Source organism: Mesorhizobium sp. B2-3-11 (assembly GCF_006442215.1).
GTDB classification, from domain to species: Bacteria; Pseudomonadota; Alphaproteobacteria; order Rhizobiales; family Rhizobiaceae; genus Mesorhizobium; species Mesorhizobium salmacidum.
Window position 1 is genome coordinate 1 of the sequence record NZ_VFVS01000020.1, and the last position, 54810, is coordinate 54810.

Consider the following 54810-nt stretch of genomic DNA (forward strand, 5'->3'; position numbering starts at 1 on the left):
TCGCTGGACTGCCTTCCCAAAGAATCTCTTCTCAGACCAATTTCAACTCCCAAAACGCCATATGCGATTCCCCTGCCGTTCACGGGGAGAAGGACGCCAGTCGTCCAAAATTCAGACAAATAAAAAGGCGGGATGAATCCCGCCTTCCCATTTCGGTAGCCTGATCGGGAGCGTCCGGTCCGGGCTGGCAGCTATCTGCTGTTCCAGCTTGTCGGGTCTTTCCACTCCGGCGCGCTTCTCGCGCGACCGTCAGTACATCCGTGACTTGCCGCGCGCTCCGAACTCTCGTCCGGCGCGCGCCATTTTCAAAATCAGGCTGCCTTGCTCAGAGAACCAGCGGACGACTTGCCAGTGCGGCGGTCCTGCTCGATCTCGAAGTTGATCTTCTGGCCTTCGACCAGGGTCGACAGTCCAGCGCGCTCGACAGCCGAGATGTGGACGAAAACGTCCGCGCCGCCGCTGTCAGGCTGGATGAAGCCGAAACCCTTGGTGGCATTGAACCACTTGACCGTTCCAGTTGCCATATAAATAGTCCTTCACATTTGCTTTGGTATGACCGGACCGAGGTCCAGCCGGTGTGCATCGAGATTTTGGAGATAGACGTCAGCAAACGCGAAGATCGCGAGGCCCGGATCGATCGGCCGAAATATCAATGGGGCTGATATAGGCTGCTTTCGCACAAAAAACAAGACTGCGTGAAAACGTCGTGATCCGGGGCCGCCCAACGGCCGCCCCAATCTGGTGAAACCGTGGCGCAAGATCGTGCAGTCCCCGGGCGGCGGATCGAGGGGAGGGACCATGAAGACCATCCTGCTTGCCGCCTGCCTCACGCTGGTGGCCGCCCAGGCGCAGGCGATCTCGCGCTACGACCCGACGCGTATGAGCTGCGGCAAGGTCCAGTCGACGATCGCGCGCCAAGGTGCGGTCATCCTGCGCTATCCGTCGGCACGGGTGCCGGGGTTGCCGCTCTACGACCGCTATGTCCAGAGCCAGCAGTTCTGCACCATGGGCGAGGTGAGGACGCGCGCCTATGTGCCGAGCGCCGACACCAGGTCCTGCCCGGTCTATATCTGCAAGCGTCCGGACAATGAGCGTTTCAGGCACCGATTCATCCGGCGCCAATAGGATGTATTGATATTCAGGTGATGCCGGCCTGCAAACCGTGGCTTCCTGCGCTTCCGGTGCTCACAGCGGGAGCGGTTACTGCTCTCAAAACCCGAAGGACACCTGCGCCGGCGGCGGCGGGCCGACGCGCACGCCTTCCATGGCCAGCATCTTTTCCTTGGTGACCGAGCCGCCGGGCGCCGAGAAGCCGCCGATCTTGCCGCCGGCGGCCAGGATGCGGTGGCACGGGATGACCAGCGGCACCGGATTGGCGCCAAGGGCCGCACCGGTTTCGCGCGGCAGGCCGGCATGGCCGGCGCGCTTGGCGAGTTCGCCATAGGTGGTGGTTTCGCCATAGCTGAGTTTTCGTGCCGCGTCGTAGATGGCGAGGCGGAAGTCGTCGATGCCGTCGAGATCGACGGGAAAGCCGGTGAAATCGACGTCCTCGCCCGCGGCATAACCCTTGATCGAGGCGATCAGCTCGACCACCCATAACGGCTGGGCTGTGGAGGTGGAAACGCCGGGATGGCGCATCAGCCGCCGCTCCACCGCTTCGCGGCTGCGTTCGGGCAGGCAGAGCCGGATCAGGCCCTTTTCACTCCAGGCGATGCCCATGAAGCCGATCACTGTTTCTAACACTGCGTGGCCAGCCGTGATCGAAGATGCCGTTTTCATGCTGCGCTCCTTTCCGCAAAGCGGCGGAATCCGGGATTCCCGCCGGTACATATCAGGAACAATATGGCATCGCTGCCTGCATCCCGCCACCCGAAAACCACCAGATGGCCCCGATTGCTACCCACGAATCGCTGGTGTAAGGGAAATCTTAATAACCCGACAAACCGGACTCCGAGCGCGGCTTGCCAGCAAAACAAACCCTTATCGCCATCGGCGTGATCGTGGCGGCAGCCGGCATGAGCGGCTGCACCTCGACCTCGCAGATGAAAGCCGCGCCGTCCCTTACCGAAACCGCGACCACGGCAGGCAGCGACGCCGGCTTCACCGTGCCGCTGCCGGACACGGTTTCGGTGCTGCCGCAATCCTCCGGAATCGCGCCCGTCCAGACCGCTGAGTTGACCCCGAGCCCGGCTACGCCGGCACTCGATCCGGCCGTCCAGCCGGCTGCGGCGACCGCCGCCTTTGCCGGGGTGACCCCAACCTCGCCAGCTATGCCCGCGGTGATGGCCGCCAGTGCCTGGCAGGCGCCTCCGCCGTCCAAGGCCGGCCAGCCGATCGAGGCGGCCGGGACCTACACGACCGCCGGGCTTGTCGTGCCGGCGGTTGCCAAGGGCGGCCAGAAAATGCCCGGCGTGCAGCAAGTAGCCTATGTCGTGCCGCAGAACCCGGCCGCACTGGTGCAGTTCCCGTCGGCGCCCGTCGAGCCGGAGCAGCATGCGACAGGCATGCGCGGCGACGTCGACCGGCTGATCGTCAAATACGCCGCCTTCTACCAGGTGCCGGTGGATCTGGTGCGCCATGTCGTCAACCGCGAAAGCACCTTCAATCCCAAGGCCTACAATAACGGCCATTGGGGGCTGATGCAGATCAAGCATGCGACGGCGCGCGGCATGGGTTATGACGGGCCGGCCAAGGGCCTGTTCGACGCCGAGACCAACCTCAAATACGCGGTCAAATATCTGCGCGGCGCCTGGCTGGTGTCGAACGGCAACGCCAAGAAGGCCGACTGGCTCTACCAGACCGGCTATTATTTCGACGCCAAGCGCAAGGGCCTGCTCGAGGCGACCGGCCTCGGTGTCGACCGCAGGCGCGGGCGTCTTCAGCCCGACGCCTGAGCGCGATGCCCGAACCGCGCCCGCCGGCTCCAAACGACATCCGGCTGCGCAAAATCCTCGATGAGACGCTGGTTGCGCCGCACTGGCCGGATGGCTTTGCCATGCGCTGCTTCGGACATGGCGACGCTCTGCCCCTGCATGCGTTGCTGGGCGAAGTGTTCGACGATGGCACCGACGGCCCCTTCGACGAATGGTGGCCGCGCATTTCCGAAGACCCCGAATTCGACCCGGCGTTGTGTTTCCTCGTCATCGATGCCAAGGGCCGGCTGGCGGCTGCTGCACTGTGCTGGACCTCGGCGTTCGTCAAGGACTTGGCCGTTCATCCCGAGGCGCGCGGCAAAGGGGTCGGCGAGGCGCTGATGTGGCACGCCTTCGCCATTTTTCGCCACCGCGGTGCCGCCCATGTCGACCTCAAGACCAATACGCTCGAGAACGCCGCCGCCGTGCGGCTCTACGAGCGGCTGGGCATGGGGCCCGTCGCCTGGGAAGGCTGACCAGCGACGCTGATCGGTGCCGTCATTGCCACCGGGGATGGCCTGTTCGGGAACCCAAAGCGCTGCTCCGCATTCAATGAACGGTGGGGTCTGACCGGCTGCTGGTGCTGTGCGCCGCCGGCTGCCAAGGGAGATCCACCGATGAAGGTTTTCCACGCATTGCTGGCGTTGAGCGTCGCTGCCGTTCTCGCGGTAGGTTCGGCGCGCGCGGTCGAGCTGTCGATCGTGTCGGGCGACACCGGCAACGGCATCAAGGTGCTGCGCGAGATCCTCGACCGCTATGAGAAAGAAAGCGGCAACCAGGTCACCATCGTCGCCATGCCGTCGTCCGGGACCGACCAGTTCGGCCAGTACAGGCTGTGGCTCGCCGCGGGCAACAGCGACGTCGACGTCTACCAGACCGACGTCATCTGGGCGCCGCAGCTCGCCAGCCAGTTTGTCGACCTGACCGAGGCGACCAGGGATGTCGTGGCCAAGCATTTCCCGTCGATCATCCAGTCGCAGACCGTCGACGGCAGGCTGGTCGCGCTGCCGATCTTCACCGATGCGCCGGCGCTCTACTACCGCAAGGATCTGCTCGACAAATACGGCGCCAAGGTGCCGGCCACCTGGAAGGAGCTGGGCGACACCGCCAGGCTGGTGATGGACAAGGAGCGCGCCTCGGGCAACAGGGATATCTGGGGCTTCGTCTTCCAGGGCAACGCCTACGAGGGGCTGACCTGCGACGCGTTCGAATGGGTGGTGTCGAACGGCGGCGGCCATATCGTCGAGCCGGATGGCGCCATCTCCATCAACAACGCCCGGGCGGCGGCCGCGCTCGACATGGCCAAGGCCTGGATCGGCACCATCGCGCCGCCCGGCGTGCTCGCCTACCAGGAAGAGGAATCGCGCGGCGTGTGGCAGACCGGCAATGCGGTCTTCATGCGCAACTGGCCCTATGCCTATGCGCTGGGCAACAGCCAGGGGTCGCCGATCAAGGGCAAGTTCGACGTCGCGCCGCTGCCGGCCGGCACGGGCGAGGGCGCCCGGCCGGCGGCGACGCTCGGCGGCTGGAACCTTGCGGTCTCGAAATATTCCAGGCACTCGGACGCGGCGATCGAACTGGTCAAGTTCATCGCCTCGCCGGCAATGCAGAAATACCGCACGCTCAAGACCGCCAACCTGCCGACCATCCAGGCGCTCTATGACGATGCCGACATCGCCAGGCAACAGCCGATCATTCCACATTGGAAAGGGGTCTTCCTCAATGCCGGGCCGCGGCCCTCGGCGGTGACCCGGAACAAGTACAACGAAGCGTCGAGCCAGTTCTGGAACGCCGTGCACAAGACCTTGTCCGGCGAAGGCAGCGCCGCCGACAACCTGGCCGATCTCGAGGCGACACTAACCCGATTGAAAGGCAAGGGCTGGTGAGCGCGCACCCGGCTGATGCGCGCTCTGGTTCGCGCCTGATGCGCCAGCGCGTGCGCTCGGCATGGCTGTTCCTGGCGCCGATGCTTCTGGTGCTCGCCGCCGCTGCCGGCTGGCCGCTCGCGCGAACGGTCTATTTCAGCTTCACTGATGCCTCGCTGTCCGATCTCGACGCCCGCCAATGGGTTGACCTCGCCAATTATGTCTCGGTGCTGCGCATGCCGAGCGGCAGGATCATCTATGACGGGCTGCTTCTCGATCCGGTCTGGTGGAGCGCCGTGTGGAACACCGTGCGGTTCGCGGTGATTTCGGTGACCTGCGAGACGATCCTCGGCATGGTCGTCGCCCTGGTGCTCAACGCCGAATTCCCAGGGCGCGGCATCGTCAGGGCGGCGATCCTCATCCCCTGGGCGATCCCGACCATCGTCTCGGCGAAGATGTGGCAATGGATGCTGAACGACCAGTTCGGGATCATCAATGTCGTGCTGATCAATCTCGGGCTGATCGACCACAAGATCGCCTGGACCGCCAGCGCTGACACGGCGATGGCCGCGGTGCTGATCGTCGACATCTGGAAGACGACGCCTTTCATGGCGCTGCTGATCCTGGCCGCGCTGCAGATGCTGCCGCGCGAGATCATCGAGGTCGCCAGGCTCGACGGCGCCAATCCATGGCAGATCTTCTGGCGCGTGACCTTGCCGCTGATCCGCCCGGCGGTGATGGTGGCGGTGATCTTCCGGGCGCTCGATGCGCTGCGCATCTTCGACCTGATCTATGTGCTGACGCCTAACAATGCGCATACCAAGTCGATGTCGGTGTTCGCCCGCGAGAACCTGTTCGAATTCGACAAGTTCGCCTATGGCTCGGCCGCCTCGACCCTGCTCTTCCTCATCCTCGCTTTGCTCACTATCCTCACCATCCGCATCGGCCGGATAAGCCTGGATGGAGGCCGCTGAGATGTGGCTCCTGAAGCGCGCGGCCTTCTATCTGCTGATCGGGGCAATCGTTCTCATCGCGGTGTTCCCGTTTTATTATGCCATCGTCACCAGCCTGAAATCGGGGACCGCGCTGTTCCAGGCCGATCTGTGGCCGAAGGCGCCCAGCCTCGGCAATTATCGCAATGTGCTGGCCGAAGGCGCCTTCGTGCACAACCTCCTCAATTCGCTGATCGTCTCGGGCGCGGTCGTGGCGCTTTCGCTGTTCCTTGGCGTCACCGCCGCCTACGCGCTGGCGCGTATCCGTTTTCGAGGCCGCTCGGCGTTGCTGTTCGCCATCCTGTCGGTCTCGATGTTCCCGCAGGTAGCTGTGCTGGCCGGGCTGTTCGAGCTGGTGCGGATGTTCGGCCTCTACAATTCGCTCTTCGCGCTGATCTTCTCCTACATGATCTTCACCCTGCCGTTCACCGTCTGGGTGCTCACCGCCTTCGTCCGCGACCTGCCGGTCGAGGTCGAGGAGGCGGCGATCCTCGATGGCGCGACGCCATGGATCATCATCACGCGCATCTTCCTGCCGCTGATGTGGCCGGCGCTGGCGACCACCGGGCTGCTGGCCTTCATCGGCGCGTGGAACGAGTTCCTGTTTGCCCTGACCTTCACCTCCAACGATGCGCGGCGGACCGTGCCGGTGGCGATCGCGCTGCTCTCCGGCAATTCGCAGTTCGAAATCCCCTGGGGCAACATCATGGCGGCCTCGGTGATCGTCACCGTGCCGCTGGTGGTGCTGGTGCTGATCTTCCAGCGCAAGATCGTCTCCGGCCTGACCGCCGGCGGAGTGAAGGGGTGAGGCAGTTGCGGGCGCGTAAAAATGTCGGACCCGGTTACGGCGAAACGTCCTTGGGTCGTAGAGCACCCTGCCGGGATGCCGGCGCGACGACTTGAAGGAGCCGATCATGATCACCTTTCCCAACGAATCCGCCAAATACCGCACCGCGCGCGAAAAGCTGCTGAAGAAGGAAATCGAGCTGCGCCGCGCCATGGAAGCCGTGGCCGAGGCGCGCCGGGCGCTGCCGCCGGGCGGGCTGGTGCCGCAGGACTATGTGTTCGATGGGCTGGATATGTCAGGCAAGACCGCGAAGATAAAACTCTCGGAGTTGTTCGCGCCCGGCAAGGACACGCTGATCCTCTACCAGATGATGTTCCCGCGCCATCCGCAGGAGACGCGCGACGTGGCAACCAGCGGCGGCACGGCGAAGCTCGCCCGGCCCGACCAGCCATGCCCGTCCTGCACCGCGCTGCTCGACCAGTTCGACGGCGCGGTCGGCCATCTCGAAGCCGCCGGCTTCAACTTCGCCGTCGTGGCCAAGACGGCGCTCGAAAACCTCCTCACGCTCGGCCGCGATCGCGGCTGGCGCAACATGCGGCTGGTGTCGTCGGCCAACAACAGCTTCAAACGCGACTACAACGCCGAGGATGCCGACGGTGCGCAGATCCCGCTGCTGTCGGTGTTCCACCGCGACGGTGACGGCATCAGGCATTTCTGGTCGTCCGAACTCGGCTTCGCGCCTACGGAGCCCGGCCAGGACCCGCGCGCCATCGGCACCTGCGAGATCCTGTGGAACCTGATGGATTTCACGCCGGAGGGCCGGCCGAACTGGAACGAGCAGCTGCAATATAGCGAGGCGTGCTGCCACTGAGGGGCCTGGCGCAACTTCGTCTCGCCTGCGGCGTTGGAACCCCGAGGGAACCATTCCGATCGGAGATCCCAGATGAAAATGTTCCTGACCATGGCCGCCGTCGCGCTGACCGCCGTCGCGCCCGTCGCGCTTGCCCAGACGAACGGCACCAGTTCGAACGCGGTCGCGCCCATGTTGCCCGACAGCAAGGTCGACACCCCGACCTTTGTCGGCACCGTGCCCAGCGCCAATGAATTCGAGATCCAGTCGAGCCAGCTCGCCGAACAGAAATCCGCCTCGGCGGACGTCAAGGCCTTCGCCGGCCAGATGATCAAGGACCACACCAAGGCCGGCGAGGACTTCAAGCAGGCGCTGAGCAAGGGGCAGACCACTGCCTCGGTCAAACCCGCCGGACCCGCGCTGCAGCCCAAGGACCAGCAGATGCTGGACCAGCTGAAAGGCGCCAGCGGCAAGGAATTCGACCAGAAATACGTCATGATGCAGACCGAGGCCCACAAGCAGGCGGTCGCCCTGTTCAGCACCTATGCGAAATCCGGCGACGACCCCGCGCTGAAGGAATTCGCCAAGAAGACGCTGCCGACGCTGAAGGAGCATGAGAAGCACGTGAAGGAGCTCGGCGCGGCGCATTAGGGGGATGGGCGAGCTGTTCGGTCAAGGGCAGGCCACCCTTCTGGCTGGTGGAGACCTCCTTCATTTCGTCATCCACGGGCGGAGCAAGGAGCGCAGCGACGCGGCGCAGACCCGAGGATCCATGCCGGGACTTCAAAGCGTCGCTACGGTTCGTAATTCTGCTCCGCTGCGTCCCCGATTGATGTCGCGGCATGGATCCCAGGGTCTCCGCGACGCCGCTCCGCGGCTGCTTCGCCCTGGGATGACGAAGTTGGGGTGGCTTCGATCAATCTCCATGTCACAAAGCTGGCAAACCCCCACCCCGCAAGAAGCCCCTGTGCCTGCACCCGCCATGCGCTAGACTGCGCACATCACCCGGGAGCACCCATGCCCAAGATCGACCTCGCATCCGTGCCCGTCCGCAAGGGCTCCGGCTATCCCGCACCCTTCGACGCCCCTTGCGCCGACCGCACCCGCCGCCGCCTTGGCGATGCCGGCGGGCTCACCGATTTCGGCGTCAACCTGATGACCTTGCCCCCAGGCGGCTGGTCGAGCCAACGCCACTGGCACAGCCACGAGGACGAGCTCGTCCATGTGCTGGAGGGCGAACTGGTGCTGGTCGAGGATGGCGGCGAGACGCTGCTCAAGGCCGGCGATAGTGCTGCCTTCGCCAAGAACAGCGGCAACGGCCACCATATGATCAACCGCGCGCCGGTTACCGCGCGCTACCTGGAAGTCGGCTCGCGCAATCCCGACGATGTCATTACCTGTTCGGACATCGACATGATGAGCCCGAGTTCGGACGGGCGCTTCCTGCACAAGGACGGCACGCCCTATCCGGGGCAGGGATGATGGCTGGACCATGCGTCGGCGCTGGCGTTCCGCCCGTGCCGGGATAAGCTGCCTATGACCGCGGGAGTCGACGCCAGCCCCCTCATCCGGCCGCTTCGCGTCCACCTTCTCCCCTGCAGGGGAGAAGAGACTGGCGCTGGCGCTCGTAATCTCGTCTCCCCACGGGGGTCCGAAGGACGGGCGAGACAAGCGGCTCGCCCGGAAGCCGAGCGGAGCGGAGGCTGAGTGAGGGGGGTTGGCGCCAGCTTGGCCAACAAGGGAGCACCACCATGAAAAAAGAAATCATCGAAGTGCCCGTCATGTCGGACAAGGTGCGGGCGCTGGGCCTGCCCTGTTCGACGGCGGTGAGGGCCAACGGTTTCGTGTTCATCTCGGCGACGCCGCCGGTGGACATGATGACCGGCGAGATGGTGCGCGGCGACATCGAGGTCCAGACCGAAGCATCGCTGAAGGCGCTGAAACATTGCCTGGAAGCGGCCGGCACCTCGCTTGAAAACGTGGTGATGGTGCGCATCTACGCTGTCAACTCCGGCTTCTACACCGCGATAAACAGGGTGTATGCCCGGTACTTTTCGACGAACCCGCCGGCGCGGAGTTTCGTGCCGGTGGCGTCGTGGCCGATGGAGTTTGATATTGAGATTGAGTGCGTGGCTGTGGCGTGAGTTTTCCGTCGCGAACCAGCATCCATGCTGGTTGTTTCCTGAGATTTTGAGTCTGCAAAACGCCGCTTCAAGGTGACGCGCGGTTTGCATTGAGCAGCGACTTCCGGACGGCAATGCCGAGCGCTGGCGTTCAGACTGGAGCGAGATCAGCTTGCCGCAACCACAGGGGAGATCGTCATGACCAAGGAAATCGTCGAAGTGCCGGTGCTGTCGGCGGCGGTGCGCGCGCTCGGCGTGCCGTTGTCGCTGGTGACCAAGGCCGCCGGGCTGGTCTTCGTCTCCGGCACGCCACCGCTCGATCTTTTGACCGGCAAGCTGGTCAAGGGCGACATCGAGGTGCAGACCGATGCGTCGCTAAAGGCGTTGAAACATTGCCTGGAAGCGGCCGGCACCTCGCTCGACAATGTGGTTATGGTGCGCATCTACGCCGTCAACTCCGGCTTCTACAACGCCATCAACCGGGTCTATGCGCGGTATTCCCCGAAAACGCGCCATCACGGACATTTGTGCCGGTGGCGTCCTGGCCGATGGAGTTTGATATCGAGATCGAGTGCGTGGCGGTTGGGTGAGGGGGCAAGCGAACCAAATCTCGCTAAAGGCTATCAGCTTGACATTTCGCGCTTCAAGCGCCCAGCTGCTCCGCCACATCACGGCTCAATGGCGATTGATTTTCTTCTTCAATTTCCAAGCATAATAGATTTTTGAATCTCTTAATTCTTCGGGCTCCTGCAATCTTTCTCTAATTGCAGGTATTAACGTGTCGGTTATATGTTTCCCTCCAAAGGCCGCGACCACTGCACCGAGTATAGCAGAAATTCCCCCAGTGGCTGCTGCCGCCACAGCATGAAATGCTGCCTTGCCGCCTCCGTCAATAAGATTCCTGTTTTGGGATCGCCGATTTTTTTGCACGATCTTCTCCATTTTCGCCTCTTCATCCTTAAAAAGAAGCGTGACATCGTCCCCTGACTTAACGCCATCGCCTATTAGTTTTCGAAAATCATGAAGGTGGTGCCATTCGCTATCTCTGAATTTCAATATATCTCTGATATCATTTTGGGCTATAAATGGGTAATTTAGATCTATATTTTTTGAAAACCCGCCACTTCCAAATACTTCCTTCATTATCTCGATTTGTTTTGTTGTTGTTGATATATTATTTATATTAAATTCGCTCGCTGTTTTGTTAGTTTGTATTATGTCGTTCGACAGGAAAGTGGCTGGGCCCGTAGCAGCTCCAATTTCTATGACTTGTTCCTTCGTCAGAATTTGATCTTTTTCAATTCCTTTCATGGATGCAGGAAATTTATCGCCGCTATAGTGGAAGCCGCCGTTAAAGTGACCTACATAATCTGCCGAATTTCTTATGGAGAATTCTAACGCTCCGCCTATTTTTCTATCAAAAGTGACCTGTGCTTCTTCAAGGAATTTATTTGTAATTATAAAGTACATATCTTTAATGTCAGTTGATTCAGAGAAAAATCCAGAGAGTCCTCTATTGAAGCAACTTCTGCAGAGATTGTATGTCGAGAAGTCCGTGAATGTTATTATTTTCCGTTCAACTAGAGGATGAACCGATAAGAGCTTGGTGAGATAATAGGATATTTCTCTAATTGACCCTGATGATGGTCTTTTATTTTCCATCCCCCCAAAGAATGGGTTAAATAAAACAAATTCATCGGCATACATGGCCGCAAAAGATGCGGCAGTGCCAAAAGCGTTGTCCCGACATTGAAAGCTGGAACAAGGATAGGGCAAGCCCGACATTTCGGTATTACCGACAAAGCAGTACGGGGAAGCCTGAGATACGGGCTTTGGCAAACTAGATTTAACAGCTTCGACGAGTTCGAATAGCTTTTCTGGAGTTAGGGTCAAAAGTCTGTCGTTTAGCGAACTGGCGTCCCCGACGTCTCCTAACCCAACAGCATCATCGATAATCTCAAGGTATTTCATCTGAATCAGCCCCCGAACGTGAAGAGAAAATATATCCTTATGTTCGGTGATTTTCCAACCTTCGAGTTGGATGGGGCTAGATCATAGCATTGCCGTTCTCCAACGTCGCGGGGGAAACTGGACATGCCGGTGCTGCGGACTGTAAGTTAAAACGGTTCGGTTTTGCACCCCTAAGTAAAATACTCCTGCAGCGGGCTTACCTCCAGGCTCCCCGCCTTCAGCGCCGCGATCGCCTCGGCCACGGCGGCAGCCCCTGACAGCGTGGTATAATACGGCACCTTCTGCATCAGCGTTGCCCGGCGCAGCGATTTGGAGTCCGACACCGCCTTCTGGCCATCAGTCGTGTTGAAGACGATCTGGACCTGGCGGTTGCGGATGGCGTCTTCGATGTGGGGGCGGCCTTCCAGGACCTTGTTTATTTTCTCGGCCACCACGCCGTTTTCGGCGAGGAAGCGCTGCGTGCCTGATGTCGCCAGCACCTTGAAGCCGAGGCCGGCGAGGCGCTTGACGGCCGGCAATATGCCTTTCTTGTCCTCGTCGCGCACCGAGACGAACAGCGTGCCTGAGCGGGGCAGGTCGACGCCGGCGCCGAGCTGGCTCTTGGCGAAGGCCAGGGCGAAATCGCGGTCGAGGCCCATGACCTCGCCGGTCGAGCGCATTTCCGGGCCGAGCAATATGTCGACGCCGGGGAAGCGGGCGAAGGGGAAGACGGCTTCTTTGACCGCGATGTGGCCGGGGTTCCGCGGGTCGGGCATGGCGCCGTAGTGGGAGAAGGCGTCTTCCAGCGTCTCGCCGGCCATGATGCGGGCGGCGATCTTGGCGATGGGACGCCCGATGGTCTTGGCGACGAAGGGCACGGTGCGGGACGCGCGCGGGTTGACCTCCAGCACATAGACCGTGCCGTCCTTGATCGCGTATTGCACGTTCATCAGACCGCCGACATTGAGCGCGCGGGCAAGGGCCGCCGTCTGGCGCTCCAACTCGTCGACGAGGTCCGACGGCAGCGAGTGCACCGGCAGCGAGCAGGCCGAGTCGCCCGAATGGATGCCGGCTTCCTCGATGTGCTCCAGAATGCCGGAGACGAAGGTCGCGTGGCGATCGCAGAGGCAGTCGACATCGACCTCGATGGCGCCACTGAGATAGGTGTCGAACAGCAGCGGGTTCTTGCCCAGCAGCGTGTTGATCTGGCCGGTCTTGTCGTTGGGGTATTTCTGCTTGATGTCCTCCGGCACCAGGCCGGGCACGGTGTCGAGCAGATAATTCTGCAGCATGCCCTCGTCATGGATGATCTGCATGGCGCGGCCGCCGAGCACATAGGAGGGGCGCACCACCAGCGGGAAGCCGAGCTCGCCGGCGACGAGGCGGGCCTGCTCGACCGAATAGGCGATGCCGTTCTTCGGCTGGCTGAGGTTGAGCTTGTGCAGCAGCTTCTGGAAGCGGTCGCGGTCTTCGGCGAGATCGATCATATCGGGCGAGGTGCCGAGGATCGGTATTCCGGCCTTCTCCAGCGCGTCCGCCAGCTTCAGCGGCGTCTGGCCGCCGAACTGGACGATGACGCCGACCAGCTCGCCCGAGGCCTGCTCGGCGCGCAGGATCTCCAGCACGTCCTCCGCCGTAAGCGGCTCGAAATAGAGCCGGTCCGACGTGTCGTAGTCGGTCGACACGGTCTCGGGATTGCAGTTGATCATGATCGCTTCATAGCCGGCATCGCGCAGCGCGAACGCCGCGTGGCAGCAGCAATAGTCGAACTCGATGCCCTGGCCGATGCGGTTCGGCCCGCCGCCGAGGATGACGACCTTTTTCCGCGCCGACACCTGCGCCTCGTTGGCGAGCGTACCGGCGAAGGGCACTTCATAGGTCGAATACATGTAGGCGGTGGGCGAGGCGAACTCGGCGGCGCAGGTATCGATGCGCTTATAAACTGGATGAACGTCGAGCTTTTCACGAATCTTCTGAACGACTTCGGCGTCGGTCTTCGTCAGCGACGCGAGGCGGGCGTCGGAGAAGCCCATGGCCTTGAGCATGCGCAGGTTGACGGCGTCCTGCGGAATACCGTGCTCGCGGATGCGGGCTTCCATGGCGAGGATGCCGGCGATCTGTTCGAGGAACCATGGGTCGATCTTGCACATGGCGTGCACGTCTTCGAGCGACGTGCCCATGCGGATCGCTTGCGCCACCATGCGCAGCCGGTCGGGCGTTGGCGTGCCCAAGGCGGCGCGGATGGCGTTGCGGTCGTCCGGGTTGTTACCTAGCGCATGGCCAAGGCCAGGGATCTCGATCTCGTCGAGGCCGGTGAGGCCGGTCTCCAGACCGCGCAGCGCTTTCTGCAAAGACTCCTGGAAGGTACGGCCGATGGCCATGACTTCGCCGACCGACTTCATGGCGGTGGTCAGCACCGGCTCGGCGCCGGGGAACTTTTCAAACGCAAAGCGCGGGATCTTGGTCACGACATAATCGATGCTCGGCTCGAACGAGGCGGGCGTGGCGCCGCCGGTGATGTCGTTCTCCAGCTCGTCCAGCGTGTAGCCGACGGCAAGTTTGGCGGCGATCTTGGCGATCGGGAAGCCGGTCGCCTTGGAGGCGAGCGCGGATGAGCGCGAGACGCGCGGGTTCATCTCGATGACGACGAGGCGGCCATCGGCGGGGTTGACGGCGAACTGCACGTTGGAGCCGCCGGTCTCGACGCCGATCTCGCGCAGCACCGCGATCGAGGCGTTGCGCATCATTTGGTATTCCTTGTCAGTCAAGGTCAGCGCAGGGGCGACGGTGATGCTATCGCCCGTGTGCACGCCCATCGGGTCGATGTTCTCGATCGAGCAGACGATGATGCAGTTGTCCGCCTTGTCGCGGACGACCTCCATCTCATACTCCTTCCAGCCGAGCACGCTTTCCTCGATCAGCACTTCGGTGGTCGGCGAGGCGTCGAGGCCGGACTGGACGATGTCGTAGAATTCGGCCCTGTTATAGGCGATGCCGCCGCCGGTGCCGCCCATGGTGAAGGAGGGGCGGATGATGGCGGGCAGGCCGACATGGTCGAGCGCTTGTGCCGCGATCGCCATGCCATGGCTGATGTAGCGCTGCTTGCGGTCGCCTTCGCCGAGGTTCCAGCGGGTTTCCAGCGCGTCGAGTTCGGCGTCGAGATTGTCCGGCTTCTCGGCCTTCAGCGCGGCGCGCTCGGCCTCATGCGTCTTGCGGTCGGCGTTCTTGACGTCGGTGGCGTTGGCCAGCATCGACTTCGGCGTTTCGAGCCCGATCGTCTTCATCGCCTCGCGAAACAGCGCGCGGTCCTCGGCCTTGTCGATGGCATGCGCGTCGGCGCCGATCATCTCGACATTGTAACGCTCGAGCACGCCCATGCGGCGCAGCGACAGGGCGGTGTTGAGCGCGGTCTGGCCGCCCATGGTCGGCAGCAGCGCGTCGGGCCGCTCCTTGGCGATGATCTTGGCGACGACTTCGGGCGTGATCGGTTCAATATAGGTGGCATCGGCCAGTTCCGGGTCGGTCATGATGGTGGCCGGGTTGGAATTGACCAGGATGACCCGAAAACCCTCTTCCTTCAGCGCCTTGCAGGCCTGGGTGCCGGAATAGTCGAACTCGCAGGCCTGGCCGATGACGATGGGGCCGGCCCCGATGATCAGGATCGACTTGATGTCGGTGCGTCTTGGCATGTCTGTGAATTCCGTTCGGCAGCGGGCTTGCACAAAAAAGCCGGGACGGGAAGACCCGGCCGGTTGTGCTCGCGATTCTGGTATCAGGCTAGGAGGGCCTTATAGGGAAGAGTTTTGCCCGATGTAACCCCGAAAATGAAGGGTTCACAGCGCCAAGCAAACAAGCGCCTCATTCCCTCGCGCCAGCGTCCTAATCCCCCAGCACCACCGTATCCGCGATCTCAAACCGCTCCGCCACGCCGATGCGGATCATGTTGAGGTTGCCTTCCCTGGTGAAGCGGAAGTTGCTGCCGGCGTCGGAGCTTGCCGGCAGGCCGGCATCGAAGGAGATGACGCGGCTGCCGCCATCGGGCCAGGTCACGGTCACGTCGGCCTTATCAGTGCCCTTGCGCGTCACGCTCGCCGCGCAGGGCGCCATGGGCTGTCCAACGTAGCGGGCGCAGGGAATTTGCAGGGTTCCATTCGCCGCCAGCGCCAGGCCATAGGCATCCTGCATGGCGATCTCCGCCGCGGATTTTGGCATGGGTTCGGGACTGGCCGGCTGGCTCGCGCCACCCAGACGTGCGGTCAGGTCGGGCGTCGCGTCGGCTTCGGCGGCCATGGCGTCCGCCGCCTGGTCGGGCACCGTCGCCGGATTGAGGGGCACGAGATAGCGGGCGGGGGCCCAGCCGGTGGCTTTGGGGTTGTCGGACTCGATCTTGCACCAGGGATGGCCGTCAATGTCGTTGCAGCCGAGGTTTCTCACACTCGCACCGGCAGCCAGGCGGGCCTCGGTCTTGCCGATCGCCGACGGTTTGGCGCGGATATTGAGCAGGTCGTCGGGGGCGAGCCCGATGACGACGGAGATGAACGGCGCCTCTTCGGCATGCGCCGGGACAACAGACGGCCACGCCGCCATCAGCAGCGGAGCGGCAATCAGCGCATGCAAACTTTTTCGGAGCGTAACTGTGCGCCTCATCATTTGGCCGTGCGCCGTACTCAAATCACCATGCCGCGGCGGTCTCGCCGCATGTCCGGCCGGTTTTATAAGGGACGGCGCGCCGCCATGTAAGCCGGAAAATTCAGCCCAATCATGATGGCAAACCATGGCGCCGCGTGGTGCGGTTCAAGGATTACGGCCGCGCCGCTTCCGGCATGAAGCCGGTGCGCAGGCCGTGCGCCCATTCCGGGCGTCCCGCCTGTTCGGCCTGCCGTGCCGCCGCTTCGTGGTCGTAGTCCACCGCGATCATCTCGAAGCGGTCCGGTTGACCGGCGCCGCCCAAGGTGACGATGCCATAGCGCGCATGCGGCGAGCCCTGTTCGGAGACATGCGCCGGCGGCGTGTCGTCGTCATAGGCGGGGCAGCCGATGCTGCCCGGGTTGAAGATGACGGGACCATCGGGAATGCGGATCAACTCGGCCCGGTGGCTGTGGCCGCAGAGCGCGATGCGGCAGGCCGGGCCGAGCCCCTTCAGCCGGCGCCGGATCGTGGCCAGCGGCGCGCGCACCAACTGGCCATCGACGATCGCGTCGAGCAGGTATTTCTCGTCGTGATCGGGGCGGGCATGGAAGGCGATGACGCCAGGTGCGATCTCAAGGATCAACGGCTGGGCGAACAGTGCATCGCGCTGCGCTGGCGTCAATCGCTGCTGCGCATAGACGTCGGACGCCCACATGGTCTCGTCGGCCGGATCGGCGGCGACGCGGCGGTCATGGTTGCCACGCACCGTCGGCAGCTTGAGCGCTTCCAGCCGTTCCATCGTTTCGCGCGGCCAGAGCGGACCCGAAACGCTGTCGCCGAGATTGACGGTGAGGTCAGCGCCGCCGCGATGCCTGAGATCGTCGAGCACGGCCTCGAGGGCGAGAACGTTGCCGTGGATGTCGGCGAGAACGGCGATGCGCATGAGGAGCTTCCGTGGGTGGGCGGCAGGACTTGGTTCCCTCACCCGCTTCGCGAGGCAAGGAAAAGCTTCAGGCCGGCACTTCCAAATCATGACCGCCGACCGCCGGCAGGGCGGCGTCGTCGGCGGCCGCCGCGATGACGCTGTCGAGCAGGCCGGGGAAACGGGCGTCGAGGTCGGCGCGGCGGAGCGTGATCATGCGGTTTGTGCCGACCACTTCGGTGCGGGTGACTCCAGCCTCGCGCAGTTTGGCGAGGTGGTAGCTGAGGTTGGTCTTGGAGGCGAGGTCGAGAAAGCGGCTGCAGTTCAGCGGCACGCCTTCCTTGCTGGCGAGATAGCGCACGATGGCGAGCCGCGTCGGGTCGCCGAGCACGCCGAGCACGATGGGCAGGCTGATCTGGTCCGCATTGGGGTGTGGCAAGCTCATGGCTGGAACCTAAGCGCAGTTCGGGCCGATTTCAACGCGTCGATCCTGCTCAGCCCATACACACGGTTTCTCCACTTCATGACCGTCCTGACACAGTGCTGTCAGCATGGTTCTGCTATTTTGCCATGGCTCATTGACATGATGCCCTTTTATGTCCAATTGTTCAATAACTTTTGAACTAAGGACGCTTTCCCATGGACAAGAGAATCTTCTGGCTTGCGCTTGGATCGTTTGCGATCTCGACCGAAGGCTTCGTCATCTCCAGCCTCCTGCCCGATATCGCCAGGGATGCCGGCATCTCGGTGCCGCTCGCCGGTACGCTGATCACCGCCTTCGCGCTCGCCTATGCGATCGGCACGCCGATCCTGGCAACGCTGACTGGTGAATGGGACCGGCGCCGCGTCATCCTGTGGACGCTGGTGTTCTTCGTCATCGGCAACGTCGTTGCCGCCCTGAGCTCATCCTTCGAAGTGCTGCTCGTCGCACGCATCATCATGGCGCTGTCGTCGGGTCTGTTCGCGGCGACCGCGCAAGGCACGGCGGTGGCGCTGGTCGATGATCATCACCGGGCCCGCGCCATTGCCGTCGTCGTCGGCGGCACCACGGTTGCGGTCGCTGTCGGTGCGCCGCTTGGCGCGCTGGTCGCGGCCATCGCCGGCTGGCGCGGCACTTTCTATGCCATTGCCGGCCTTGGCGCGCTCGCCGGCGCCATCCTGTGGTACCGGCTGCCGCGCGGCATCATCGGCACCAGGCTGCCGCTGAAGCGCCGGCTGGCGGCGGCCATGCGTCCCGGCGTGATGCCGATCCTGGTGACGACGGTGCTTGCCCTCGTTGGTGCCTTCACCGTGTTCAGCTTCATCGCGCCGCTGGCCATTGAAGGCGCCGGGCTGTCGCCGATCGCGCTGCCGGGCATGCTGCTCGCCTTTGGTGTCGGCGCCGTCATCGGCAATATTGCCGGGGGCCAGGCAGCCGATCGTTTCGGCGCGACGCGCACTGTCGGTTGGTCACTGGCGCTGAGCGCGGCCATGCTCGTCACCTTCTCGCTGATCCCGACCTTCCTGCCGCATCACCTCGCCGGACCGGCGCTGATGGGCATGATGGTGCCGTGGGGCATCGTCGGCTGGGCCTTCCCGCCGGCGCAGGCGAGCCGCATCATCAAGCTCGCACCCGACGCGGCCCCGATCGTGCTGTCGCTTAACGCCTCGGCGCTCTATCTCGGCGTGGCGCTCGGCGCGGTGGTCGGCGGCGCAGTGCTGCGCTACGGCGCGCCGGCCGATCTCGGCCTGATCGCGGCGGCCTTCCCGGTCATCGGGCTCGGCATCGTTCTGGCCGGGCGGATGTTTGCCAGACCGGTGGCGATGCCGGCTGAATAAGACCTGGAATTGAAATGATGCCGGCCGCTCTTCAGTCAGGCGGCCGGCGGCATATCGAAATCCAGCGCGCTGATGTCGTCCAGCACCGCGCGGAGGTTTGCCGCCTGATTCTTGCCCACCACCGCTTCGAAGCGTTGCTGGGCGACATGCCACAGTTTCATCACCTGATCGAGCTTGACGAGGCCTTGCGGCGTCAGCCGCACCCGCTTGATGCGGCGGTCGGCCGGGTCGGCGAAGGTCTCGACATAGCCGTCGCGGATCAGGGGCTTCAGCGTGTGGCCGAGCGCCGACAGATCCATGATCAGGGAAGCCGCTATGGCGCCCATGGCCGGCTCGTTGCCGATGTGGATCTGGTAGAGCAAGCCCTGCTGCGTGGCCTTGAGACCCGAGGGCGCTAGCACATCGTCATAGTACTGGCCAATCTTGCGCGTTGCGCGACGCAGCATGGCGTTGTTGCAGAGCGTCAGTCCGGACGGGGCCTCTTTCGACATGATGGTTCCTTGGCAGCGACGACATTCTGTCCGGCTGCTGCCTGATAAATATTCCCGGATGTGCTCATTGACAAGATAGTGGCATATGCCTATTTCGAGAAAGGTGGCATATACCACTAAATCAATCAATCGGCTTGCCAGCAAACCGAGAGGCCAATGCCTGCGATGCCTCGGCTAGGTCGAAGCAGCAATTTGAGATAGAAGGAACAGGATTATGAGTGGACAGACAAACAAGGGCACGGCGGTCGTCACCGGCGCTTCATCGGGTATCGGCGCAGTCTATGCGGACCGGCTGGCGGGGCAGGGCTACAATCTGGTGCTGGTGGCGCGCCGTGCCGACCGGCTGCAGGAGCTCGCTGAGAAGCTGCGCCATGCCTACAGCCGCAAAGTCAGCGTGATCGCAGCGGACCTGTCCGACGACGACGATGTGCGCCGTGTCGAGCAGGCGATATCGGCCGACGAAACCGTGACGCTGCTGGTCAACAATGCCGGCCTTGGGGGCCAGGCTGTGGTGGCAACCGCCGATGCCGACGCCGCCGAGCGCATGATCAAGGTCAACGTCGTGGCGCTGACCCGGCTGACGCGCGCCGTGCTGCCCGGGCTTTTGGCGCGCAACCGTGGCGCCATCGTCAATATCGCCTCGGTGCTGGCCTTCGACACCTCGTTCGGCGGTATCTACAGCGGCACCAAGGCCTATGTCGTCAACTTCACCGAAGCCCTGCATCGCGAGGTCGCGGGCACCGGAGTGACGGTGCAGGTGGTGCTGCCGGGCGCGACACGGACCGATTTCTGGGAGCTTTCCGGCGGTGATATCGATACCCTTCCGAAGGAGATCATCATGACCGCCGACGATATGGTCGATGCCGCCCTTGTCGGCCTGGCGCGGGGCGAAGCCGTCACCGTGCCGGCGCTTGCCGATACGGGAAAGCTGGACACGTTCCTCGGCGCCCGGCAGGCCTTCTACGGCAGCCTGCACGCCGACAAGCCGGCGGCTCGCTACGCCGCTTGAGGCTGGACGGGAAGGCTGGCGCCGACTTTGCAAGACTTAGGTTCCTCGCCCTCGCAACGCGGGGGAGAGGAAATGGGTATGCGCCTTACGCCGACCGCCACATCGGGATGATCGAGGCGGCGAGCACCAGCGCCAGCACGATGTTGAGCGCGCGCCATTGCCACTCGGTCTTGAGCAGCCGTGCCAGCACCATGCCGGCCACGCACCAGACGGACAGCGAGATGGCGGCGGTGAGGCCGAAGGTCGAGCCGAGCAGCAGCGCCAGTTGGCCCGGCCCGTCGGCAAGCGCGGCGAAGGAGGCAGCCGCGCCCAGCCCCATCGCCCAGCCCTTCGGGTTCATCCACTGGATGCCGGCGCCGCCCAGGAAACTGTTGGGCCTGGCCATGGCCACATCGAGATTGGGCGGCCCGGCGCGGCCGATCTTGATTGCCAGCCAGACGAGGTAGAGCGAGCCGGCGATCTTCATGGCAAGCTGCAGCGACGGCATGGCAAGCAGCAGGCCGGCAAGCCCGGCGGCCGCCGCACCCGTCACGGTCGCGAGGCCGGCAGCACTGCCGATCATCAACGGGACCGAGCGGCGAAAGCCGAACTGCGCGCCTGAAGCGGTCGACAGGGTGGTCGCGATGCCTGGTGTGGCAGTGGCCACGAAGGCAAACAGGATCAGCGGCAAGATAGGCTGGAGCATGGGAACGTCCTTTGTCGAAGCCCCATGGTAGACGCCGGCTCGCATCAGTAAATGCAATGTTTGCGATGATCAGCATTAGCCTCTATAATGCTGGAATGATCCGCAATCTCGATACCAGCCTCGTGCGCACCTTCGTCACCGTCGCCGACAAGGCCAGCATGACGGCGGCGGCCAACGCGCTGCACCTGACGCAGGGCGCCGTCAGCCAGCAAGTCAAGCGGCTGGAAGAAACGCTCGGCTGCAGCCTTTTCGAACGCGACCGGCGCGGTCTGCGCCTGACCCATTCCGGTGAGCGGCTGTTCGATAAGGCAAGGCGCCTGCTGAGCCTCAATGACGAGATCTGGACCGACATGATGGGGAGCGCGGTGGCCGGCCAGGTACGGCTCGGCGTGCCCTACGATCTTGTCGGCACCTTGCTGGCGCCGGTGCTGAAGACCTATGCCGAGGCCTATCCGCAGGTCGAGATATCGCTGGTCTGCGCCTCCTCGCCGGAACTGGCGGCAGCACTTGCTGCGGGAACCATCGACCTCGCGGTGATCGAGGAGCGGGTCGGTCCGACGTCAGGCGAATGCCTGGCCATCGACCGGCTGGTCTGGGTCGGGGCAAGGGGCGGGGCGGCCCGCGCCAAGCGGCCGCTGCCGGTCTCGATCGTCGCCGACACCTGCGCCTTCCGGCCGGTGGTGCTGTCGGCACTCAACGAGCATGGGCTGGAATGGCGCAGCGTGTTCGAGAACGGCAACATCGACGCGACCACGGCGACGGTGCGCTCGGACCTCGCCGTCACCACATGGCTGGCTTCCACCGTGCCTCCGGATCTCGACATATTGCCGTTCGACGCCGGCCTGCCGCCGCTGCCGAATTTTGCCATCAACCTGCATCTGCCGAGGCATGGCGTCGGGCCGGCGGCGCAGGAGTTCGCACGGCATATCCGTGAGGGGCTGGGGCGGCGATTGCAGGCGGCTTGAGCAGTCGCGTCTAGCTGGTCACAAGGGGAGAAGGAAGAGTCATCGATGTCATGGCTAATTGCCAATGTTGGAGAGTGGCAGAGCCGAATGCGCCAGGCTCCACCTTCTCCCTTGTGGGAGAAGGTGGCCTCGCGAAGTGAGGTCGGATGAGGGTGTTCCAGCTTGATGCCAGAGGTCGAATTTACTTCCAGTTCTTGCGCCGTTCGAGTTCGGCGTCGGAGGGTTTGCCCGTGACAAAGGAGCCGACCTCGATTTCGCCCGCGCGCTCGTACGTCGCCATGATGACGCCGGTGGTGGAAGCCTGCGATTTGACAAGCTTGAAGGCGGCCGGCATCGCGGCATCGCCGAACAGCCGCTTGCCCTTGCCTAGCAACAGCGGGAACGTCATCAGCCGGATCTCGTCGATCAGCCCGTTGGCGAGCAAAGTCTGAATGAGATTGCCAGATCCCTGGATGAGCAGGTCAGGTCCATCTTCCTGCTTGAGCCGGTGCAAAGTCGCGATGATATCGGGCCCAAGCGACTGCGTGTTCTGCCAGGTCAGAGTGTCCGGCCGATGCGTCGCCACATATTTGGTCGCGGGGTTGAAGGCATCCGCGATCGGATCTTTCTGGTACGGCCAATACGCGGCGAAGATGTCGTAGGTTCTGCGGCCGAGCAGCAGGGCGAAGGGTTTGGAAAATAGGTCATCCATTGCCGCGCCCGCCTCCTCGTCAAAGTAGTGGAAAGTCCAGCCGCCGAATTTGAAGCCGCCGACCGGATCTTCTTCCGGTCCACCGGGTGCCTGCATGACGCCATCGAGGCTGACGAAGGTTGCGGCGGTGATCTTTCTCATTGTGCTCTCCCTTGCTTTCGTCCACGCCGTCGCGGCCGGACTTCAGTCCAAGGACGGACCAGCCGCGCCCATCCCGACAGCGGCCGCGAATCTGGTTCGCCACCGATGCTTAATCACGCGCGCTCGGGGCTTCCGACGAGAACCAGACATGCTCGAAGATTGCCGTGGCGGTGCTGTCTGGCTGCCTATCCTCGATCAGCCAGATCGAGCGGCTGCGCGCGGCCTCTTCGCGTGTCGGGATCTTCGCGGCGGAGTCGGCGGTCGACGCGCCGACACAAGGGATGAACCACGAGCGCATGAACGGGTGGCAGGCGAAGCCTTTTTCGCCGCGGGTCACCATCACCGCGAACGGAACGCGCTCGGCCGGACGCCACGGGAAGATCATGCGGCCGCCGGGGCGCAACGCCTTCAGCCATCCGGCGGGAGGGGCCACGACACCGGCGTTGACATAGATGATGTCGGATGGTGGCAGGGGCGAGGTCACGGCATCGCCATGGACAACAGTCGCATTGCCGTAGGCTTCGAGATTTTGCCGGGCCAGCTCTGCCAGCTTCTTGTCGAGCTCGAAAGCGGTGACGGTGCCGCCCGGCGAAACCAGCCTGGCCAGCACCGCAGTGTAGTAGCCGGTGCCGGCGCCGATATGACAAACGGCCTCGCCGGGTCTCGGCGCAAGCTTTCCGATCCACATGGCGTGCAGGAACGGCTCGCCATTGTTGATGCCCTTATCGTCGTCGAGCGCCACCAGCACGTTCTGGTAGATGTGGGCCGGATCGGCGCTCGGCGTCGTGATCTTGCCGTTGCCGGCGATGATCGTCCAAGGTCCGGGGCCGAGAAAGGCTTCGCGCGGCACTTCGGCGAAGACCGTCTGCAGGCGCGGATCGGGCGATCCGGCATTTGCGGCCATTAGCCGCGCGTAGAATTTCCTGAAATCTTCGATCCCGGTCATGACGAGGGAGAAGATAGCGCGGATCGCCGATTTGTCGCGGGACCATCTGCGGCCGGACTGTGTGAGAAGAAGCACGGGGCGGGAGAGCTCCCCGCCGTGTTTCATCGTTTGAAATTCGAGGTTCCTGCAGCTCTACTGCATTTGCGTTTGTGCACAGCGTGCCAGGTTGGCCCTGACCACCAGGTGATGAAAAGGCCTGATCGCGTTGAGATAGGTGAAGCCCAGGGCATTGTGGGTATGCACAACGGTTGTCGCGATGATCAACGTGCCCGTTGGAGAATGGCGTCGGAGCAGAGATAGACGGAAGTCCAGGTGTCGGTCATCCGTACCGAGCACGATTTCGTCCTTGCCCTCCCAGTGCACCGGGAAGAAGTCCACCCGTTCACGGCTGTCCTGGAACGTCCTGACCGTGTCGGAGGTTTTGATGCCGAAGGGCATAACCATGGCGTCGCGCAGCGCGATCAACGCCTTTTGCCACACGGGTGGATTGACGAGTATCCGCGTCGCCAACTCGCGCATGCTCGACTGTTCCGATGCACTCAAGTCAATGCTGTAGCTATCGAGTGAACTGGCGTTCTCGTACCAGCTCGCAATGATACTTTCCGACGGCGGCGTTGTCCGGCGTACCTGCGGTTTGCGGTCTAAACCCATGCTGAAAGCTCAATCATGGCAGCTGACCAAATAGCGGTAGGACTACATGCCTTAGAACGAAGCCGATCGAGAACGATATAATATGGTGCGTGAGCGCTATACAAGCGGCGCGGTCGCAAGCCGATGATGGATCTTAATTTCGAGTCAGGTTCTTAGCCAACCCCGGACATGGTCTCGTAGAGCAGCTTGAAATTGAGCACCAGGATGATGGCCGCGACCACCCAGGCCAATGCCGCCACGCCGCGCGGGATGGCGAGGTTGCCCATCTTCTTCTTGTCGGAGACGAACTGCACCAGCGGGATGACCGCGAAGGGCAGCTGCATGGACAGGATCACCTGACTGAACACCAGCAGCTGGCCGGTGCCCTTCTCGCCATAGAGCGCGGTGACGACCACCACCGGAACGATGGCCAGGCCACGCGTCAAAAGACGCCGTGCCCAGCTGGGGATGCGCAGGCGCAGAAAACCTTCCATGATGATCTGGCCGGCCAGCGTCGCCGTCACCGTCGAGTTGAGGCCCGAGGCCAGCAGTGCCACGGCAAACAGGATCGAGGCGATGCCCAAGCCAAGCAGCGGCGACAGGAGCTGGAAGGCCTGGTCGATCTCGGCGACATGATGGTGGCCGGTGTCGTGGAAGGCGACCGCCGCGACGATCAGGATGGCGGCGTTGACGAACAGCGCCAGCATCAGGGCGATGGTGGAGTCCATCGTCGCCCATTTGATGGCATCGCGCTTGCCCGCGTCGGTGCGTTCATAGGCGCGGGTCTGCACGATCGAGGAATGCAGATAGAGATTATGCGGCATGACCGTGGCGCCGATGATGCCGATGGCGATGTAGAGCATCGCCGGGTTGGTGATGATGTCGGAGGACGGCACGAACATCGAATGCAGGATCGTGCCGGCCGGCGGGGCGGCAACGAAGATCTGGATGGCAAAGCAGCTGAAGATGATGATCAGAAGCGCGACGACGAATGCTTCCAGATAGCGGAAACCCTTGTTCATCAGGAGCAGCACCAGGAAGGCGTCGAGCGCGGTGAGCATGGCGCCGCCGATCAGCGGGATGCCGAACAAAAGCTGCAGCGCGATCGCGGTGCCGATCACCTCGGCGAGGTCGCAGGCGATGATGGCGAGCTCGCAGGCGATCCACAGCACGAAATTGACCGGGCGCGGGTAGTAAGCGCGGCAGGCCTGGGCGAGGTCGCGGCCGGTGGCGATGCCAAGCCGCGCGGCCAGCGCCTGCAGCAGGATCGCCATCAGGTTGGACAGCATGATGATGAACAAAAGCGTGTAGCCGAACTGGGCGCCGCCGGCGAGGTCGGTCGCCCAGTTGCCCGGGTCCATATAGCCGACCGAGACCATGTAGCCCGGGCCCATGAAGGCGAACAGCCGGCGGAACCAGACGCCTGACGTCGGCACCGCGATGGTGGAATTGACCTCGCGCAGGCTGGGCTGATCGTCTTCCTCCCGTCTGGCGAGCCGCCATGTGGACCGGGGGGCTGTGACGTCTGCTTCTAACATGAAAAGGCTTTCCGCGGCTTCCGGAGGATATCCATAAGCTACGCCATGGCTCAACATTATGCAATAGGCTATATTTCATTGTCGGTGCTTGTTGCGAGGGCGGGCGACCGGAGACGCCGATTGCGCCTCTCGTGGAATGCAAATAAACGGCCTGAAGAATCAGAGCCCGTGCTATAAAAGCAGCGACGGCTAAACTTCCGAGGAGGAGCGCGCATTGGCGCTGAAGAACAGACCGGCTCCGCGTGAGCCGTTGCTCGATGCCGATATCCATTCGGAAGGGTTCCGGCAGACGCGCGAAGCGCGCCGCAGCGCGCTGGTCGAGGATTATGTCGAGCTGATCGCCGACCTGATCGAGGACGGCAATGAGGCGCGCCAAGTCGACATCGCCGCTCGTCTCGGCGTCGCCCAGCCGACGGTGGCCAAGATGCTGACGCGGCTCTGCGCCGACGGGCTGGTGTCGCGAAAACCCTATCGCGGCGTGTTCCTGACCGAAGCCGGCCGCAAGGTCGCGGAGGAAAGCCGCATTCGCCACCAGACGGTGGAAGCCTTCCTGCGCTCCCTCGGCGTCAGCGCCGAGACGGCGCGCATCGACGCCGAGGGCATCGAGCACCATGTCAGCGCCGAGACGCTGGAAGCGTTCCGCAAGGCGATGACGGCCCGCTGAAAGGCGCTTCATTGCCGAGTTTTCGAACACGTTGCAGCATTTCGCGGCGAATAGGATTCGCCCGATCTGCCGTAAGCTTCTGATTTTATGCATGTCGTTATTCCGGAACCGAGGACACTTCCGGGCGACATGCTTTAGTTGCTGGAACCGTCGGCGCTTATGCGCGTTGGCTCTCATCGCGCGCTTGTTGCGCGGCAGGGAGGAAGCTATGGGCGTCGAGCAGGCACCGACCGCAAAAGGCAAGCAGGCAGCCACAGGATTGAAACAGGCGGCCGCCAGGGACCAGCGCAAGACCGAGGCCGAAACCGGACATTCGCTGAAGAAAGGCGCCGATCGTTTCGAGGAACGTTCGAAGAGCTCGGACGGCAAGAGCGCCGGTGCCAAGCAGAAAGAGTAGGCGGCGGTAATTCCGGATCGATGCAGATGACGATCGAGTGGCGCCCGCCCGAACGCTTTGTCTTTCAAGGACATTCCATCGCCTGGGGCGTGATGGGGGAAGGACCGCCCGCCGTCGTTCTCCATGGCACGCCCTTCTCCTCGGTCGAGTGGCGCCGCATCGCGCCATGGCTCGCCAAGCAGCGACGCGTCCACTATTTCGACATGCTTGGCTATGGCTGGTCGGACAAACCGGACGGCGACGTGTCGCGCGGCATCCAGAACGAATTGTTCGCGGCGCTCTGTGCCCACTGGAAGCTGGAACGGCCCGACGTGGTCGCGCATGATTTCGGCGGATCGACCGCTCTGCGCGGTCATCTGCTCAACGGGTTAAATTTTCGCTCGCTGGTGCTGATCGATCCGGTGGCGATCAGCCCGCAAGGCTCGCCGCTGGTCCAGGCAGCCAAACAGAACGAGAAGGTTTTTGCCGAGCTGCCCGCCTATGTCCACGAAGCGATCTTGCGCGCCTATATCAACGGCGCGACGTACAATCCGTTACGCAAGGACGAGATGCAGGCCTATCTGCGTCCATGGCTTGGCGACGAGGGCCAGAAGGCATTCTGGAGGCAAGTCGCACAGATGGATGACAAATACACCGAGGAGGTGGAGTGGCGATATGGCGAAATCCGGTGTCCGGTCACCATCCTCTGGGGCGACAATGACGATTGGATCCCGGTAAAGGACGGCCGGGAGCTGGCGCGGCGCATTCCCGGCGCGACGTTTCAGACAGTCCCTGATGCCAAGCATCTCGTCCAGGAAGATGCGCCAGAAGCGATCGCCGCTACGGTCCTTCAGTTCTGGCGGAGCATGGAAGCCGGCTAGGACTGTTCAGCGTTTGATAGAACCGCCGGACCGGCCTAATTTCCTTCGCTGGTCTTCGGCTCTTCGGCGATCTCGCGCTTGACCGTGTCGCGCACGCTGGCCAGCGCCACCAGCAGCGACAGGAAACCCCGATCGTCCTCAAGCCTCGAACCCCTCCCGATGCCAGCGATGCTACAGGCCTTGTGCGCTCCCGGCCAGTGCGGTGAGACGGCGATGCCAAGGCTCCCATGCCCATGAAAAATGCTGTGACTTGGAGCAGCCGTTGCGATAATTGTTTGGTGGATCGGCTGGCCGAGAGATCGGCAGGTCAATCGGAAGTTCGCAGCACGAGGAATTGCCATGCTCTGGAGAGGCCGTCGTCAGAGTGACAATATCGAGGACGACCGCAGCGATGGTGGCGGCGGCGGGATCGGTGGTGGTGGCGGCCAGTTCCGCATCCCGATCGGTGGCCGCGCCGGTGGCGGCGGCAGCATATTCCTCGTCATCCTGGTGGTGCTGGCCGGCTGGTATTTCGGCTTCGATCCCTCGGCAATCCTGGGCGGCGGCGACGGCGGCCTGCTGCCGGGTGGTGGCGGCCAGATATCAGACAATAGCGGCAGCCAGGACAGCGGCGGCACCCCCGCCAATGACGAGATGAAGCAGTTCGTGGCGACCGTGCTCGCCGAGACGGAAGACACCTGGACCGGCATCTTCAAGTCGCAAGGCCTGACCTATGAGGACCCCAAGCTGGTGCTGTTTTCCGGCCAGGTCCGCTCGGCCTGCGGTTTTGCTTCCGCCGCGGCCGGACCGTTCTATTGTCCGGGCGACCACAAGGTCTATCTCGACATGACCTTCTTCCAGCAGCTCGACCAGCAGTTCGGCGCTTCAGGCGAGTTCGCCCGTGCCTACGTCATCGCGCATGAGGTCGGTCACCACGTGCAGAACCTCACCGGTATCATGGGTAAGTTCAACCAGATGCGCCAAGGCATGAGCGAAGCCGATGCCAACCAGCTGTCGGTGCGCATCGAGCTGCAGGCCGACTGCTTCGCCGGCGTGTGGGCGCATTACACCGGGCAAAAGGGCATATTGGAGCAGGGCGACTTCGAAAGCGCGCTGAACGCGGCCAAGCAGATCGGCGACGATACGCTGCAGAAGAAGATGCAGGGCTATGTCGTGCCGGAAAGCTTCAACCACGGCACCTCGCAGCAGCGGCAGACCTGGCTGACGCGCGGCTACAAGAGCGGCAAGCTGTCGGACTGCAACACGATGACTGGTTCGCTCTAAGCAGTCGTTTTCGGATAAGGACCTGGCGGCAAGACGCCGTCAGGGAGTGTCAGGATCAAAGCTTCCTGCCTGTTCCCGCATTGTTCCTTTTCGCCGGCTCGCCTATAAGGTGCGTCCGCCCGCGCCCCAGGGCGGCCAGAGGAGCTTGACCCATCATGATCGACCCCAAGACCGCCAGGCGGGGCCTTGCGCTCGTTTTCACCACGCTGCTGCTCGACATTATCGGCTTCGGCATGATCATGCCGGTGCTGCCGGCTTTTCTCAGAGAATTGACCGGCGTCGGCATTAGCGAAGCGGCGATGGAGGGCGGCTGGCTGTTCTTCGTCTATGCGGCCATGCAGTTCTTTTTCGCGCCCATCATGGGCGGCCTGAGCGACCGGTTCGGGCGGCGGCCGATCCTGCTCGCCTCGGTGCTGACCTTCTCCATCGACAATTTGATCTGCGCGATCGCCTGGTCCTATCCGATGCTGTTCATCGGGCGTGTGCTCGCCGGCATTTCGGGCGCCAGCTATTCGACGACGTCGGCCTTCATCGCCGACATTTCGAACGACGAGAACCGGGCGAAGAATTTCGGCCTGCTCGGCATTGCGTTCGGCGTCGGTTTCGTCATCGGGCCGGTGCTGGGCGGCCTGCTCGGCACATTCGGCCCGCGCGTGCCGTTCTTTTGCGCCGCCGGGCTGGCCTTCGTGAACTTCCTGATCGCGATGTTCTTCCTGCCCGAAACGCTCGATGAAAAGCATCGCCGCCGCTTCGAGTGGAAACGCGCCAATCCGGTCGGCACGCTCCTGCAGATGCGCCAGTATCAGGGTATCGGCTGGATCGGGCTGGTCTTCTTCCTGATGACGCTCGGCCATATGATGTATCCGGCGGTGTGGTCGTTCGTCTCCAATTACCGCTATGGCTGGAGCGAGCAGCAGATCGGCTTCTCGCTCGGCGCTTTCGGCCTGTGCGGCGCGATCGTCATGGGCACGGTGCTGCCGCGCGTCATCCCGAGGCTCGGCGAGTGGAGAACGGCGGTCATCGGCCTGACGTTCACGGCGGCCAGCGCCTTCGGCTATGCCTTCGCCTCGCAAGGCTGGATGGTCTACGCGGTGATCGTCGTCGGCTGCCTGGAAGCTCTGGCCGATCCGCCGCTCAGAAGCCTCGCCGCCGCCAAGGTGCCGCCTTCGGCACAGGGCGAGTTGCAAGGCGCGATGACCTCGATCTTCTCGATCACCTCGATCATCACGCCGCTGCTCTATACCGCGATCTTTTCCTGGTTCACCGGGCCAAGCGCGCCTGTCACCTTCGGCGGCGCGCCCTATCTGGTCGGTGCGTGCTTCCTGGTCCTGGCGGTCATTGTCTTCGTCACCAAGGTGGCTAGGCCGGCGACGGTCATGAATGTCACGAACAATGTCGTGGAAGATGGAGCCCAGCTATGAGCCGAAGGCAAGTGAGGGCCGGCCGGTGGCGTGAGGTCGAGGGATTTGCGATGCGGGGAAGAAGAGCGCCGAGGTTGCGGCAAGCTCACTTCCGATGAGGGGCGGCGCGAGGTCTCTTAGGCCCGCTCCACCAGCAATTCCTCGCCGCGCTTCTGGCGGATCAGGTTGACGAAGCGGCGGAACAGATAATGCGAGTCCTGTGGGCCGGGCGAGGCCTCGGGGTGATGCTGGACCGAGAACACCGGACGGCCGGTCAGCGCGATGCCGCAGTTCGAGCCGTCGAACAGCGAGACATGGGTTTCCTCGACGCCCGCGGGCAGCGAGTCGGCATCGACGGCAAAGCCATGGTTCATCGAGACGATCTCGACCTTGCCTGTCGTGTGATCCTTCACCGGATGGTTGGCGCCATGATGGCCCTGGTGCATCTTGGCGGTCTTGCCGCCCAGCGCCAGCGCCAGCATCTGATGGCCAAGGCAGATGCCGAACACCGGAATGTCGGTCTTGAGCAGGTCCTGGATCACGGGTACGGCATAATCGCCCGTGGCTTCCGGGTCGCCGGGGCCGTTGGAGAGAAAGATGCCGTCGGGCTGCATGGCGAGAATTTCTTCCGCGTCGGTCTTGGCGGGAACGACGGTGACCTTGGCGCCGAGGCCGGCAAGCAGCCGCAAGATGTTGCGCTTGACGCCGTAGTCGATGGCGACGACATGCAGCGAAGGCTCGGCCTGTTCGTCAAAGCCCTCGTTCCACACCCATGGCGTCTCGCGCCAGACCGAGGACTGGCCCGACGTGACCTCCTTGGCGAGATCGAGCCCGATCAGGCCCGACCATGCGGCGGCGCGCCGCTTCAGATCGTCGAGGTCGAAGACGCCATCCGGCGCATGCGCGATGACGGCGTTGGGCATGCCCTTTTCGCGGATCAGCGCGGTGAGCGCGCGGGTGTCGATGCCCGAGAGCGCGACGATGCCGCGCTTCTTCAGCCACTGATCGAGGTGGCCGGCGGTGCGGTAATTGGACGGGTTGGTGACATCGGCCTTGAACACGGCGCCGACAGCGCCGGCGCGGGCGGCCGGGTTGAGGTCTTCGATGTCCTCGCCATTGGTGCCGATGTTGCCGATATGCGGGAAGGTGAAGGTGACGATCTGGCCGGCATAGGACGGGTCGGTGAGGATTTCCTGGTAGCCGGTGAGTGCGGTGTTGAAGCAGACTTCGGCGACGGCGGAGCCGGTGGCGCCGAGGCCGCGACCCTCGATGACGGTACCGTCGGCCAGCACCAGAAGGGCGGTCGGCTTTTCAGTGGCCCAGGCGGGCGTCATCTCGGCCATGGCGGCACTCCTATCAGGCCGCACGCTTCCATAGCCCGGCGGGCCTTCGCGCGGCAAACGGCGCGAAGCGGCGAATTCGCGGCCTCCACGCACCCAAGCTTCAGTTCATGCAAGGCCCAGTACATAGGGGAAGGGAGCAGGGCGGTCAATGATCATGCGAAATGCCGTCGCGATTTATTTCATTGAGGAATATCATAGGCTTGCCCTGGCATATCAGGGTTTGCGTTGGCCTGTCCCCGGCGCTATTGTCCGCGCCGACCGAAGGAGAGAGAGCAATGCGCGCGAAAATCGCCGAATCCCTGAAGACCGCGATGAAGGCGCAGGACAAGCACCGGCTGCCGACATTGCGGCTGATCCAGGCCGCCATCCACGACCGCGACATCGCCAATCGCGGCGCCGGCAAGGAACCTGCCAGCGACGAGGAAATCCTGCAGATCCTGGCCAAGATGGTGAAGCAGCGCGAGGAATCGGCCAAGGCATTCGAGGACGGCAAGCGGCCGGAACTGGCGGCGCAGGAACGCGGCGAGATGGAGATCATCCGTGGCTTCCTGCCGACGCAGCTTGACGATGCGGCAGTCACGGCGGCGGCGCGCGAGGCGATTGCCGCGACCGGTGCGGCCAGCCAGAAGGATATGGGCAAGGTGATCGCCGCGCTGAAGCAGAAATATGCCGGCCAAATGGATTTCGGCAAGGCGAGCGGCATCGTCAAGGGGTTGCTGCAGTAGGGCTTTTACCGTCGCGTCAGCGGCTTCCAACACGGCCACTCACTCGACGCCAAGCCGCGACTTGGCTATTGGGCCGATTTCCGAGGCTCCAACGCGCGGCGCAATGCCGGCGCTTCCTGCTGGATATGGTCCCACAGGCGGCTGGAGATCGGCCCGTGCGGCCGGTCGCGGCGGCGCGCCACCACCAATTCATCGGTGCGGCCCGGCAGATGACTGCCGGCAATCGATAGTAGCTGTCCGCCGCGCAGCTCTTCCGCGATCAGGAAGTGGGGCAGGTGGCCCCAGCCGAGCGCTTGCAGGATAATCTCCTTCTTCATCGCCTGATCGGGGACCAGGCATTGCGGCGCGCCCTCGACCACGAAATAGTCCTGTCGTGGCGAATGCAGGGCGGTGTCGCGCATCACGCATTGGGTGAACGCCTGCATCTTCTCCAGTGTGATCGGTCGTTCGATGCGCTCGGGCAGGAAGCCCGGCGCCACCACGGGAATGAACGGCACCTCGCTGAGGTCGATCCATTCCACCCGCGCATCACCCTTGTCGATCCAGTGCAGGATGAGATCGGCCTTGTCGTCGAAAAGGCGCTCCCACGGGCCGCCGACGGCTTCGAAATGGAGATGCAGCCGGGTGCCGGGGCACTGGGCGAAGAACCGCCCGAGCATGCCCAGTACCTGCGGGCGCGGGCAGATGTCGCCGATCACGACGTGGATTTCGCTTTCCTCGCCCATCGACAGCTGGGCGGCATGGACGCGCAGGCCTTCCAGTTCGCGCAGCATCGATTGCGCGCGAAGGTGGAACGACAGGCCCGCTTCGGTCGCACGCACGCGGTAGCCGCTGCGATCCAGCAGGACGAGGTCGAGCTGGCGTTCGAGCCTGGCGACAGCGGCGAACACCGCGGGATGCGAGCGGTGGAGCATGGCCGCGGCCGGCTGAAAGCCGCCGGTGCGGATCACGGCGTCGAAGCACTGGAGGTCGTGCAAGGTGAATTCGGCCATGTCATCTTTGATTACAGAGATTGTCCGATCTTTGTAATATCACCAAACCCCGGCCACAGCTACGCTTTGCCTTATTCACCGTTCCAAGAGGATTTTCATCATGAGTGAGCTGAATTTCGTGACTGTCGGCGACGGCACGCGCATCGCCTATCGCTTCGACGGCGATGCCGGGAAGCCTGTGCTGGTGCTGTCCAACTCGATCGCCACCACGCTGCATATGTGGGATGGGCAGGTCGGCGAATTGTCCAGGCATTTCCGCGTTCTGCGCTACGACTTTCGCGGCCATGGCGGGTCGAGCACGCCAGTCGGCGCCTATTCACTCGACCGGCTTGGCCGCGACGTGATCGAACTCATCGATGCGCTCGGCCTTGGGCGCGTGCATTTCCTCGGCCTGTCTCTGGGCGGTTTCGTCGGGCAGTGGCTCGGCATCAACGCGCCCGAACGGATCGACCGGCTGATCCTGAGCAACACCTCGTCCCATCTCGGGCCGGCAAGTTATTTCGACGAGCGGATTGCCGTCGTGCGACAGGCGCCGGACATGTCGGAAACCGCCGACGTGTTCCTCAACAACTGGTTCCCCGCGGACATGGTGGCGGCCAACGAACCCGTCATCGAGGAATTCCGCGCTATGCTGCTGGCGATCGACCGGCAAGGCCTGGCCGGCCTGTTCGCGGCGGTTCGCGACGCCGACCTTCGCCGCACGGTGGCGCTGATCTCCCGGCCGACACTGGTGATCGCCGGCGAGCACGACACGGTGACGGCGGCGAGCCATAGCGAGCTGATCGCGGCCGCGGTGCCCGGCGCGAAGCTTGTCGTGCTGCCCGCGGTCCACCTGTCGAACGTGGAATACCCCACCGAGTTCGTGCAGGCCGTGCTCGATTTCCTGCGCTGAGCCGGAGCAGGGCCGTGGGTACGTCTCACGGCTCCTTGCAGATCGGCAGCGGCTGCGCAGGTGGTGCGGGATGATCCTTCTTGTACCGGGCGATGACAGGCTCGAGCATTTTTCGCGGCCAGAATTTCGGCTTTCCGATTTCCTTCAGGCACGATGCGTTCCAGTAGGTGCCTGAGGCGGAATGGCCGCTGGCAACGGAGGCGATATCGCGCGATTCCGGATAGATGTAGAGCGTCGTCGGATTGTCCTTTACCATCGAGATGAGTTGCCCGGCATCGGCCGGCGACCAGCTGGTGCAACCATTGCTGCGGCCGCCGGCATAGTCCACCAGTTTGCCGAACGGCACGAAGCCGTCATGGTCGGCATAGGAACTGTTCGGGGTCTTGCGCATACACATGCCGCGCAGCACCTGTGCCGCGTGGCCGCCGATCACTCGCTGCCTTGCGTTGGCGGCTTCGCCTTCGCCGTCGAACTGGATGAAGGTGCGCTGGAAAGCCACGTCCTGTTTCGCGCCAGTGCGATAAAAGCCCTTGAACGAGGTCTTCGCTTCGCTGGTCATGTAGGCGCCGCCGGCAGTCAGTTCCGAATCCATGGCATTGCCGAAGTTCTTCGCGCAGCGCCTGCCGTTCGAAAAATCGACGGTGCCTTTCAGGTTCCGGCCGCCGCCGTGACCCGACGAAATCGCGCGAAACGACTGGCTGGCTTCGCATACGACATAGTAGCGGCGCCCGAGCACGCCATTGCCCAGATCGCCGGGACGGGTGGCATCCATGGCGAAGTAGCAGGGGTTCCGGACGGCGCCCTGCGCCACCTTCTTCAGGTAAAGCGCGCGCGCCCGCTCCAGCACGACTTGTGAGATCTGGCCATCGCCGTTGCCGACATGGGCCTCCAGCCAGGCCGGAACGGCCGATGGCGCGGCAAAGGACCGGGCCGATGCCGTCAAGGCAACGATGATGGCAAGAAGGCTGAGGGTGACGACGACACCCAGCGGGACAGATCTCAACCGCACCGTACCCATTCTCCTGCCGAAGCCCTTTGTGATTCCCCGCGGAATCACCAGAGGACGATCATAAGACGCGGGGTGTCATCAGGCGAAACACATCTTGTTTAGCGCGTCGGCAAGTATGCGCGAAGAGACCAGGCCGACGCGCAACCATCCATAAGCTGCCATGCTGGGCCAAGGCTTGGGGCGGAGGCCTGCAAACGTCCCCAATTTTCGATCCGCCCGGATTGCTCTTCCAGCCGGCTTGAGCGCCCTGCTGTCGAAGGTTATGCCTGCCTCGTTTATCAGGAGGCATCGATCATGGTCGAGATCGTGAAACCGGCGCTTGAACATCTGCCGTCCTACAAGGCGGCGCTCGAGCGCGGCTGGTCGCCGGACAATGTGCGGCTCCTGGAGGCGACGCGCGAGCAGCTCGCGGCCATAGAAGAAAATCCCATGGCGTTCCTCGCCGACCTCGATGATCCCGAGGCCAAAGGGCCGCCCATCGCCTTGCCCGACGGCACGCAGGTGCCGCGCCTGCCGGGCTTCCGCCGCTGGATCTGGGACGGCGAGGCATCGGGCTCGATCGGCTTTCGCTGGCAGAAGGGCACGGCGGAACTGCCGCCGCACGTGCTTGGCCATATCGGCTACGCAGTGGTGCCGTGGAAGCGGCAGCGCGGCTACGCCACCGAAGCGTTGCGGCTGATGCTGGACGAGGCGAGGGCGGTGGGCCTACCCTATGTCGAGATCACCGCCAAACCGGGCAATCCGGCCTCGCACAAGGTGATCCTGGCCAACGGCGGCAAGCTCGTCGAGCGCTTCGTCGAGCCCTGCCGGTGAAAGCCTCGGCCGACAGCATGGAATTCAGCACCGCCTCCTGCGTCGCTTCCGCCGCCGCCCGGAAGAGAATGTCGATGCGTGCTTCGTTGAGCGCGACCAGCGGCACCAGATCGCGGGTTTCATCGTGGTCGACCGGGTTGCCGGTGCTGAAGGCAATGGCTATGTCGCCGCTGCCATTGCCCCAGAAGGAGCCAAGCCTGGCGATGCCGGCCCCAGTGCGGCGCGCCACACGCTCGAGCTGGCGGTGTTCGAGCGGCACGTCCGTCGCCAGAACGATCATGATCGAGCCGCGTTCGGCCTCGGCCTGCCGCCTGGGGTCGGGCCGGCGTCCATCAGGCAGGACGAGGTCGCCGGGCCTGCCGAAATTCGACAGGACGAGAATGCCAAGATGATGTCCCTCGCCAAGCGCAATTTTCCTGGAGGCCGAGCCTATGCCACCCTTGAAGCCGAAGCAGCTCATTCCCGTTCCGGCGCCGACATTGCCCTGCTCGACCGCGCCCTCACGGGCGTCCGCCAACGCGGCAAGGGCATGCTCCTCCGATATCGCCAGGGCCTGGATGTCGTTCAGCGCACCGTCATTGCATTCACCGACCACCGGATTGACCGTTCCGGTGGTGCGGCCGATATCGGGGTTCTGGCGGATGGCGTCACGGATCAGCGCCGTGGCGCAGGTGCCGACCGAGAGCGTGTTGGTCAAGAGAACGGGCGTCTCGATGGTGCCGAGTTCCTGCACCTGCGTCAGCCCGACCGTCTTGCCGAAGCCGTTGATGACATGGCTTGCCGCCATCACCTTGGTGCGGAACAGGTTTCCGCCATGCGGCAGGATCGCGGTCACGCCGGTGTTGATGTCGCCGTCGCGCAGCGTGCAGTGACCGACGCGCACGCCAGGCACGTCGGTGATCGCGTTGTGCGTGCCCGTCGGCAAGGTGCCGCAGGTCAGGCCGAAATCGGCGACAGTCCTTGCCATGTTATTCGGCGGCGGCCGGTACCGGCGGGCTGATGTCGCTGCGCCGTTCCCAAAGATGGGAGAGTACAGCCACAATGACGGCGACCAGCATGGCAAACGCGCCAACAGCCGGCAGGCTGCGATAGCCGTAGCCGGCATTGAGCATGGCGGCGCCGAGCGACGCGGCCAGCGCGATGCCGATATTGAAGCCGGACGGAATGAGCGAGGCGGCGAGGCCGGAGGCGTCGGCCGTCCAGGACAGGATGCGGGTCTGGATCGGGGTGCCGATGGCGAAGTTGAGACCGCCCCAGACGATGATCGCGACAACCATCGGCACGGGGTAGGGGCTGACGGCATAGATGACAGCCAGCGTCACCGCCTGCAGGGCGAGCATGGTGATCAGCGACGGCATCAGTTTCCAGTCCGACAGTTTGCCGCCGAGGAAGACGCCAAGCGTGGCGCCGACGCCGTTGAGCAGCAGCACCCAGGGCACCAGGTTTTCGTCGAGCCCTGTCACCTCCAGCAGCGTCGGGGTGATGTAGGTGAACAGGCAGAACTGGCCGAGCATCAGCATCAGCATCAGGATCAGCGAGGTCCAGACCTGCTGGCGCGCCAGCACGCGGACCTCGCTGGCTAGGCTCGCCGCCTTGGCCTGATACCCGGTCGTGCGCGGCAACAGGGCCGCCATGGCCAGAGTTGCCGCAACGCCCAGTGCGCCCATCACCCAGAAGGTCGCGCGCCAGCCCCAGATGTTGCCAATGGCGGTGCCGGCCGGCACGCCGATGACGTTGGAGACGGTGAGGCCCGACAGGATGACGGCGACCGCCATGCCACGCTGATCCTCGCGCACCAGGCCGACGGCGACCACCATGGCGACGCCGAAATAGGCGCCATGCGCGACTGCCACGGCAATGCGCAGCAACAGCATCGAGGTGAAGTCGGGCGCCAGCGCGCAGGCCGCCTGGCCCAGGGTGAAGGCGACGGCGAGGCCGAGCAGCAAGGTCTTGCGCGGCAAGGACTTGGTGGCGAGCGCCAGCAGCGGGCCGCCGATGGCGATGCCGCAGGCATAGCCGGAGACGAGATAGCCGGCGGAGGGAACCGAAACGCCAAGCCCTTGCGCCACCTGCGGCAGCACGCCGGCGATGACGAATTCGGTGGTGCCGAAAGCGAAGGCGGCGATGAACAGGGCGATGAGCGGCAGCGACATGAGCAGAAACCCCCGAAATACAGGGCTCAAACCATGGATAGCCCGGGCAGGCAATCCAGAAATTGTCACGGTCGCTTTAGCTTTTCTTGACCAGATCCGTTGGGCACCGGTCCCGTCAGGTCACGGACTTACGTCCGTAAGGAACCTTCAGCCATGCCCGCTCGTGAAAATAATAAAGCAGCGACTTGGTGAAGACCTCCGTTACACCGATGGCGGCCGCAATCTTGACGCTTCCGGTCACCACCAGCGAGATGATCATCGTATCGATGGTGCCGGTCACCCGCCAGGAAAGCGCCTTGGCGAAACTGCGCGAATGGGTTTCCATCGATTTCCTCCCGGTGGAAACGGATTCTTAGCCGACGGATGGGTGGTTAAGCAAAGACTAATTTGGCCGTTCACGGGTGGAATGCCTACCCCTTGTTGCCAAGGTGGATGCCGCCGCGGCGAATCGTTGTCGCCTAGCTGGCCTTCAGCCGTGACCCCGTGAGCAGGCCGCGCTCTTCCAGCACGGGATAGGCCATCGAGGCCAGCAGCGAGTTGATCTGCTTCAGGTCGCGGATGGTATCGAGATGGATCGAACTGGTTTCGACGCTTTTGGCGGTGCCTTCGCGCAGCCGCAGGAAATGGCTGGCGCTGGTTTCTTTTTCGCGGTCGCGCAGCTGGTCCTTCTCCAGCACCAGCTGGCGTGCGGTTTCGGCATCGCGCGAGACCAGCACGTTGAAGGCAAGCCGGGCATTGGCCAGCACTGAGGCGTGGAAGGCGCACAATTCGCTCCAGCCTTCGTCGGTGAATTCCAGCCCGCGTTCGAATTTCTTCTTCACATGGACCAGCATGTTGCGCACGACGATGTCGCCGACCTGCTCGAGCTTGACGCAGGCGCCGATCAGCTCCTGGCAGCGCAGCGCCTCGTCTTCGGTCATCGGGTTCCTCGTGACCTTGGCGAGGTAGAGCTTTATGGCCGCGTGCCTGCGGTCGACACGGTCGTCGAGCGCCGCCAATGCCTTGATCTTGTCCGAGTCGGCGTCCTCATAGAGTTCGATGATACGCTTGAGCATGATCTCGACCGTCTCGCAGACCCGCACCACCTCGCGTGTGGCGTTGGCCAGAGCCTGGCTCGGCACATCGAGCGCGCTTTCGTTGAGCGCCGACAGTTCGACGACGTCGAGCGTGGCGGCCGACGCCGGCTTGGCTCCGAGTGCCACGATCCTTTCGGAGGCTCGGTAGACCAAACCGGCCAGCGGCAGGCCGGCGAGCAGGATGATCACGTTGAACAGGATATGGGCGTTGACGATCTGATCGGCCGCCGTCGGGCCGAGGAAGGCGACATGCGGCCGGAAGATCATGAACAGGATCAGCATGACCAGCGAGCCCAGCCCGCGCATCAGGAGGTTGCCGACCGGCACGACGCGGACTTCGGGGCTGGCCGAGCGTGTCAGCATCGGCGCGATGAGCGATGAACCGAGATTGACCCCAAGGATGAGGACGAGGCCGAGTTCGGGGCTGATCAGACCGCGGCCGGCCAGCGTGGCCATCAACAGCACCGCCGCGATGCTCGACTGGAACAGCCAGGTGATCATTGCCGCCAGCAGGTAGGCGGTAATGGAATCGGTGGAGAAGTAATTGAGGATGACCGGCAGCAACTGGCTGTTGCGCAGCGGCTCGGACGCCTGGCCGATCATTTCGAGGGACAGGATCAAGAGGCCGATGCCGACCAGGATGCGGCCGATCTGGCGCCAGTCGCGCCGCTCGGTGGCCATGAACATCACCGTGCCTGATGTCAGGCAAAGCGGCACCAGCAGCGTGAGATCGAAGGTCAGCAGCTTGACCACCAGAGCCGAGCCGATCTCGGCGCCACGCACGGCCAACTGGCCGGCGGCGCCCGAAACGATGCCGGAACCGGCGAAGGAGCCGACCAGCAAGGTGACGGCGGTCGAGCTTTGCAGCGCGATCGCAAGGCCGGTGCCGGCCAGCACCGCCATGATCGGATTGCGCATGGTGGCGCGCAGACGATGACGCAGCACGTCGCCATAGGCGCGTTCGACGCCGGTCTTGACCATGCGGGTGGCAAACAGCATCAGCGCGACCGCGCCGGCCAGATGCAGAAGGACGACCGAGCCGCTCATCGCCGAGCCTGCGCGCGGGCATGGCGCGCGCTTCGGGCAGCATGGCGACAGGGGGCGAAGACGAGGGCACGAATCATGGTCATGGCAGCCTTGGAATATAGCCGGAATATTTTAGCCGGTTAATAAAAATCTGTTGATTTCAAGGGCCGCCGCGAGGCGACAGCCGGTGTCGGAAAATGGACGGGCCCGCAAATGGTTGCATGGGCCTAAGCAGTGGATTCGGCCGGACCTGCGACGCTTTTGGCGCCCGTCTTTGCGATGATGTTCAAATCTTTGGATTAACCGTCCGAATTCGTTACATAATTGTAATGCCGGCGTTCAGTTTCGGTTCATCCCTTGGCCGCTATTCCCCTGGCATCGACAACCAAGGAGACTTCTGATGAAACGCATTGTCCTTTCCGCTCTCGCTTTCTCGATGCTGGCCGCCACCTCGCTCACCGGCCAGGCAGCGCCGATGAACGCGCCAGTGGCGCCGCAGTCGAACTACGCCAAGGTCGACTGGCAGAAGCCCTCCAACCGGGATGTCAAGAAGCGCGTCATCCAGAAGCGGTTCGTCCAGAAGAAGGTGATCGTGAAGCGGAACCACTGGCGCAACGGCCAGAAATATTCCGGCTGGAGGCAGCACCAGCCGATCCGCGATTATGGCCGCTATGGCCTGCATCGTCCCGGCCGCGGCCAGGAATGGATCCGCGTCGGCAATGACTATGTGCTGGTCGGCATCCTCTCCGGCGTCATCTTCGGCGCGCTTGTCGCGCAGTAATCATCTACGATAGCCGGCATGTCGCCGGCCTTTCGATAGCAGGCGGCCCGCAAGGGTCGCCTTCTATCGCGTGATCTTCGAAGAGACGGATCAAGAGATCATCGTGACCAAGATCGGACCGCGTGGATCGGTATATGATTGAAGGATGCCGGGATGAACAACGTCGCCTATGTCACGACGCCAGGTGGCGAGGAACTGGCCCTCCTGCCTCGCAGCGAACTGGAAGCCCTTCGTGAATCGCTGGAGCATGCGCAGGCGCTTGGCGGGTTTCGTGCCGGGCAGCTTCCCGGTCTTACGCCCGATGAAGCACGAGCACTTGTCGGCGCGGTCTCTCCGCTCGCTTTTTGGCGCAGATACCGCAAGCAGACCCAGGCCGTTCTCGCTGCCTCCGTGGGCGTGACCCAGAACTATCTTTCGGATATCGAGAACGGAAAGCGCGGTGGGGACGTCACGCTTTGGCTGCGGATTGCCCGTGCTCTCGAATTGCCGATCGAGAGTTTGGTCGACGACGGCGACTGACCGGCGGTGCAGCGGGGTCGTCTTGCCCTGTGGAAACCGGGTATGGCCTCTATTGGCGGTCGTCTGAAATCGCGGGCATGATTATATGGTGACGAAACGAGTTCCCCGATGCGATTTCCGCCCGCCTTCCTTGACGAGATACGTGACCGCGTGCCGATTTCGCAGGTCATCGGCCAGCGCGTTGCGTGGGATCGCAAGAAGACCAATACGTCGCGCGGCGACTATTGGGCCTGCTGTCCGTTCCATGGCGAGAAGAGCCCGTCCTTCCACTGCGAGGACAAGAAGGGCCGTTACCACTGTTTCGGCTGCTCGGTCTCGGGCGACCATTTTAAATTCCTGACCGAGCTCGAAGGACTGAGTTTTCCCGAGGCGGTCGAGAAGATCGCCGACATGGCCGGCGTGCCGATGCCGGTTCGCGACGCACAGGAAGAGCGGCGCGAGCAGGAACGCGCCAGCCTGACCGAAGTCATGGAGATGGCGACCGCCTTTTTCCAGGAGCGCCTGCAAGGGCCCGAGGGCGCCAAGGCCCGCGCCTATCTGCGCGATCGTGGGCTGACGCCGGCGACACAGCAGTCGTTCCGGCTCGGCTTCGCGCCCGACAGCCGCAACGCGCTGAAGGAGCATCTGGCGGCCAAGGGTGTGCCGAAAGCCGATATCGAGGCCTGCGGGCTGGTGCGCCATGGCGACGACATTCCGGTCTCCTATGACTGGTTTCGCGACCGCATCATGTTCCCGATCCCGGATTCGCGCGGCAAGATCATCGCCTTCGGCGGCCGCGCGCTGGCCCCCGACGCGCTCGCCAAATACATGAACTCGCCCGATACCGAGCTCTTCCACAAGGGTAACGTGCTCTACAATTTCGCCCGCGCCCGGCAAGCGCTGTCAAAGGGGGCTCTGGCCAAGGGCGGTACGGTCATCGCGGTCGAAGGCTACATGGACGTGATCGCGCTGGCGCAGGCCGGCTTCGAGAATGTCGTGGCGCCGCTCGGCACGGCGCTCACCGAAAACCAGCTCGAACTGTTGTGGCGCATGGCGCCGGAGCCGATGCTGTGCTTCGACGGCGACAAGGCCGGGCTGAAGGCGGCCTGGCGGGCCGCCGATCTCGCGCTGCCATCGGTGCAGGCCGGACGCTCGGCGCGCTTCGCGCTGCTGCCGGAAGGCAAGGATCCCGACGATCTTGTCAAGGCCGAGGGGCCGGAGGCCTTCCGCGCCGTGCTGGCCGATGCACGGCCGCTGGTCGACCTGTTGTGGATGCGCGAGACGGCGGGCGGCGTCTTCGACACGCCCGAGCGGCGGGCGGAATTGGGACAGACACTGCGGGAACTCAGCAGCCGCATCCGCGACGAAAGCACCCGCTATCACTACCAGCAGGAAATGCGCGAGCGGGTGCTGAGCTTCTTCGGCTCCCAGCGCAATGCGCGGCAAGGCCGTCAGGATGGCGGCCGGCCCGGTCAGCGCGGCCAGGGCAAGCCCGCGCCCGGCGGGCAATTCGCCAAGGCAGGCGGCGGGCGCATGGCGATCACCGAAAGCCTCGGCCAGTCGGCGCTGGTCAGGCGCGGCGAGGGGATGTCGGTGCGCGAGGCGACGATCATCGTGGCATTGGTCAACCACCCGGCGCTGATCGACGAGAATTTCGCCCATGTCGAGTTCCTCGACCTCGCCAATTCCGACCTGACGCGGCTGCACGCCGCCATCCTCGACGCGATGGCGCATAACATGGCCAATGACCGCCACGCCGTGGTGGCGACGATAGAGCGCGCCGGCTGCGCCGAGATCTGGGAGCGCGCCGTCGGCCTGATCAAGCGGGCGCGGCAATGGCCGGCGCTGGAGACGGCGGCCCTCGAGGATGCCCGCGACGCTCTGAACCAGGCGTTGCACTTGCAGCGCAGCGCGCGCACCTTACATAAGGAGTTGAAACAGGCGGAAGCGGCCCTCGAAGCGGATCCTTCGGACGAAAACTTCCGCCATCTGATCGAAATTCAGGCGCAATTTCAAGATGTACAAGCGACGGAAGCGCTGATCGAAGGATTTGGCGTTTCGTCGGGCAGGGCTGGGCGAGCCTAGGTGCATGCGAGCGCGAAATGAAGGCGCGGCCACGCTTCCCCTGGGGGCGAGGCGCGCTAAGTCGGGTAATTGATTCGCTTTTTTCATGCGAATCATGCCAGAGGCGCTTGACCTTCGGACAGAATGGCGGAATCAGGACGATTCGAAACGTTAACCCGCACCCGCGTCGACGGGAAACAAGCGATGCAAGGTACTTGGTCACTGGACAGGCGGCCCGCCTGACACAGATATCAGGGTTAATCTGGACTTAATGTATGCCGCCCAAGAGTGGAACCCGGTTTTGGGGCAACGGCATGCACCAAACAAAAGAGTGGATGCAGCTCATGGGCCGGGTGAAGCGCGTTTAGAAAAACGGGCGTATCCGATTTGACTGGTCCGACAGCTGACGCGGCCCCCATGGCCGGCCGCTAGGAGAAGATAAAGACTATGGCGACAAAAGAAAAGGAAGAGGCCGAGACCGAACGCGAAGGCGCCACCGATGGGCCCTTGCTCGACCTTTCCGATGATGCTGTCAAGAAGATGATCAAGGCCGCCAAGAAGCGCGGTTATGTCACCATGGACGAGCTGAATTCGGTACTGCCTTCCGAGGAAGTGACCTCTGAGCAGATCGAGGACACGATGGCGATGCTGTCCGACATGGGCATCAACGTCGTCGAGGATGACGAGCAGGGCGAAGAGGCCGAGGCCGGCGACACAGCCGCCGATGCCGAGGAAGACGCCAACGAGCTTGCCGAGCAGACCGGCACCGCGGTCGCCGCCACCACCACCAAGAAAGAGCCGACCGACCGCACCGACGATCCGGTGCGCATGTATCTGCGCGAAATGGGCTCGGTCGAGCTGCTGTCGCGCGAGGGCGAAATCGCGATCGCCAAGCGCATCGAGGCCGGCCGCGAGACGATGATCGCAGGCCTCTGCGAAAGCCCGCTGACCTTCCAGGCGATCATCATCTGGCGCGACGAGCTCAACGAATCCAAGATCCTGCTGCGCGAGATCATCGACCTCGAAGCCACCTATGCCGGCCCCGAAGCCAAGCAGGCGCCGGTGGTCGAACGTGTCGAGGAAGCGCCCAAGGCCGAGGAAAAGCCGCGCCGCGGACGCGACGATGAAGACGACATCACCAATGTCGGCGTCGATACGCGCGGCATCGGCGACGACGACGAGGAAGACGAGGACGAGGCGAGCCTGTCGCTGGCGGCGATGGAAGCCGAACTGCGCCCGCAGGTGATGGAGACGCTCGACGTCATCGCCGACACCTACAAGAAGCTCAGGAAGCTGCAGGACCAGCAGGTCGAGAACCGGCTGGCCGCCGCCGGCACGCTGTCGCCCAGCCAGGACCGCCGGCTGAAGGAGCTGAAGGACCAGCTGATCAAGGCGGTGAAGTCCCTGTCGCTCAACACGGCGCGCATCGAGGCGCTGGTCGAGCAGCTCTACGACATCAACAAGCGCCTGGTGCAGAACGAGGGCAAGCTTTTGCGCCTCGCCGAAAGCTATGGCGTGCGCCGCGAGGAGTTCCTGAAGGAATATCAGGGCTCCGAACTCGATCCGAACTGGACGCGCTCGATCGCCAACCTGACCTCGCGCGGCTGGAAGGAATTCACCAAGAACGAGAAGGATGCGATCAAGGATCTGCGCGCCGAGATCCAGCACCTGGCCACCGAAACGGCGATCTCGATCCTGGAATTCCGGAAAATCGTCAACCAGGTGCAGAAGGGCGAGCGCGAAGCCGCGATCGCCAAGAAGGAAATGGTCGAGGCCAATCTGCGCCTCGTCATCTCGATCGCCAAGAAGTACACCAATCGCGGCCTGCAGTTCCTCGACCTGATCCAGGAAGGCAATATCGGCCTGATGAAGGCGGTCGACAAATTCGAATACCGCCGCGGCTACAAGTTCTCGACCTACGCGACATGGTGGATCCGGCAAGCGATCACGCGTTCGATCGCCGACCAGGCCCGCACTATCCGCATCCCGGTGCACATGATCGAGACGATCAACAAGATCGTGCGCACCTCGCGCCAGATGCTGCACGAGATCGGCCGCGAGCCGACGCCGGAGGAACTGGCCGAAAAGCTCGCCATGCCGCTCGAAAAAGTGCGCAAGGTCTTGAAGATCGCCAAGGAGCCGATCTCGCTCGAAACGCCGGTCGGCGACGAGGAGGATTCGCATCTGGGCGATTTCATCGAGGACAAGATGGCGATCCTGCCGATCGACGCGGCGATCCAGGCCAATCTGCGCGAGACCACCACGCGCGTTCTGGCCTCGCTGACGCCGCGTGAGGAGCGCGTGCTCAGAATGCGCTTCGGCATCGGCATGAACACCGACCACACGCTGGAAGAAGTCGGCCAGCAGTTCTCGGTCACCCGCGAGCGTATCCGCCAGATCGAAGCCAAGGCGCTGCGCAAGCTCAAGCACCCGAGCCGGAGCCGCAAGCTGCGCAGCTTCCTGGATAGCTGAGACCTGCATCGCATTGGAGATAAAGGGCGCCACGAGCGCCCTTTTTCATAGGCGTGTTCGCTCTTGCGACCCGCGACCTTAGGGAGGATAATTTCGCGTCGGATGCATTTTTCGGGCGACAACCCCGGAAGCCCGCCCCGGTCGAGGCCGTGTCGACAGACCCACGGCCTGAGTGCCGTGCTCCGTGGCCCCGGAGGGAGGTGTGCCATGACAAGCTACATCGTGCTGATGAACTGGACCGAGCAGGGCGCCAAGAACGTGCGCGAATCCCCGAAGCGGCTCGATGCCGCCAGGAAGCAACTGGGCGAGATGGGGGGATCGTTCAAGGCGTTCTACCTGACCATGGGCGAGTACGACATGGTGGCGGTGGTCGAGGCGCCCGACGACGCGGTGCTGGCGCGTTTTTCGCTGATGCTGGCGGCGGCCGGCAACATCAGGACGCGGACGATGAAGGCCTTCCCCGAATTCGCCTATCGCGAGATCATCACCTCACTTGGATGATGAGGTTTTTGCGGACAGCCGGATCAGGTGCCGCCTCAACGGCACGTGATCCGGCGCGCGTTACGACAAATTTGACAGCTGCCTCGGGACAGGACGTCTCGCCGTGGTAGACATGCGGCCAAGGAGAGATCGCATGAACAATTTTTCGATACTGGCCGCCGGTCTTGCCTTGATGTCGTCGATGCCCATCGACGCCGGCGCCGCACAAAAACCGGTCGGCATGGCCAATCCGGCATCGGTCCACTGCGGTGCGATCGGCGGCCGCTTCGTGGTTAGGAAGGACAAGGCCGGCAACGAATATGGGTTTTGCCGCCTGCCCAGCGGTCGCCTGTGCGAGGAGTGGGCGCTGTTTCGCGACAACAAATGCGTCGGGCCCAAGGTGGCGATGCATCGGAACTGACGCATCGGTTGGACAGCGACGCATGCCGTGTCGAGTGGTCTCGTCGATGACATGGCACGCCGCCGTGATAGGGTGAGCCATGCCCGAAGCACATTCCCATTCGCATCTGTGGCCCGGCGTGCCGCTTGCGCTCGGCTCGGCCGCCTTGTTTGGCGCAACGCCGCCGCTGTCCAAACTGCTGCTCGACAACGTCAGCCCGTTCATGCTGGCGGGTCTGTTGTATCTCGGCGCCGGCATTGGCCTAGCGCTCTACCGGCTCTTGCGCGGCGGGGGAGCGGGCGACGGAGAGGCGCGCCTTGCCGCCGGGGATATTCCTTGGCTGGCGCTGGCAATCGGTATGGGCGGCATCGTTGGACCGGTGCTCTTGATGTTTGGCCTCACTCTCAACACTGCGTCCAGTTCCGCCCTGTTGCTCAATCTGGAAGGCCTGGCGACAATGGCGATCGCGTGGCTCGTTTATCGCGAAAATGTCGACCGGCGTCTGCTTTTCGGTGCTTTCGCCATTCTGGCGGGCGCGGTGCTGCTGTCATGGGCGGGGCAAGGCATTGCCTTCAATCTAGGCGCGCTGCTTGTCGCGGGGGCCTGCCTGGCATGGGGCCTGGACAATAATTTCACCCGCAAGATATCGGCGGCCGATCCGGTGGCCATCGCAATGCTGAAGGGATTGGTGGCGGGCGCCGCTAATGTCGGGCTGGCGCTCGCCTCCGGCGCGGCATTTCCCGCCGCGACCACGGTGATGGCCACGGCCGCCGTCGGTTTCTTCGGCATCGGCGTCAGCCTCGTCATGTTCATCCTCGCGCTGCGTCACCTCGGTTCGGCACGCACGGGAGCCTACTATTCGCTTGCTCCCTTCATCGGCGCGTTGCTGGCGATCCTGATGCTGGGCGATGCCGTCACGCTCAAGCTCGGGATAGCCGGTCTGCTGATGGGGGTTGGCCTGTGGCTGCATCTGTCCGAGCGCCATGAGCATGAGCACGACCATGAGGCGCTGGAGCACGAGCACAGCCATGTTCATGACGAGCATCACCAGCACCATCATGACGGACCGGTCCGCGAGCCGCATTCGCACTGGCACCGGCATGCGCCGCTACGTCACAAGCATCCGCACTATCCCGACCTGCATCATCGGCACGATCACGGCTGACCGATGCCCGGCCCCGCGCTGACCGTCTGGTACAACACGCGCTGTCCGGTCTGCGATGCCGGCATCAGCAGGCAGAAGGGGCGGCTGATCGCGGCGGTCAAGGCCGGTCGGGTCGAGTTCCGCGATATCAACCTGGAGCCGGATGCGCTGTCGTCGCACGGCGTCTCGCTGGAGGACATCCGCCGCCGGCTGCATGCCACCGATGCGGATGGCAATTTGCTGATCGGCGCCGATGTGGCGATCGCGGTCTGGCTGTTGACGCCGGGCGAGGGCTGGCTGGCAAGCCTATTCGGCAATCGGCTCATGCTGCCGCTGACCCGCCTTGCCTATGATCGCTTCGCCGATCTGCTCTACGGCTGGAATCGGCGCAAAGGCCGCTGGTAGTCCATTCGCACTCCATCCATTCCTGCCGAGCCTGACGCTTCGAAGCCACGATGTCGCTTGGCTCGTGACCAGATACATCGTAAGATATATCTTGACTCGACGGCACTGCGCGCCTAACTAAGATATATCGTAAGATAGAACTCAAGGAGCAATCAATGCACAGACACGATCATTCCGATCATCATCATTTTGGCGAGCGCATGTTCATGCACATGGCCGGCAAGTTTGGCGGCAAATTTGGTGGCAGAGGGGGCGGCGGCTTCGGTCCGTTCGGCGGTAGGGGCGGTGGCCGCGGCCCGGGCGACATGTTCCGCGCCGGACGGATGCTCGCCGACGGTGACCTCAAGCTGATCACGCTGTCGCTGCTGGCCGAGGCGCCGCGCCACGGCTACGACATCATCAAGGCGCTGGAAGAGCGCACCAGCGGCATCTACAGCCCGAGCCCGGGCGTGGTCTACCCGACGCTGACGTTCCTGGAAGAGGCCGGCTATGCCGTGTCGACGAGCGAAGGCAACAAGAAGGTGTTCTCGATCACCGAGGCCGGGCAGGCGCATCTGGCCGACAACCGCGAAATGATCGACGGCGTGCTCGATCATCTCGAGCGCTTCGGCCGCAAGATGGCCAAGGCGCGCGACTGGTTCGGCTGGAACGATGACGGCGAGGACCGCCGCGGCGGCCGGAGCGGCCGTGGCGAGCGCTCGGAAACGCGTGACGAATTCCGTGCCATCCGCCACCGGCTGCGCGCGGCACTCGGCGACATCGTCGATGCGCCAGCTGAAAAGCAGGCCGAGGCGATCGCCATTCTAGAAGCCGCCGCCGAAGCGCTGGAAGCGCTGTCGCACCGCTGATCTCATGATGTCCGCGCGTCTCTTGAAGCGCGAAAGCCCAACAGAAAAGCCCGGGGAGACCCGGGCTTTTCTCGTCAGGCCATGCCGGCATCATTCCTTGCCGACATATTCGCTGATCAGCTTTTCGTTGCGCGCCTTTTCGATCTTGGCGGTGGTCTCGGCGGAGATGCGCTCGTCGGTGCGGTACTTGACCAGTTCGCCAGGCTGCCGGTGAGCAGCAGGATGCCCATGGCCCAGTAGCCCTTGGTCGACAGGTCGACCGGCGCCAGCCACAGGGACAGGCCAAGCATGAAGTAGGCGGCGCCGACCGAGACGGTGTTGAACATGATGTAGGTCTGATTGCCGTTCATTGTCGTGTTCCTTTGATTGGATCGAAGTTGGGTTTGATGTGGTCGTGGTCAGGTCCAAAAATCTTCAGTTGATGGTCTTCAGGCGCTCGAGCACGCCCCTGGCGCGCACCTTCACCGCCGGGCCGTGCCCGGCGTCAAGAGAATTATGAACGCTGTTCACGATATCCGGCATATGGTAAACGAAGGGAAGTCGGGGGTGCGAAAAAGCGTGCCGTCGAAGGCACGCGCATCCAAAAAGGACTGATATGGCGCTGGACAAGGAAGAGACGGGCGAGCGGGTGCTGGCCATTGCCGAGACGCTGCTCAACGAAGGCGGCATGGACAATCTGAAGGCCAGGACCATCGCCGAACAGGCGGGCATCTCGGTCGGCTCGGTCTACAATCTGTTTTCCGATCTCGACGGGGTCCACCGCGCAGTCAACATGCGGCTGCTCGACCGGCTGGGGATCGCCGGCGCTGCGGCGATGGCCGATCTTGGCAGGCGCGGCATCACCGACGTGCGCCAACGGCTGATGGCGCTGGCCGGCACCTATGTTCGCTTCGTCGAGGCGCATCCCGGCAGCTGGCCGGCGCTGCTTGCCTTCAACAGGCGGCGTCCGGTACTGACCGCGCCCGACGTCTACGAGGCACGGCTCGACCAGTTGTTCGAGATCATCGCCAGCGTCCTTGCCGATGGCGGCTTCGATCTCGACGAGGACACACGCCGGATCGCCGCGCGAACCCTCTGGTCAAGCGTGCATGGCATCGTCACCAGTGGTTATGCGGCAAGGTCCGTGCGCCGGCAGGCGGACGAGATCGACCGGCAGATCGAGCTCCTGGTCACCGTCTTCATCAGGGGGCTGGAACGCGGCGGCACATTCGCGCATGCTGGGCCGACAGCGTCGTGAATCGCATACCGACGGCGATCGCAGGCGGCAAGGAGATTTGAGCGATGTCTTTTCTGAAACGTCTTTTCGGCGGCGGTGGCGGCGAAGCGGCCGAGCCCGCAAGTGCCGCGCCCGCCAAGCAGGTCGAGCACAAGGGTTTTACGATCAGCGCCACGCCCTACAAGACCGAAGGCCAGTACCAGACCTGCGGCGTCGTCTCCAAGGAGGTCGATGGCGTGGTGAAGGAGCACAAATTCATCCGTGCCGACCGTTTCGCCGGACTGGACGACGCCGTCGACATCTCGATCAAGAAAGGCATCCAGCTCGTCGACGAGCAGGGAGATCGGATTTTCGGGTAGGGTCCAGGCGTCTCCGAAAGGGCGTGGATCGCGCGTGAGGGGGCTTACACCCTCGAGCACTCCGTGAAGCGCTCGAGGTCCTTGGCCGGCGTGCCATCCAGCTGGGTATTAGCCGCGCTTTTGGATGACGCCGTAGAGCACGTTGCGATTCTCGCCGAAGTACACTTGCGCCTCCACGGTGTTGCGGTCGACGCTGGCATTGATGATGTTCCACATGTCGACTTCCGACCGCAGCAGCAGCACCCAGTCCATGAACGTTTCCCGGTAGCCGGCGTCAGGAGTGCCCTCGGCGTAGTTCGCAAACAGGAATGTCCCGTTCGGCTTCAGCATCTGCAGACAGGTCTTGGTGAGTTTCACGGCGACGTTGTGCTGGAGGTAGTCGTAAAGCCCGGAGGCATAGATGAGATCGAACTTGCCAAGCTTGTGGCCCCTGGTGAGCACGGTCCGTACCGAGCCGTCGATGGCCTCGACCGCGGTGCCCTGGAAATCGCGCGCGATCAGTCCGACGCTCTGGGGATCCTGGTCGAGCGCGACCCAGCGCTTGAGGCCGCCCTCGGCCAATGCGGCCGAACGGTTCGCTTCGCGCAGATGGCCGGCCGCGATAGCCAGGACTTCGGTTTCCGGTCCATTCTTGGCCGCGGTCTCATCGACATAGCGGGTCAGCAGATCGCGGCGCTCCCGTGCCGCGACGCATGACGGCACGTTCTGGGTATGGCTGTAAAGCGCCTTGCCGATCTCCGAGGCGTTCGCCACGCTCTCGGCCACGTGCGGGTCACAATAGATGTAGTCGAGCAACTGCGCGTCGCCGGAATAACCCCTGGGCTTGGTGAAGGACCAATGCGTCAGCGGATCCTCGAGAAAGTACTTCTGGATCGGGTGGTTCTGCGCCACCGGTATCAAGGCTTGCCACACGTCGGGATGAACCTTGGCACGCAACGCGTTGAGAAGCGACAGCAGGCGGCGAACGATCTCGGCGGGAAACTTTTGCTGCTCGACCTGTTGCTGTGTCGCGTGGAGGATGAGCGCCAGCTCCGCGCGAGCGGTTTCGAACGCTTCGCCATGATGCTCGGGCTTTCCTCGACGGAGACCACTGGCAATTGCCTCCGCAGTAATCAGACTCTGGCCATCAAAGACAGTTTGCACACCAAGACTCCATAGTTAACAGTCAGTTAACTTATTGCTTAGAATATTCGGTTTGCCAATGTCGGGTCCCGGGCATTTTATCGGTATGATTAATTTCCCGCTAACCATGTCAATTCTTTGGGGTTTTTAAGGAGGGGATTCCCGGTTCGAGTTAACGGAAACTTGTCCTGCATCATTGCATTTGATCGCGCGGCAAGAGATGTCGCGCCCAAGGAGTCGGTCTGCGTTGGGGGCAGAAGCTGCAAAAGAATTCGGAACGCGAGATGCCCTTCAGCCGGGATTTGTCGTGAACGAACGCGCGTCATCCAGAGTGGCCGATGCGGTCGATTCGGACCCGCACGATCCCCGCCAGGAGCTGGGGGCGGCCGAACTTCGCATCCTTTACCGTACGGAAGCCCAGGCGAAGCGAAGGAAGGAAGCCAGGCCAGGCCTTTGGATCGCCGTCGTCATCTATGTCTTGTTTTCGGTATCGGATCTGCTGCTGATACCGGATGTGGCCGCCCTCACGATCACGGCCCGCTTCGCTGTCGGACTGACCGCACTGTTGGTCCTGGAAGCACAGCTTCGCAGGGGAGCCGCCACGGACTGGCTTGACGTAACCTGCGCCGCGGCCATCATCTTCGGCTATATCGGCTGGCTTTACCCCGCCTCCATGGGGGCGAACAAGGAAACCGTCGCCTATTATATGGTCTTCGGCACCATTTTCATGATGAGCGCCAATCTCTTCTTCACGTTCCGTTTCAAAGTGTCGATCATAACGTCGACTATAATTTTGTGCATCTTGTATGTGGTGAACTACTTTCTACCCGCGTCGCTGGCATATAAGATGGTATTTGGCACTTTCTACGTTTCGTGCTTCACGTTCACATCCTATGTGAACTGGAAGCTGAACGAAGAGCGCTACAACGTCTTCCTCAACGCGCTGGAGGCCAAGATCCAGCACAATGAGGCCACCGAGCGCGGCAAGGCCCTGCTCAGGCTGTCGCGGACGGATCCGCTCACAGGCCTGGAGAACCGGCGCGCCATCGACGAGAAACTGCGCGACTACTGGAATGACTGGCAAAAGCTTGGCCATGGTTTTGCGGCGATCCTCATCGACGTCGACTTCTTCAAGAAGTTCAACGATTGCTATGGCCATCAGGAAGGTGACCGTTGCCTGATCCAGGTCGCCGAGGCGCTCAGCGACCTGATCAAGCAATATGATGGCTCCATCGGCCGCTATGGTGGGGAGGAATTCATCGTCCTGGCTCGCATGGCCAGGAAAGACCAGGTCGCGGATCTCGCCGAAGCCATTTGCAGCACGGTGGAGAATCTGGCGATCGCGCACGAGTTGCGGCGGGATGGCATCGCGATCGTGACGGCGAGCGTAGGCGCGGCATTCACCAGGAAGCAGACCGCCGCCAAGCTGGAGAAGATCATCCACGAGGCCGATCGAGCGCTCTATCTGGCAAAAGCCGGCGGCCGAAATTGTGTCCGGCTGTTCGATCCGACCGATCCCCAGAGCAGCGACGAGAGCGAGAATCTCGCGGCTTTGCTGAAGATCGCGATCGGCCAGGATCTCGTTTCGCTTGTCTATCAGCCCATCCAGGACGTCGCGTCGGGCCGGGTCGAGGCCGTGGAGGCGCTGATGCGTCTCAAGATGCTCGACGGGACCCTGGTTCCGCCGAGCCTGTTCATTCCCGTCGCGGAGCGAACCGGCGCCATCCTCGAGCTCGGGCGTTGGGCAATAAGGACCGTGTGCGCCGAACTCCTGGCGCAGGATCACGTGCGCGTCGTCAGCGTCAACGTCTCGCCGATCCAGCTCAAGACGCCCGGCTTCGCGACATCGGTCGCGACCATTCTGGGCGAGACCGGCGTGACCGGCAACCGGCTGGCCTTCGAGATCACCGAGGGGCTGGAGATGGAGATGCACTCCGACATCCTGCGCTGCATCAGCGATCTGAAGCTGCTCGGAATCAGAATATGGCTCGATGATTTCGGGACGGGCTTCGCCGGCCTTTCGTGGCTTCGTCTCATCGATTTCGATACGGTCAAGATCGACCGCTCGTTTCTCCACGACTGCGGCACCCCCAAGGGCATGGCGATGCTGCAGGATATCATCGCGCTGGTCAGAAATCGCGGCCACAAAATCCTGGTCGAAGGGGTGGAGACCGAAGAGCAGATGCTCCTCATGCGCCAGTTTGGCATCGACAAAGTCCAGGGCTTTCATGTCGGCCGCCCGGCTCCGGCCGCGAATTTCCAGACCAAACGGGCCATTCAGAAGCGGCCGTTCACGGTTCTCAAGTCGGCGTGACGCCGAAGCAGGCGGTGGCTTGACCGGCCATGGCCAGTCAAGCCCGTTTGTCATCTGGCCACGATTGCCGTCCGGCCCGTGTCTCCTGATTTTATGCGTGTCGTTATCCCGGAACCGAGGAGACTTCCGGGCGACATGCACTATGCCGTC

56 protein-coding genes and 1 pseudogene (1 of these 57 only partly in view) are annotated in these 54810 nt (G+C 63.2%); 34 read left to right on the plus strand and 23 right to left on the minus strand.

Translation table 11 applies throughout. The features are described 5' to 3' along the window. Positions 1 to 311 precede the first annotated feature (311 nt). On the minus strand, positions 312 to 524 hold the full coding sequence (locus FJ960_RS23820; RefSeq protein ID WP_015316174.1) for a cold-shock protein: 213 nt from the start codon (positions 522 to 524) through the stop codon (positions 312 to 314). A 274-nt stretch (positions 525 to 798) separates the two neighbouring features. Between FJ960_RS23820 and FJ960_RS23825 the strand changes: the two genes are divergently transcribed. After that, positions 799 to 1125, plus strand: a complete 327-nt coding sequence (locus FJ960_RS23825) for a hypothetical protein (protein WP_140717186.1) — start codon at positions 799 to 801, stop codon at positions 1123 to 1125. An 84-nt stretch (positions 1126 to 1209) separates the two neighbouring features. Here FJ960_RS23825 and FJ960_RS23830 read toward each other — a convergent pair whose 3' ends face one another. Continuing rightward, a complete protein-coding gene (locus tag FJ960_RS23830) occupies positions 1210 to 1779 on the minus strand; it encodes a methylated-DNA--[protein]-cysteine S-methyltransferase (RefSeq protein ID WP_140717188.1) in 570 nt (189 codons plus the stop codon). A gap of 182 nt (positions 1780 to 1961) precedes the next feature. Here FJ960_RS23830 and FJ960_RS23835 point away from each other — a divergent pair, with 182 nt between their 5' ends. The 10 genes and pseudogenes from FJ960_RS23835 to FJ960_RS23880 all read left to right on the plus strand — a co-directional run bounded on the left by FJ960_RS23835 (position 1962) and on the right by FJ960_RS23880 (position 10119). Next, positions 1962 to 2894, plus strand: a complete 933-nt coding sequence (locus FJ960_RS23835) for a lytic transglycosylase domain-containing protein (protein ID WP_140505071.1) — start codon at positions 1962 to 1964, stop codon at positions 2892 to 2894. 5 nt (positions 2895 to 2899) lie between these two features. Further along, on the plus strand, positions 2900 to 3388 hold the full coding sequence (locus tag FJ960_RS23840) for a GNAT family N-acetyltransferase (RefSeq protein WP_140717190.1): 489 nt from the start codon (positions 2900 to 2902) through the stop codon (positions 3386 to 3388). A 141-nt stretch (positions 3389 to 3529) separates the two neighbouring features. Next, positions 3530 to 4798: an ABC transporter substrate-binding protein gene (locus tag FJ960_RS23845; protein WP_140717192.1), complete on the plus strand. Its 1269-nt coding sequence runs from the start codon at positions 3530 to 3532 to the stop codon at positions 4796 to 4798. A 38-nt stretch (positions 4799 to 4836) separates the two neighbouring features. Next, positions 4837 to 5751 (plus strand): sugar ABC transporter permease, encoded by a 915-nt coding sequence (locus tag FJ960_RS23850; RefSeq protein ID WP_140717360.1) that lies wholly within the window; start codon positions 4837 to 4839, stop codon positions 5749 to 5751. Between the two features lies 1 nt (position 5752). Beyond that, a complete protein-coding gene (locus tag FJ960_RS23855) occupies positions 5753 to 6577 on the plus strand; it encodes a carbohydrate ABC transporter permease (RefSeq protein WP_140505077.1) in 825 nt (274 codons plus the stop codon). A 106-nt stretch (positions 6578 to 6683) separates the two neighbouring features. Further along, positions 6684 to 7427: a DUF899 family protein gene (locus FJ960_RS23860; protein WP_140717194.1), complete on the plus strand. Its 744-nt coding sequence runs from the start codon at positions 6684 to 6686 to the stop codon at positions 7425 to 7427. A gap of 72 nt (positions 7428 to 7499) precedes the next feature. Next, positions 7500 to 8057: a DUF4142 domain-containing protein gene (locus FJ960_RS23865; protein ID WP_140505081.1), complete on the plus strand. Its 558-nt coding sequence runs from the start codon at positions 7500 to 7502 to the stop codon at positions 8055 to 8057. Between the two features lie 366 nt (positions 8058 to 8423). Continuing rightward, positions 8424 to 8888 (plus strand): cupin domain-containing protein, encoded by a 465-nt coding sequence (locus FJ960_RS23870; protein WP_140717196.1) that lies wholly within the window; start codon positions 8424 to 8426, stop codon positions 8886 to 8888. 269 nt (positions 8889 to 9157) lie between these two features. Continuing rightward, positions 9158 to 9550 carry a RidA family protein gene (locus FJ960_RS23875; protein ID WP_140717197.1) on the plus strand — a complete coding sequence of 131 codons (393 nt, stop codon included), beginning with the start codon at positions 9158 to 9160 and terminating at the stop codon, positions 9548 to 9550. A gap of 177 nt (positions 9551 to 9727) precedes the next feature. Then, positions 9728 to 10119 (plus strand): annotated as a pseudogene (locus tag FJ960_RS23880) (RidA family protein). 85 nt (positions 10120 to 10204) lie between these two features. Here FJ960_RS23880 and FJ960_RS23885 read toward each other — a convergent pair. The 5 genes from FJ960_RS23885 to FJ960_RS23905 all read right to left on the minus strand — a co-directional run bounded on the left by FJ960_RS23885 (position 10205) and on the right by FJ960_RS23905 (position 17475). Further along, positions 10205 to 11500 (minus strand): hypothetical protein, encoded by a 1296-nt coding sequence (locus tag FJ960_RS23885; protein WP_140717199.1) that lies wholly within the window; start codon positions 11498 to 11500, stop codon positions 10205 to 10207. A gap of 170 nt (positions 11501 to 11670) precedes the next feature. Further along, positions 11671 to 15168, minus strand: a complete 3498-nt coding sequence (carB, locus tag FJ960_RS23890; protein ID WP_140717201.1) for a carbamoyl-phosphate synthase large subunit — start codon at positions 15166 to 15168, stop codon at positions 11671 to 11673. Between the two features lie 190 nt (positions 15169 to 15358). Next, the gene (locus FJ960_RS23895; protein ID WP_140717362.1) at positions 15359 to 16129 is read right to left on the minus strand and encodes an SH3 domain-containing protein; all 771 of its coding nucleotides are present in this window, start codon (positions 16127 to 16129) and stop codon (positions 15359 to 15361) included. Between the two features lie 151 nt (positions 16130 to 16280). Continuing rightward, positions 16281 to 17051 (minus strand): metallophosphoesterase family protein, encoded by a 771-nt coding sequence (locus tag FJ960_RS23900; RefSeq protein WP_140717203.1) that lies wholly within the window; start codon positions 17049 to 17051, stop codon positions 16281 to 16283. Between the two features lie 67 nt (positions 17052 to 17118). After that, positions 17119 to 17475 carry a helix-turn-helix transcriptional regulator gene (locus FJ960_RS23905; RefSeq protein ID WP_140717205.1) on the minus strand — a complete coding sequence of 119 codons (357 nt, stop codon included), beginning with the start codon at positions 17473 to 17475 and terminating at the stop codon, positions 17119 to 17121. Positions 17476 to 17669: 194 nt separating this feature from the next. Here FJ960_RS23905 and FJ960_RS23910 point away from each other — a divergent pair, with 194 nt between their 5' ends. Beyond that, the gene (locus FJ960_RS23910; RefSeq protein ID WP_140717207.1) at positions 17670 to 18848 is read left to right on the plus strand and encodes an MFS transporter; all 1179 of its coding nucleotides are present in this window, start codon (positions 17670 to 17672) and stop codon (positions 18846 to 18848) included. A gap of 35 nt (positions 18849 to 18883) precedes the next feature. Here the strand turns inward: FJ960_RS23910 and FJ960_RS23915 are convergent, their stop codons facing one another. Next, the gene (locus FJ960_RS23915; protein ID WP_140717209.1) at positions 18884 to 19339 is read right to left on the minus strand and encodes a MarR family winged helix-turn-helix transcriptional regulator; all 456 of its coding nucleotides are present in this window, start codon (positions 19337 to 19339) and stop codon (positions 18884 to 18886) included. Between the two features lie 214 nt (positions 19340 to 19553). Between FJ960_RS23915 and FJ960_RS23920 the strand changes: the two genes are divergently transcribed. Then, on the plus strand, positions 19554 to 20348 hold the full coding sequence (locus FJ960_RS23920; RefSeq protein WP_140717211.1) for an SDR family oxidoreductase: 795 nt from the start codon (positions 19554 to 19556) through the stop codon (positions 20346 to 20348). A gap of 85 nt (positions 20349 to 20433) precedes the next feature. Here the strand turns inward: FJ960_RS23920 and FJ960_RS23925 are convergent, their stop codons facing one another. Beyond that, positions 20434 to 21033, minus strand: coding sequence for a LysE family translocator (locus tag FJ960_RS23925; protein WP_140505101.1), 600 nt, complete (start codon positions 21031 to 21033; stop codon positions 20434 to 20436). 56 nt (positions 21034 to 21089) lie between these two features. On the opposite strand from FJ960_RS23925, the gene FJ960_RS23930 reads away from it, so the two are divergent. Next, positions 21090 to 21998 (plus strand): LysR substrate-binding domain-containing protein, encoded by a 909-nt coding sequence (locus FJ960_RS23930; RefSeq protein ID WP_181174303.1) that lies wholly within the window; start codon positions 21090 to 21092, stop codon positions 21996 to 21998. Positions 21999 to 22179: 181 nt separating this feature from the next. On the opposite strand, the gene FJ960_RS23935 is transcribed toward FJ960_RS23930, so the two are convergent. The 4 genes from FJ960_RS23935 to FJ960_RS23950 all read right to left on the minus strand — a co-directional run bounded on the left by FJ960_RS23935 (position 22180) and on the right by FJ960_RS23950 (position 25944). After that, positions 22180 to 22830, minus strand: a complete 651-nt coding sequence (locus tag FJ960_RS23935) for a dihydrofolate reductase family protein (RefSeq protein WP_140717213.1) — start codon at positions 22828 to 22830, stop codon at positions 22180 to 22182. 109 nt (positions 22831 to 22939) lie between these two features. Continuing rightward, positions 22940 to 23776: a protein-L-isoaspartate O-methyltransferase gene (locus FJ960_RS23940; RefSeq protein WP_181166672.1), complete on the minus strand. Its 837-nt coding sequence runs from the start codon at positions 23774 to 23776 to the stop codon at positions 22940 to 22942. Between the two features lie 132 nt (positions 23777 to 23908). Beyond that, positions 23909 to 24427 (minus strand): DUF2867 domain-containing protein, encoded by a 519-nt coding sequence (locus FJ960_RS23945; RefSeq protein ID WP_140717215.1) that lies wholly within the window; start codon positions 24425 to 24427, stop codon positions 23909 to 23911. Positions 24428 to 24579: 152 nt separating this feature from the next. After that, positions 24580 to 25944 carry an Nramp family divalent metal transporter gene (locus FJ960_RS23950; protein ID WP_140717217.1) on the minus strand — a complete coding sequence of 455 codons (1365 nt, stop codon included), beginning with the start codon at positions 25942 to 25944 and terminating at the stop codon, positions 24580 to 24582. A 214-nt stretch (positions 25945 to 26158) separates the two neighbouring features. Between FJ960_RS23950 and mntR the strand changes: the two genes are divergently transcribed. The 5 genes from mntR to FJ960_RS23975 all read left to right on the plus strand — a co-directional run bounded on the left by mntR (position 26159) and on the right by FJ960_RS23975 (position 30549). After that, positions 26159 to 26608: a manganese-binding transcriptional regulator MntR gene (mntR, locus tag FJ960_RS23955; RefSeq protein WP_140717219.1), complete on the plus strand. Its 450-nt coding sequence runs from the start codon at positions 26159 to 26161 to the stop codon at positions 26606 to 26608. Positions 26609 to 26816: 208 nt separating this feature from the next. After that, a complete protein-coding gene (locus FJ960_RS23960) occupies positions 26817 to 27005 on the plus strand; it encodes a hypothetical protein (protein WP_140717221.1) in 189 nt (62 codons plus the stop codon). Between the two features lie 26 nt (positions 27006 to 27031). Further along, a complete protein-coding gene (locus FJ960_RS23965; RefSeq protein WP_140717223.1) occupies positions 27032 to 27865 on the plus strand; it encodes an alpha/beta hydrolase in 834 nt (277 codons plus the stop codon). Between the two features lie 339 nt (positions 27866 to 28204). Continuing rightward, complete coding sequence (locus tag FJ960_RS23970) at positions 28205 to 29128, plus strand: neutral zinc metallopeptidase (protein ID WP_140717225.1); 924 nt, start codon at positions 28205 to 28207, stop codon at positions 29126 to 29128. Between the two features lie 155 nt (positions 29129 to 29283). Further along, on the plus strand, positions 29284 to 30549 hold the full coding sequence (locus tag FJ960_RS23975) for a TCR/Tet family MFS transporter (RefSeq protein ID WP_140717227.1): 1266 nt from the start codon (positions 29284 to 29286) through the stop codon (positions 30547 to 30549). A 116-nt stretch (positions 30550 to 30665) separates the two neighbouring features. Here FJ960_RS23975 and carA read toward each other — a convergent pair whose 3' ends face one another. Next, positions 30666 to 31871: a glutamine-hydrolyzing carbamoyl-phosphate synthase small subunit gene (gene carA, locus FJ960_RS23980; RefSeq protein WP_140717229.1), complete on the minus strand. Its 1206-nt coding sequence runs from the start codon at positions 31869 to 31871 to the stop codon at positions 30666 to 30668. A 275-nt stretch (positions 31872 to 32146) separates the two neighbouring features. Between carA and FJ960_RS23985 the strand changes: the two genes are divergently transcribed. Continuing rightward, entirely contained in the window at positions 32147 to 32596 is a 450-nt protein-coding gene (locus tag FJ960_RS23985; RefSeq protein WP_023781512.1) for a GatB/YqeY domain-containing protein, read from the plus strand. Positions 32597 to 32661: 65 nt separating this feature from the next. Here the strand turns inward: FJ960_RS23985 and FJ960_RS23990 are convergent, their stop codons facing one another. Further along, the gene (locus FJ960_RS23990) at positions 32662 to 33588 is read right to left on the minus strand and encodes a LysR family transcriptional regulator (protein ID WP_140717231.1); all 927 of its coding nucleotides are present in this window, start codon (positions 33586 to 33588) and stop codon (positions 32662 to 32664) included. A gap of 100 nt (positions 33589 to 33688) precedes the next feature. Between FJ960_RS23990 and FJ960_RS23995 the strand changes: the two genes are divergently transcribed. Then, the gene (locus tag FJ960_RS23995; protein WP_140717233.1) at positions 33689 to 34480 is read left to right on the plus strand and encodes an alpha/beta fold hydrolase; all 792 of its coding nucleotides are present in this window, start codon (positions 33689 to 33691) and stop codon (positions 34478 to 34480) included. Positions 34481 to 34505: 25 nt separating this feature from the next. Here FJ960_RS23995 and FJ960_RS24000 read toward each other — a convergent pair whose 3' ends face one another. Then, complete coding sequence (locus FJ960_RS24000) at positions 34506 to 35489, minus strand: hypothetical protein (protein ID WP_140717235.1); 984 nt, start codon at positions 35487 to 35489, stop codon at positions 34506 to 34508. Positions 35490 to 35783: 294 nt separating this feature from the next. Between FJ960_RS24000 and FJ960_RS24005 the strand changes: the two genes are divergently transcribed. After that, complete coding sequence (locus FJ960_RS24005) at positions 35784 to 36302, plus strand: GNAT family N-acetyltransferase (RefSeq protein WP_140717237.1); 519 nt, start codon at positions 35784 to 35786, stop codon at positions 36300 to 36302. Here the strand turns inward: FJ960_RS24005 and FJ960_RS24010 are convergent. The 4 genes from FJ960_RS24010 to FJ960_RS24025 all read right to left on the minus strand — a co-directional run bounded on the left by FJ960_RS24010 (position 36211) and on the right by FJ960_RS24025 (position 40578). Then, the gene (locus FJ960_RS24010) at positions 36211 to 37269 is read right to left on the minus strand and encodes a P1 family peptidase (RefSeq protein WP_140717239.1); all 1059 of its coding nucleotides are present in this window, start codon (positions 37267 to 37269) and stop codon (positions 36211 to 36213) included. The genes FJ960_RS24005 and FJ960_RS24010 overlap by 92 nt on opposite strands. Before the next feature lies 1 nt (position 37270). Continuing rightward, positions 37271 to 38455, minus strand: a complete 1185-nt coding sequence (locus FJ960_RS24015) for an MFS transporter (RefSeq protein ID WP_140717241.1) — start codon at positions 38453 to 38455, stop codon at positions 37271 to 37273. 115 nt (positions 38456 to 38570) lie between these two features. Then, positions 38571 to 38780 carry a DUF2061 domain-containing protein gene (locus tag FJ960_RS24020; protein ID WP_027145762.1) on the minus strand — a complete coding sequence of 70 codons (210 nt, stop codon included), beginning with the start codon at positions 38778 to 38780 and terminating at the stop codon, positions 38571 to 38573. A 133-nt stretch (positions 38781 to 38913) separates the two neighbouring features. Then, complete coding sequence (locus FJ960_RS24025) at positions 38914 to 40578, minus strand: Na/Pi cotransporter family protein (protein WP_140717243.1); 1665 nt, start codon at positions 40576 to 40578, stop codon at positions 38914 to 38916. Positions 40579 to 40957: 379 nt separating this feature from the next. Here FJ960_RS24025 and FJ960_RS24030 point away from each other — a divergent pair, with 379 nt between their 5' ends. The 9 genes from FJ960_RS24030 to FJ960_RS24070 all read left to right on the plus strand — a co-directional run bounded on the left by FJ960_RS24030 (position 40958) and on the right by FJ960_RS24070 (position 49649). Continuing rightward, on the plus strand, positions 40958 to 41338 hold the full coding sequence (locus FJ960_RS24030) for an RcnB family protein (protein ID WP_140717245.1): 381 nt from the start codon (positions 40958 to 40960) through the stop codon (positions 41336 to 41338). 153 nt (positions 41339 to 41491) lie between these two features. Then, positions 41492 to 41857 carry a helix-turn-helix transcriptional regulator gene (locus FJ960_RS24035; protein ID WP_140717247.1) on the plus strand — a complete coding sequence of 122 codons (366 nt, stop codon included), beginning with the start codon at positions 41492 to 41494 and terminating at the stop codon, positions 41855 to 41857. 108 nt (positions 41858 to 41965) lie between these two features. Further along, positions 41966 to 43921 carry a DNA primase gene (gene dnaG, locus FJ960_RS24040; protein WP_140717249.1) on the plus strand — a complete coding sequence of 652 codons (1956 nt, stop codon included), beginning with the start codon at positions 41966 to 41968 and terminating at the stop codon, positions 43919 to 43921. A gap of 426 nt (positions 43922 to 44347) precedes the next feature. Beyond that, on the plus strand, positions 44348 to 46372 hold the full coding sequence (gene rpoD / locus FJ960_RS24045; protein ID WP_140505140.1) for an RNA polymerase sigma factor RpoD: 2025 nt from the start codon (positions 44348 to 44350) through the stop codon (positions 46370 to 46372). A gap of 207 nt (positions 46373 to 46579) precedes the next feature. Continuing rightward, on the plus strand, positions 46580 to 46873 hold the full coding sequence (locus tag FJ960_RS24050; protein ID WP_140505142.1) for a GYD domain-containing protein: 294 nt from the start codon (positions 46580 to 46582) through the stop codon (positions 46871 to 46873). Between the two features lie 133 nt (positions 46874 to 47006). Beyond that, positions 47007 to 47273: a DUF333 domain-containing protein gene (locus tag FJ960_RS24055; protein ID WP_140717252.1), complete on the plus strand. Its 267-nt coding sequence runs from the start codon at positions 47007 to 47009 to the stop codon at positions 47271 to 47273. Positions 47274 to 47352: 79 nt separating this feature from the next. Further along, the gene (locus FJ960_RS24060) at positions 47353 to 48417 is read left to right on the plus strand and encodes a DMT family transporter (protein WP_140717254.1); all 1065 of its coding nucleotides are present in this window, start codon (positions 47353 to 47355) and stop codon (positions 48415 to 48417) included. Between the two features lie 3 nt (positions 48418 to 48420). Then, a complete protein-coding gene (locus FJ960_RS24065; protein WP_140505147.1) occupies positions 48421 to 48801 on the plus strand; it encodes a DCC1-like thiol-disulfide oxidoreductase family protein in 381 nt (126 codons plus the stop codon). Positions 48802 to 48956: 155 nt separating this feature from the next. After that, positions 48957 to 49649 (plus strand): PadR family transcriptional regulator, encoded by a 693-nt coding sequence (locus tag FJ960_RS24070; protein WP_140505148.1) that lies wholly within the window; start codon positions 48957 to 48959, stop codon positions 49647 to 49649. 116 nt (positions 49650 to 49765) lie between these two features. Here the strand turns inward: FJ960_RS24070 and FJ960_RS24075 are convergent, their stop codons facing one another. Next, positions 49766 to 49999 (minus strand): YiaA/YiaB family inner membrane protein, encoded by a 234-nt coding sequence (locus FJ960_RS24075; RefSeq protein ID WP_246672919.1) that lies wholly within the window; start codon positions 49997 to 49999, stop codon positions 49766 to 49768. Positions 50000 to 50244: 245 nt separating this feature from the next. Between FJ960_RS24075 and FJ960_RS24085 the strand changes: the two genes are divergently transcribed. Beyond that, on the plus strand, positions 50245 to 50886 hold the full coding sequence (locus FJ960_RS24085; RefSeq protein WP_140717256.1) for a TetR/AcrR family transcriptional regulator: 642 nt from the start codon (positions 50245 to 50247) through the stop codon (positions 50884 to 50886). Positions 50887 to 50930: 44 nt separating this feature from the next. Continuing rightward, positions 50931 to 51224, plus strand: coding sequence for an HlyU family transcriptional regulator (locus tag FJ960_RS24090; protein WP_027145774.1), 294 nt, complete (start codon positions 50931 to 50933; stop codon positions 51222 to 51224). A gap of 108 nt (positions 51225 to 51332) precedes the next feature. On the opposite strand, the gene FJ960_RS24095 is transcribed toward FJ960_RS24090, so the two are convergent. Continuing rightward, positions 51333 to 52367, minus strand: coding sequence for a class I SAM-dependent methyltransferase (locus FJ960_RS24095; protein ID WP_140505153.1), 1035 nt, complete (start codon positions 52365 to 52367; stop codon positions 51333 to 51335). A 199-nt stretch (positions 52368 to 52566) separates the two neighbouring features. On the opposite strand from FJ960_RS24095, the gene FJ960_RS24100 reads away from it, so the two are divergent. Continuing rightward, on the plus strand, positions 52567 to 54660 hold the full coding sequence (locus FJ960_RS24100; RefSeq protein ID WP_246672920.1) for an EAL domain-containing protein: 2094 nt from the start codon (positions 52567 to 52569) through the stop codon (positions 54658 to 54660). Positions 54661 to 54800: 140 nt separating this feature from the next. Here FJ960_RS24100 and FJ960_RS24105 read toward each other — a convergent pair whose 3' ends face one another. Next, on the minus strand, positions 54801 to 54810 hold the final stretch of the coding sequence (locus tag FJ960_RS24105) for an MFS transporter (RefSeq protein WP_140717260.1). 1193 nt of this gene lie beyond the right edge of the window; the window shows 10 of its 1203 coding nt (coding positions 1194–1203); its start codon lies beyond the right edge, outside the window; the stop codon is at positions 54801 to 54803.

What these genes read in the sequence shown, in the direction of transcription:
- FJ960_RS23820 (WP_015316174.1), bottom strand. Translation starts at nt 524, where the DNA reads ATGGCAACTGGAACGGTCAAGTGGTTCAATGCCACCAAGGGTTTCGGC.
- FJ960_RS23825 (WP_140717186.1), top strand. Translation starts at nt 799, where the DNA reads ATGAAGACCATCCTGCTTGCCGCCTGCCTCACGCTGGTGGCCGCCCAG.
- FJ960_RS23830 (WP_140717188.1), bottom strand. Translation starts at nt 1,779, where the DNA reads ATGAAAACGGCATCTTCGATCACGGCTGGCCACGCAGTGTTAGAAACA.
- FJ960_RS23840 (WP_140717190.1), top strand. Translation starts at nt 2,900, where the DNA reads ATGCCCGAACCGCGCCCGCCGGCTCCAAACGACATCCGGCTGCGCAAA.
- FJ960_RS23845 (WP_140717192.1), top strand. Translation starts at nt 3,530, where the DNA reads ATGAAGGTTTTCCACGCATTGCTGGCGTTGAGCGTCGCTGCCGTTCTC.
- FJ960_RS23850 (WP_140717360.1), top strand. Translation starts at nt 4,837, where the DNA reads ATGCGCCAGCGCGTGCGCTCGGCATGGCTGTTCCTGGCGCCGATGCTT.
- FJ960_RS23855 (WP_140505077.1), top strand. Translation starts at nt 5,753, where the DNA reads ATGTGGCTCCTGAAGCGCGCGGCCTTCTATCTGCTGATCGGGGCAATC.
- FJ960_RS23860 (WP_140717194.1), top strand. Translation starts at nt 6,684, where the DNA reads ATGATCACCTTTCCCAACGAATCCGCCAAATACCGCACCGCGCGCGAA.
- FJ960_RS23865 (WP_140505081.1), top strand. Translation starts at nt 7,500, where the DNA reads ATGAAAATGTTCCTGACCATGGCCGCCGTCGCGCTGACCGCCGTCGCG.
- FJ960_RS23870 (WP_140717196.1), top strand. Translation starts at nt 8,424, where the DNA reads ATGCCCAAGATCGACCTCGCATCCGTGCCCGTCCGCAAGGGCTCCGGC.
- FJ960_RS23875 (WP_140717197.1), top strand. Translation starts at nt 9,158, where the DNA reads ATGAAAAAAGAAATCATCGAAGTGCCCGTCATGTCGGACAAGGTGCGG.
- FJ960_RS23885 (WP_140717199.1), bottom strand. Translation starts at nt 11,500, where the DNA reads ATGAAATACCTTGAGATTATCGATGATGCTGTTGGGTTAGGAGACGTC.
- carB (WP_140717201.1), bottom strand. Translation starts at nt 15,168, where the DNA reads ATGCCAAGACGCACCGACATCAAGTCGATCCTGATCATCGGGGCCGGC.
- FJ960_RS23895 (WP_140717362.1), bottom strand. Translation starts at nt 16,129, where the DNA reads ATGATGAGGCGCACAGTTACGCTCCGAAAAAGTTTGCATGCGCTGATT.
- FJ960_RS23900 (WP_140717203.1), bottom strand. Translation starts at nt 17,051, where the DNA reads ATGCGCATCGCCGTTCTCGCCGACATCCACGGCAACGTTCTCGCCCTC.
- FJ960_RS23905 (WP_140717205.1), bottom strand. Translation starts at nt 17,475, where the DNA reads ATGAGCTTGCCACACCCCAATGCGGACCAGATCAGCCTGCCCATCGTG.
- FJ960_RS23910 (WP_140717207.1), top strand. Translation starts at nt 17,670, where the DNA reads ATGGACAAGAGAATCTTCTGGCTTGCGCTTGGATCGTTTGCGATCTCG.
- FJ960_RS23915 (WP_140717209.1), bottom strand. Translation starts at nt 19,339, where the DNA reads ATGTCGAAAGAGGCCCCGTCCGGACTGACGCTCTGCAACAACGCCATG.
- FJ960_RS23920 (WP_140717211.1), top strand. Translation starts at nt 19,554, where the DNA reads ATGAGTGGACAGACAAACAAGGGCACGGCGGTCGTCACCGGCGCTTCA.
- FJ960_RS23925 (WP_140505101.1), bottom strand. Translation starts at nt 21,033, where the DNA reads ATGCTCCAGCCTATCTTGCCGCTGATCCTGTTTGCCTTCGTGGCCACT.
- FJ960_RS23930 (WP_181174303.1), top strand. Translation starts at nt 21,090, where the DNA reads ATGTTTGCGATGATCAGCATTAGCCTCTATAATGCTGGAATGATCCGC.
- FJ960_RS23935 (WP_140717213.1), bottom strand. Translation starts at nt 22,830, where the DNA reads ATGAGAAAGATCACCGCCGCAACCTTCGTCAGCCTCGATGGCGTCATG.
- FJ960_RS23940 (WP_181166672.1), bottom strand. Translation starts at nt 23,776, where the DNA reads ATGACCGGGATCGAAGATTTCAGGAAATTCTACGCGCGGCTAATGGCC.
- FJ960_RS23945 (WP_140717215.1), bottom strand. Translation starts at nt 24,427, where the DNA reads ATGGGTTTAGACCGCAAACCGCAGGTACGCCGGACAACGCCGCCGTCG.
- FJ960_RS23950 (WP_140717217.1), bottom strand. Translation starts at nt 25,944, where the DNA reads ATGTTAGAAGCAGACGTCACAGCCCCCCGGTCCACATGGCGGCTCGCC.
- FJ960_RS23960 (WP_140717221.1), top strand. Translation starts at nt 26,817, where the DNA reads ATGGGCGTCGAGCAGGCACCGACCGCAAAAGGCAAGCAGGCAGCCACA.
- FJ960_RS23965 (WP_140717223.1), top strand. Translation starts at nt 27,032, where the DNA reads ATGACGATCGAGTGGCGCCCGCCCGAACGCTTTGTCTTTCAAGGACAT.
- FJ960_RS23970 (WP_140717225.1), top strand. Translation starts at nt 28,205, where the DNA reads ATGCTCTGGAGAGGCCGTCGTCAGAGTGACAATATCGAGGACGACCGC.
- FJ960_RS23975 (WP_140717227.1), top strand. Translation starts at nt 29,284, where the DNA reads ATGATCGACCCCAAGACCGCCAGGCGGGGCCTTGCGCTCGTTTTCACC.
- carA (WP_140717229.1), bottom strand. Translation starts at nt 31,871, where the DNA reads ATGGCCGAGATGACGCCCGCCTGGGCCACTGAAAAGCCGACCGCCCTT.
- FJ960_RS23985 (WP_023781512.1), top strand. Translation starts at nt 32,147, where the DNA reads ATGCGCGCGAAAATCGCCGAATCCCTGAAGACCGCGATGAAGGCGCAG.
- FJ960_RS23990 (WP_140717231.1), bottom strand. Translation starts at nt 33,588, where the DNA reads ATGGCCGAATTCACCTTGCACGACCTCCAGTGCTTCGACGCCGTGATC.
- FJ960_RS23995 (WP_140717233.1), top strand. Translation starts at nt 33,689, where the DNA reads ATGAGTGAGCTGAATTTCGTGACTGTCGGCGACGGCACGCGCATCGCC.
- FJ960_RS24005 (WP_140717237.1), top strand. Translation starts at nt 35,784, where the DNA reads ATGGTCGAGATCGTGAAACCGGCGCTTGAACATCTGCCGTCCTACAAG.
- FJ960_RS24010 (WP_140717239.1), bottom strand. Translation starts at nt 37,269, where the DNA reads ATGGCAAGGACTGTCGCCGATTTCGGCCTGACCTGCGGCACCTTGCCG.
- FJ960_RS24015 (WP_140717241.1), bottom strand. Translation starts at nt 38,455, where the DNA reads ATGTCGCTGCCGCTCATCGCCCTGTTCATCGCCGCCTTCGCTTTCGGC.
- FJ960_RS24020 (WP_027145762.1), bottom strand. Translation starts at nt 38,780, where the DNA reads ATGGAAACCCATTCGCGCAGTTTCGCCAAGGCGCTTTCCTGGCGGGTG.
- FJ960_RS24025 (WP_140717243.1), bottom strand. Translation starts at nt 40,578, where the DNA reads ATGAGCGGCTCGGTCGTCCTTCTGCATCTGGCCGGCGCGGTCGCGCTG.
- FJ960_RS24030 (WP_140717245.1), top strand. Translation starts at nt 40,958, where the DNA reads ATGAAACGCATTGTCCTTTCCGCTCTCGCTTTCTCGATGCTGGCCGCC.
- FJ960_RS24035 (WP_140717247.1), top strand. Translation starts at nt 41,492, where the DNA reads ATGAACAACGTCGCCTATGTCACGACGCCAGGTGGCGAGGAACTGGCC.
- dnaG (WP_140717249.1), top strand. Translation starts at nt 41,966, where the DNA reads ATGCGATTTCCGCCCGCCTTCCTTGACGAGATACGTGACCGCGTGCCG.
- rpoD (WP_140505140.1), top strand. Translation starts at nt 44,348, where the DNA reads ATGGCGACAAAAGAAAAGGAAGAGGCCGAGACCGAACGCGAAGGCGCC.
- FJ960_RS24050 (WP_140505142.1), top strand. Translation starts at nt 46,580, where the DNA reads ATGACAAGCTACATCGTGCTGATGAACTGGACCGAGCAGGGCGCCAAG.
- FJ960_RS24055 (WP_140717252.1), top strand. Translation starts at nt 47,007, where the DNA reads ATGAACAATTTTTCGATACTGGCCGCCGGTCTTGCCTTGATGTCGTCG.
- FJ960_RS24060 (WP_140717254.1), top strand. Translation starts at nt 47,353, where the DNA reads ATGCCCGAAGCACATTCCCATTCGCATCTGTGGCCCGGCGTGCCGCTT.
- FJ960_RS24065 (WP_140505147.1), top strand. Translation starts at nt 48,421, where the DNA reads ATGCCCGGCCCCGCGCTGACCGTCTGGTACAACACGCGCTGTCCGGTC.
- FJ960_RS24070 (WP_140505148.1), top strand. Translation starts at nt 48,957, where the DNA reads ATGCACAGACACGATCATTCCGATCATCATCATTTTGGCGAGCGCATG.
- FJ960_RS24075 (WP_246672919.1), bottom strand. Translation starts at nt 49,999, where the DNA reads ATGAACGGCAATCAGACCTACATCATGTTCAACACCGTCTCGGTCGGC.
- FJ960_RS24085 (WP_140717256.1), top strand. Translation starts at nt 50,245, where the DNA reads ATGGCGCTGGACAAGGAAGAGACGGGCGAGCGGGTGCTGGCCATTGCC.
- FJ960_RS24090 (WP_027145774.1), top strand. Translation starts at nt 50,931, where the DNA reads ATGTCTTTTCTGAAACGTCTTTTCGGCGGCGGTGGCGGCGAAGCGGCC.
- FJ960_RS24100 (WP_246672920.1), top strand. Translation starts at nt 52,567, where the DNA reads ATGTCGCGCCCAAGGAGTCGGTCTGCGTTGGGGGCAGAAGCTGCAAAA.